The organism is Rhizobium metallidurans (assembly GCF_014196505.1).
Taxonomy (GTDB): Bacteria; Pseudomonadota; Alphaproteobacteria; order Rhizobiales; family Rhizobiaceae; genus Rhizobium; species Rhizobium metallidurans.
Map to the genome: position 1 here is coordinate 1 of NZ_JACIDW010000002.1, position 55,219 is coordinate 55,219.

At 63.1% G+C, this 55,219-nt stretch carries 54 protein-coding genes and 1 pseudogene (1 of these 55 cut by a window edge); 25 read left to right on the forward strand and 30 right to left on the reverse strand.

From position 1 onward, the window contains the following. Positions 1–175 precede the first annotated feature (175 nt). Positions 176–847, forward strand: coding sequence for a DsbA family oxidoreductase (locus GGQ67_RS03890; RefSeq protein ID WP_183898894.1), 672 nt, complete (start codon positions 176–178; stop codon positions 845–847). Positions 848–1,007: 160 nt separating this feature from the next. Here GGQ67_RS03890 and mfd read toward each other — a convergent pair whose 3' ends face one another. Both mfd and GGQ67_RS03900 read right to left on the reverse strand, forming a co-directional pair. Then, a complete protein-coding gene (mfd, locus tag GGQ67_RS03895; protein WP_183898895.1) occupies positions 1,008–4,508 on the reverse strand; it encodes a transcription-repair coupling factor in 3,501 nt (1,166 codons plus the stop codon). After that, positions 4,508–4,822 (reverse strand): FAD assembly factor SdhE, encoded by a 315-nt coding sequence (locus tag GGQ67_RS03900; protein ID WP_183898896.1) that lies wholly within the window; start codon positions 4,820–4,822, stop codon positions 4,508–4,510. The genes mfd and GGQ67_RS03900 overlap by 1 nt, the downstream gene beginning before the upstream one ends. 91 nt (positions 4,823–4,913) lie before the next feature. Between GGQ67_RS03900 and recG the strand changes: the two genes are divergently transcribed. Next, entirely contained in the window at positions 4,914–7,031 is a 2,118-nt protein-coding gene (gene recG, locus GGQ67_RS03905; RefSeq protein WP_183898897.1) for an ATP-dependent DNA helicase RecG, read from the forward strand. 60 nt (positions 7,032–7,091) lie between these two features. Here recG and GGQ67_RS03910 read toward each other — a convergent pair whose 3' ends face one another. After that, the gene (locus tag GGQ67_RS03910; protein ID WP_183898898.1) at positions 7,092–8,969 is read right to left on the reverse strand and encodes a L,D-transpeptidase family protein; all 1,878 of its coding nucleotides are present in this window, start codon (positions 8,967–8,969) and stop codon (positions 7,092–7,094) included. Positions 8,970–9,373: 404 nt separating this feature from the next. Between GGQ67_RS03910 and fumC the strand changes: the two genes are divergently transcribed. Together fumC and GGQ67_RS03920 are read left to right on the forward strand one after the other, a co-directional pair. Continuing rightward, the gene (fumC, locus tag GGQ67_RS03915) at positions 9,374–10,765 is read left to right on the forward strand and encodes a class II fumarate hydratase (RefSeq protein WP_183898899.1); all 1,392 of its coding nucleotides are present in this window, start codon (positions 9,374–9,376) and stop codon (positions 10,763–10,765) included. A gap of 193 nt (positions 10,766–10,958) precedes the next feature. Next, positions 10,959–12,566, forward strand: a complete 1,608-nt coding sequence (locus GGQ67_RS03920) for a fumarate hydratase (protein WP_183898900.1) — start codon at positions 10,959–10,961, stop codon at positions 12,564–12,566. A gap of 4 nt (positions 12,567–12,570) precedes the next feature. Here GGQ67_RS03920 and GGQ67_RS03925 read toward each other — a convergent pair whose 3' ends face one another. Continuing rightward, positions 12,571–12,855, reverse strand: coding sequence for a hypothetical protein (locus GGQ67_RS03925; RefSeq protein ID WP_343056464.1), 285 nt, complete (start codon positions 12,853–12,855; stop codon positions 12,571–12,573). Between the two features lie 283 nt (positions 12,856–13,138). Between GGQ67_RS03925 and GGQ67_RS03930 the strand changes: the two are divergent. Beyond that, positions 13,139–14,206: pseudogene (locus GGQ67_RS03930) on the forward strand (GGDEF domain-containing protein). Between the two features lie 31 nt (positions 14,207–14,237). On the opposite strand, the gene GGQ67_RS03935 reads toward GGQ67_RS03930, so the two are convergent. Continuing rightward, the gene (locus GGQ67_RS03935; RefSeq protein WP_183898901.1) at positions 14,238–14,849 is read right to left on the reverse strand and encodes a pyridoxamine 5'-phosphate oxidase family protein; all 612 of its coding nucleotides are present in this window, start codon (positions 14,847–14,849) and stop codon (positions 14,238–14,240) included. A 99-nt stretch (positions 14,850–14,948) separates the two neighbouring features. Next, positions 14,949–15,323, reverse strand: coding sequence for a gamma-butyrobetaine hydroxylase family protein (locus GGQ67_RS03940; protein WP_183898902.1), 375 nt, complete (start codon positions 15,321–15,323; stop codon positions 14,949–14,951). A gap of 193 nt (positions 15,324–15,516) precedes the next feature. Between GGQ67_RS03940 and moaA the strand changes: the two genes are divergently transcribed. From moaA to mobB, 4 genes are all read left to right on the forward strand, one after another. Next, a complete protein-coding gene (gene moaA, locus GGQ67_RS03945) occupies positions 15,517–16,503 on the forward strand; it encodes a GTP 3',8-cyclase MoaA (RefSeq protein WP_425503755.1) in 987 nt (328 codons plus the stop codon). A 134-nt stretch (positions 16,504–16,637) separates the two neighbouring features. Continuing rightward, positions 16,638–17,546: a DMT family transporter gene (locus GGQ67_RS03950; RefSeq protein ID WP_183898904.1), complete on the forward strand. Its 909-nt coding sequence runs from the start codon at positions 16,638–16,640 to the stop codon at positions 17,544–17,546. Beyond that, positions 17,546–18,193 (forward strand): molybdenum cofactor guanylyltransferase MobA, encoded by a 648-nt coding sequence (mobA, locus tag GGQ67_RS03955; RefSeq protein ID WP_183898905.1) that lies wholly within the window; start codon positions 17,546–17,548, stop codon positions 18,191–18,193. Before GGQ67_RS03950 ends, mobA begins: the two co-directional genes overlap by 1 nt. Beyond that, positions 18,190–18,711, forward strand: coding sequence for a molybdopterin-guanine dinucleotide biosynthesis protein B (gene mobB, locus GGQ67_RS03960; RefSeq protein WP_183898906.1), 522 nt, complete (start codon positions 18,190–18,192; stop codon positions 18,709–18,711). Before mobA ends, mobB begins: the two co-directional genes overlap by 4 nt. 70 nt (positions 18,712–18,781) lie before the next feature. Here mobB and GGQ67_RS03965 read toward each other — a convergent pair whose 3' ends face one another. Continuing rightward, complete coding sequence (locus GGQ67_RS03965; protein ID WP_183898907.1) at positions 18,782–21,001, reverse strand: OmpA family protein; 2,220 nt, start codon at positions 20,999–21,001, stop codon at positions 18,782–18,784. A 316-nt stretch (positions 21,002–21,317) separates the two neighbouring features. Between GGQ67_RS03965 and GGQ67_RS03970 the strand changes: the two genes are divergently transcribed. From GGQ67_RS03970 to GGQ67_RS03995, 6 genes are all read left to right on the forward strand, one after another. Then, positions 21,318–22,094 (forward strand): transporter substrate-binding domain-containing protein, encoded by a 777-nt coding sequence (locus GGQ67_RS03970; RefSeq protein WP_183898908.1) that lies wholly within the window; start codon positions 21,318–21,320, stop codon positions 22,092–22,094. 108 nt (positions 22,095–22,202) lie between these two features. Further along, positions 22,203–23,006, forward strand: a complete 804-nt coding sequence (locus GGQ67_RS03975) for an ABC transporter permease (RefSeq protein WP_183898909.1) — start codon at positions 22,203–22,205, stop codon at positions 23,004–23,006. Beyond that, entirely contained in the window at positions 23,003–23,833 is an 831-nt protein-coding gene (locus GGQ67_RS03980; RefSeq protein ID WP_183898910.1) for an ABC transporter permease, read from the forward strand. The genes GGQ67_RS03975 and GGQ67_RS03980 overlap by 4 nt, the downstream gene beginning before the upstream one ends. 158 nt (positions 23,834–23,991) lie before the next feature. Then, complete coding sequence (locus GGQ67_RS03985; RefSeq protein WP_018900581.1) at positions 23,992–24,258, forward strand: usg protein; 267 nt, start codon at positions 23,992–23,994, stop codon at positions 24,256–24,258. 82 nt (positions 24,259–24,340) lie between these two features. Continuing rightward, on the forward strand, positions 24,341–25,156 hold the full coding sequence (locus GGQ67_RS03990) for a class I SAM-dependent methyltransferase (protein ID WP_183898911.1): 816 nt from the start codon (positions 24,341–24,343) through the stop codon (positions 25,154–25,156). Between the two features lie 94 nt (positions 25,157–25,250). Further along, on the forward strand, positions 25,251–25,937 hold the full coding sequence (locus GGQ67_RS03995) for a glutathione S-transferase family protein (protein ID WP_183898912.1): 687 nt from the start codon (positions 25,251–25,253) through the stop codon (positions 25,935–25,937). A gap of 29 nt (positions 25,938–25,966) precedes the next feature. Here GGQ67_RS03995 and GGQ67_RS04000 read toward each other — a convergent pair whose 3' ends face one another. The 4 genes from GGQ67_RS04000 to GGQ67_RS04015 all read right to left on the reverse strand — a co-directional run bounded on the left by GGQ67_RS04000 (position 25,967) and on the right by GGQ67_RS04015 (position 29,909). Beyond that, positions 25,967–26,785: an ATP-binding cassette domain-containing protein gene (locus GGQ67_RS04000; protein ID WP_183898913.1), complete on the reverse strand. Its 819-nt coding sequence runs from the start codon at positions 26,783–26,785 to the stop codon at positions 25,967–25,969. 10 nt (positions 26,786–26,795) lie between these two features. Further along, on the reverse strand, positions 26,796–27,644 hold the full coding sequence (locus GGQ67_RS04005) for an ABC transporter permease subunit (protein WP_183898914.1): 849 nt from the start codon (positions 27,642–27,644) through the stop codon (positions 26,796–26,798). Positions 27,645–27,742: 98 nt separating this feature from the next. After that, positions 27,743–28,918: an FMNH2-dependent alkanesulfonate monooxygenase gene (ssuD, locus tag GGQ67_RS04010; RefSeq protein WP_183898915.1), complete on the reverse strand. Its 1,176-nt coding sequence runs from the start codon at positions 28,916–28,918 to the stop codon at positions 27,743–27,745. Between the two features lie 28 nt (positions 28,919–28,946). Then, complete coding sequence (locus GGQ67_RS04015) at positions 28,947–29,909, reverse strand: aliphatic sulfonate ABC transporter substrate-binding protein (protein WP_183898916.1); 963 nt, start codon at positions 29,907–29,909, stop codon at positions 28,947–28,949. A gap of 260 nt (positions 29,910–30,169) precedes the next feature. Between GGQ67_RS04015 and GGQ67_RS04020 the strand changes: the two genes are divergently transcribed. Further along, on the forward strand, positions 30,170–31,039 hold the full coding sequence (locus GGQ67_RS04020; RefSeq protein ID WP_183898917.1) for an NAD(P)-dependent oxidoreductase: 870 nt from the start codon (positions 30,170–30,172) through the stop codon (positions 31,037–31,039). 86 nt (positions 31,040–31,125) lie between these two features. On the opposite strand, the gene GGQ67_RS04025 is transcribed toward GGQ67_RS04020, so the two are convergent. From GGQ67_RS04025 to GGQ67_RS04035, 3 genes are all read right to left on the reverse strand, one after another. After that, positions 31,126–31,614: an Lrp/AsnC family transcriptional regulator gene (locus GGQ67_RS04025; protein ID WP_037178648.1), complete on the reverse strand. Its 489-nt coding sequence runs from the start codon at positions 31,612–31,614 to the stop codon at positions 31,126–31,128. 65 nt (positions 31,615–31,679) lie between these two features. Further along, on the reverse strand, positions 31,680–32,315 hold the full coding sequence (locus tag GGQ67_RS04030; protein ID WP_183898918.1) for a uracil-DNA glycosylase family protein: 636 nt from the start codon (positions 32,313–32,315) through the stop codon (positions 31,680–31,682). Next, on the reverse strand, positions 32,309–32,848 hold the full coding sequence (locus GGQ67_RS04035) for a thermonuclease family protein (RefSeq protein ID WP_183898919.1): 540 nt from the start codon (positions 32,846–32,848) through the stop codon (positions 32,309–32,311). The genes GGQ67_RS04030 and GGQ67_RS04035 overlap by 7 nt, the downstream gene beginning before the upstream one ends. Before the next feature lie 105 nt (positions 32,849–32,953). On the opposite strand from GGQ67_RS04035, the gene GGQ67_RS04040 reads away from it, so the two are divergent. Beyond that, on the forward strand, positions 32,954–34,489 hold the full coding sequence (locus GGQ67_RS04040) for a sensor histidine kinase (protein ID WP_183898920.1): 1,536 nt from the start codon (positions 32,954–32,956) through the stop codon (positions 34,487–34,489). 6 nt (positions 34,490–34,495) lie between these two features. Here the strand turns inward: GGQ67_RS04040 and GGQ67_RS04045 are convergent, their stop codons facing one another. From GGQ67_RS04045 to cobT, 3 genes are all read right to left on the reverse strand, one after another. Next, positions 34,496–35,596, reverse strand: a complete 1,101-nt coding sequence (locus GGQ67_RS04045; RefSeq protein ID WP_183898921.1) for a hypothetical protein — start codon at positions 35,594–35,596, stop codon at positions 34,496–34,498. 111 nt (positions 35,597–35,707) lie between these two features. Further along, positions 35,708–36,088: a diacylglycerol kinase gene (locus GGQ67_RS04050; protein WP_183898922.1), complete on the reverse strand. Its 381-nt coding sequence runs from the start codon at positions 36,086–36,088 to the stop codon at positions 35,708–35,710. A gap of 135 nt (positions 36,089–36,223) precedes the next feature. Then, positions 36,224–37,246, reverse strand: a complete 1,023-nt coding sequence (cobT, locus tag GGQ67_RS04055) for a nicotinate-nucleotide--dimethylbenzimidazole phosphoribosyltransferase (protein WP_183898923.1) — start codon at positions 37,244–37,246, stop codon at positions 36,224–36,226. A 137-nt stretch (positions 37,247–37,383) separates the two neighbouring features. Between cobT and GGQ67_RS04060 the strand changes: the two genes are divergently transcribed. The 3 genes from GGQ67_RS04060 to GGQ67_RS04070 are packed head-to-tail and all read left to right on the forward strand — an operon-like array spanning position 37,384 to position 39,093. Continuing rightward, positions 37,384–38,166 (forward strand): adenosylcobinamide-GDP ribazoletransferase, encoded by a 783-nt coding sequence (locus GGQ67_RS04060; RefSeq protein WP_183898924.1) that lies wholly within the window; start codon positions 37,384–37,386, stop codon positions 38,164–38,166. A 19-nt stretch (positions 38,167–38,185) separates the two neighbouring features. Further along, a complete protein-coding gene (locus tag GGQ67_RS04065; protein WP_183898925.1) occupies positions 38,186–38,395 on the forward strand; it encodes a DUF1289 domain-containing protein in 210 nt (69 codons plus the stop codon). Further along, complete coding sequence (locus tag GGQ67_RS04070) at positions 38,392–39,093, forward strand: retropepsin-like aspartic protease family protein (protein ID WP_183898926.1); 702 nt, start codon at positions 38,392–38,394, stop codon at positions 39,091–39,093. The genes GGQ67_RS04065 and GGQ67_RS04070 overlap by 4 nt, the downstream gene beginning before the upstream one ends. A 7-nt stretch (positions 39,094–39,100) precedes the next feature. Here GGQ67_RS04070 and GGQ67_RS04075 read toward each other — a convergent pair whose 3' ends face one another. From GGQ67_RS04075 to GGQ67_RS04105, 8 genes are all read right to left on the reverse strand, one after another. Next, the gene (locus tag GGQ67_RS04075; protein ID WP_183898927.1) at positions 39,101–39,862 is read right to left on the reverse strand and encodes an ABC transporter permease; all 762 of its coding nucleotides are present in this window, start codon (positions 39,860–39,862) and stop codon (positions 39,101–39,103) included. After that, positions 39,859–40,785, reverse strand: coding sequence for an ABC transporter ATP-binding protein (locus GGQ67_RS04080; RefSeq protein ID WP_183898928.1), 927 nt, complete (start codon positions 40,783–40,785; stop codon positions 39,859–39,861). The genes GGQ67_RS04075 and GGQ67_RS04080 overlap by 4 nt, the downstream gene beginning before the upstream one ends. Positions 40,786–40,935: 150 nt before the next feature. Next, a complete protein-coding gene (locus tag GGQ67_RS04085) occupies positions 40,936–41,184 on the reverse strand; it encodes a hypothetical protein (protein ID WP_183898929.1) in 249 nt (82 codons plus the stop codon). Positions 41,185–41,260: 76 nt separating this feature from the next. Beyond that, entirely contained in the window at positions 41,261–42,547 is a 1,287-nt protein-coding gene (locus GGQ67_RS04090; protein ID WP_183898930.1) for an extensin-like domain-containing protein, read from the reverse strand. A gap of 102 nt (positions 42,548–42,649) precedes the next feature. Next, positions 42,650–42,826, reverse strand: a complete 177-nt coding sequence (locus GGQ67_RS25100) for a hypothetical protein (protein WP_210279537.1) — start codon at positions 42,824–42,826, stop codon at positions 42,650–42,652. A gap of 18 nt (positions 42,827–42,844) precedes the next feature. Further along, positions 42,845–43,084, reverse strand: coding sequence for a hypothetical protein (locus GGQ67_RS04095; protein ID WP_183899414.1), 240 nt, complete (start codon positions 43,082–43,084; stop codon positions 42,845–42,847). A 170-nt stretch (positions 43,085–43,254) separates the two neighbouring features. Continuing rightward, a complete protein-coding gene (locus GGQ67_RS04100) occupies positions 43,255–43,413 on the reverse strand; it encodes a hypothetical protein (protein WP_183898931.1) in 159 nt (52 codons plus the stop codon). 157 nt (positions 43,414–43,570) lie between these two features. Next, positions 43,571–45,232, reverse strand: coding sequence for an alpha/beta hydrolase (locus GGQ67_RS04105; protein ID WP_183898932.1), 1,662 nt, complete (start codon positions 45,230–45,232; stop codon positions 43,571–43,573). A gap of 238 nt (positions 45,233–45,470) precedes the next feature. Here GGQ67_RS04105 and GGQ67_RS04110 point away from each other — a divergent pair, with 238 nt between their 5' ends. From GGQ67_RS04110 to GGQ67_RS04120, 3 genes are all read left to right on the forward strand, one after another. After that, entirely contained in the window at positions 45,471–45,857 is a 387-nt protein-coding gene (locus GGQ67_RS04110) for an acyl-CoA thioesterase (protein ID WP_183898933.1), read from the forward strand. An 80-nt stretch (positions 45,858–45,937) separates the two neighbouring features. Further along, positions 45,938–46,384: an SRPBCC family protein gene (locus GGQ67_RS04115; protein WP_183898934.1), complete on the forward strand. Its 447-nt coding sequence runs from the start codon at positions 45,938–45,940 to the stop codon at positions 46,382–46,384. 22 nt (positions 46,385–46,406) lie between these two features. Next, positions 46,407–46,745 carry an ArsR/SmtB family transcription factor gene (locus GGQ67_RS04120; RefSeq protein ID WP_183898935.1) on the forward strand — a complete coding sequence of 113 codons (339 nt, stop codon included), beginning with the start codon at positions 46,407–46,409 and terminating at the stop codon, positions 46,743–46,745. 25 nt (positions 46,746–46,770) lie between these two features. Here the strand turns inward: GGQ67_RS04120 and GGQ67_RS04125 are convergent, their stop codons facing one another. The 4 genes from GGQ67_RS04125 to GGQ67_RS04140 form a co-directional block, all read right to left on the reverse strand. Then, positions 46,771–47,943: a DUF1501 domain-containing protein gene (locus tag GGQ67_RS04125; protein ID WP_183898936.1), complete on the reverse strand. Its 1,173-nt coding sequence runs from the start codon at positions 47,941–47,943 to the stop codon at positions 46,771–46,773. Positions 47,944–47,953: 10 nt separating this feature from the next. Next, positions 47,954–49,519, reverse strand: a complete 1,566-nt coding sequence (locus tag GGQ67_RS04130) for a DUF1800 domain-containing protein (protein WP_183898937.1) — start codon at positions 49,517–49,519, stop codon at positions 47,954–47,956. Between the two features lie 127 nt (positions 49,520–49,646). Further along, entirely contained in the window at positions 49,647–50,000 is a 354-nt protein-coding gene (locus GGQ67_RS04135) for a DMT family protein (protein WP_183898938.1), read from the reverse strand. 259 nt (positions 50,001–50,259) lie between these two features. Beyond that, a complete protein-coding gene (locus GGQ67_RS04140; RefSeq protein ID WP_343056467.1) occupies positions 50,260–51,423 on the reverse strand; it encodes a GGDEF domain-containing protein in 1,164 nt (387 codons plus the stop codon). 702 nt (positions 51,424–52,125) lie between these two features. Between GGQ67_RS04140 and GGQ67_RS04145 the strand changes: the two genes are divergently transcribed. Then, complete coding sequence (locus tag GGQ67_RS04145; RefSeq protein WP_183898940.1) at positions 52,126–53,550, forward strand: Dyp-type peroxidase; 1,425 nt, start codon at positions 52,126–52,128, stop codon at positions 53,548–53,550. A gap of 231 nt (positions 53,551–53,781) precedes the next feature. Here the strand turns inward: GGQ67_RS04145 and dusA are convergent, their stop codons facing one another. Beyond that, complete coding sequence (gene dusA / locus GGQ67_RS04150; RefSeq protein WP_183898941.1) at positions 53,782–54,813, reverse strand: tRNA dihydrouridine(20/20a) synthase DusA; 1,032 nt, start codon at positions 54,811–54,813, stop codon at positions 53,782–53,784. A gap of 358 nt (positions 54,814–55,171) precedes the next feature. Between dusA and GGQ67_RS04155 the strand changes: the two genes are divergently transcribed. Beyond that, positions 55,172–55,219 carry the 5' end (the start) of a fumarylacetoacetate hydrolase family protein gene (locus GGQ67_RS04155; RefSeq protein WP_183898942.1) on the forward strand. It continues 672 nt past the right edge of the window, so only the first 48 of its 720 coding nucleotides appear in the window; its start codon is at positions 55,172–55,174; its stop codon lies off the right edge, out of view.

Genomic DNA, 55,219 nt, shown 5'->3' on the forward strand with positions numbered 1-55,219 from the left:
ACGGAATATGCTGTTGGATCTGATGAAAGACGCTATTCTCATGCCGCATGACATTGATCTCCAATGCGTGTCCAGAACGCCGCGAAACGTCTGAAACCGAATAGAATCAATGTCATGCAACCTGTCCAGAGATTTAAACCGGACAGTAGTGGCCACAACCCGGAAAGGAAAGCCAATGGAACGCATTGTCATCGACGTCGTATCGGATGTCATCTGCCCCTGGTGCTATCTCGGCAAGGCCAGGCTGGAGCTGGCGATATCGGAGGTTCAGGACGAAGTCGGCGTCGACATCAACTGGCGCCCCTATCGGCTCAATCCCGACTATCCGCCAGAGGGCGTCGACCAGAAGGCAGCGCTCGAAAAGAAGCTCGGCGGTGCTGAGCGTGTCGCCGAGGGACACAAGATGCTGACCGAGCTCGGTCGTGAAGTCGGAATCAATTTCAATTTCGACGCCATCAAGATCGGCCCGAACACGCTCGACGCCCACCGCCTCATTCATTGGGCAATGATCGAGGATCGCGACAAGGCCGATCGCGTGGTCAATGGCCTGTTCAAGGCGAATTTCGAGGAAGGCCTGAATGTCGGCGATCACGCCGTGCTGCTCGACATCGCCGAAAAGGCCGGCCTTGATCGCGCCGTGACCGCTTCCCTGCTCGCCTCGGATGCCGACAAGGTCCTCGTCGTCGAGGAAATCGAGTCGGCGCAGAAGATGGGCGTCAACGGCGTGCCCTTCTTCATCTTCGACCAGCAATACGCCGTCAGCGGCGCCCAGACCCCTGATGTCATCGCCGGCGCGCTGCGCGATATCGCCAAGGCCAAGGCCGAAGCCCGCGCCGGTATGAACTGAATTCCGCTGCTCCCTCATTCCTGTGCCCAAGCTTTGCTCGGGCGATGTCACAGGAATCCAGCCGACGCGCGTCCGCGCGGCGAAAAGACTCTTACGGCCCAAGGACTTGGGCCTGCTGGATCCCGGCACAAGGCCGGGATGAGGAGCGTGGTGATCCGTCCTACTTCGCCAGCTCCGCCAGCTGCGTCATGATCACGGCCGCTCCCTGCAACCGCTTTTCCGGCGTCGGCAGGTCGCGGGTCAGGAACACGCTGTGGTCGGGGCGGATCTTCGCCATAGAGCCCTGCTTGGCGATATAGCCCACCAGATTGCCGGGGTTCGGGAATTCCCTGTTGCGGAACTGGATGACCACGCCCTTCGGCCCGGCATCCACCTTCTCGACATTGGCGATACGGCAGAGCGACTTGACGTAGACGATCTTCAACAGATGCTGGACCTCGATCGGCATCGGCCCGAAGCGGTCGATCATCTCGGCGCCGAAGGCATCGATCTCCTTGAGCTCGGTGATCTCGCCGAGGCGGCGGTAGAGCGCCATGCGCAGATGCAGGTCCGGCACGTAGCCGTCGGGGATCATCACCGACGTGCCCACCGAGATCTGCGGCGACCAGCCCGTATCCTGGATCTCATCGACACCCTTCACCTCCGCCACCGCCTCTTCCAGCATCTGCTGGTAGAGCTCGAAGCCGACCTCCTTGATATGGCCGGACTGCTCCTCGCCGAGCAGGTTGCCGGCACCGCGAATGTCGAGGTCGTGGCTGGCGAGCTGGAAGCCGGCGCCGAGGGTATCGAGCGATTGCAGCACCTTCAGGCGGCGCTCGGCCGTCGCCGTCAGCACCTTGTTGACGGGCAGCGTGAACAGCGCGAAGGCGCGCACCTTGGAGCGACCAACGCGGCCGCGCAGCTGGTAGAGCTGCGCCAGGCCGAACATGTCGGCGCGGTGCACGATCAACGTATTGGCCGTCGGCACGTCCAGGCCCGATTCGACGATCGTCGTCGACAACAGCACGTCGTAACGCCCCTCGTAGAAGGCGTTCATGATGTCCTCGAGCTCGCCCGGCGGCATCTGGCCATGCGCGATCGCAACCTTCAGTTCCGGCAGATCGGACTGCAGGAAGGCGTGAACCTCCTCGAGATCAGCCAGCCGCGGGCAGACATAAAAGCTCTGGCCGCCGCGATAATGCTCGCGCATCAGCGTCTCGCGGATCACCAGCGAATCGAACGGCGAGATGAAGGTGCGTACCGCCATACGGTCGACCGGCGGCGTGGTGATCAGCGACAGTTCGCGCACACCCGTCATCGCCAGCTGCAGCGTGCGCGGGATCGGCGTCGCCGACAGCGTGAGAACGTGAACGTCGCTCTTCAGCTCCTTCAGCCGCTCCTTGTGCTTGACGCCGAAATGCTGCTCCTCATCGATGATCAGCAGGCCGAGATTGGCAAACTTGATACCGGAGCCGAGCAGCGCATGCGTGCCGACGACGATATCGGTCTTGCCCTCGGCCACTTCCTTCTTGGTCAGCGCCAGCTCCTTCGAGCCGACGAGGCGTGAGGCCTGCGCCACGCGCACCGGCAGCCCCCGGAACCGCTCGGCGAAAGTCTTGAAATGCTGGCGCGACAACAGCGTCGTCGGCACCACGACCGCGACCTGTATGCCGTTCATCGCAGCCACGAAGGCCGCGCGCAATGCCACCTCGGTCTTGCCGAAGCCGACGTCGCCACAGACCAGGCGATCCATCGGCCGTCCGGCGCCGAGATCCGAGCGCACCGCCTCGATGGCGTTGTCCTGATCTTCCGTCTCGTCATAGGGGAAGCGCGCGGCGAACTCGTCGTAGAGCCCCTCAGGCGTCGTCAGAACAGGCGCATGCCGCGTCAGCCGCTCGGCGGCGATGCGGATCAGGCCGTCCGCCATGTCGAGCAGACGCTTCTTGAGCTTGGCCTTGCGCATCTGCCATGCGCCGCCGCCGAGCTTGTCGAGCTGTGCCTCCGTCCCCTCGCCGCCATAGCGCGACAGGAGATCGATGTTTTCGACGGGAAGGAACAGCTTCGCCTCGTCGGCATATTGCAGCTCCAGGCACGCATGCTGCGCGCCGGCCGCCTGAATGGTGCTGAGACCGATGAAGCGGCCAATGCCGTGCTCGGCGTGGACCACGACGGACCCCTCGTCGAGGCCCGCGACCTCGGAGATGAAGTCGGCCGCCCGCTTGCGGCGCTTCGAGCGGCGCACCATGCGGTCGCCGAGAATATCCTGCTCGCCGATGACGACGAGATTGCCGACCTCGAAGCCCGTCTCCAGGCTGTAGACGCCGGCCGCCGCCTCACCCTGCTCGAGCTTGTCGATCTCCTTGAGCGCCGCAATCGGCTTGACCCGCGCCAGCGCGTGCTCGGCGAGAACCTGCAGCAAGCGCTCCAGCGATCCCTCCGTCCAGGCGGTGATCAAGACCTTGGCGCCGCTCGCCCGCTTGTCGGCGATATGCTTGACGACGACGTCGAACACGTTGACGCGCTCGGCATTACCTCCGCCCTCGGCACTCGGCCGCGCCCAGCGTTCGCCCTGCCGGGCATCAAGATTGATGACGCGGCGCGCCTCGCCCTCATGCTCGTTGAACGGCGTGATCCGCATCGCATCGAAGGCGTCGAGCGTTGCCGCAAACGTCTTGCCGTCGAGATAGAGCTGGCCTGGCACCACGGGCTTATAGGGCGTGCCCTGCGACATGCCCTTCACCGGCTTTCCCGAATTCAGACGCGCGTCGTAATAGTCGAAGACCAGCTTCGAGCGCTCCTCGGCGGCTTCCCGCACCGTGTGGTCGGTAACCAAACGGAAGCCCTTGAGATAGTCGAACACCGTCTCCAGCTGGTCGTAGAACAGCGGCAGCCAGTGCTCCATCCCAGGATAGCGCCGTCCTTCCGAGATCGCCAGATAGAGCGCGTCGTCGCGGGTGGCGGCACCGAAGGTCGAGAGATAATTCTTGCGGAAGCGGCTGATCGTATCTGGTGTCAGCGTCACTTCGCTCATCGGATTGAGGTCGAGCGAGCGTACCTGCCCCGTCGTGCGCTGGCTGGCCGGATCGAAGCTGCGGATGCTCTCCAGCGTATCGCCGAAGAAATCGAGCCGCACCGGCTCTTCCGAGCCCGGCACGAAGACATCGAGAATGCCGCCGCGCACCGCGTATTCGCCGACTTCGCGCACCGTGGCGACGCGGTCGAAGCCGTTGCGCTCCAGCCGCCCGGCGATATCGTCCATCCGCACCTGATTGCCTGGTCGCGCCGAAAACGTCAGGCTCTCGATCACATCCTGCGGCGCCACCTTCTGCAGCATGGCGTTGACAGTCACCAGCACGATCGCCGCATGCGGCTTCTTGCGGTGCGCGATCAGCCCGCCGAGTGCGGCGAGCCGCCGTGCGGAGGTGTCCGCGCTCGGTGACACGCGGTCGTAGGGCAGACAGTCCCAGGCAGGCAGCGTCAGAACCGGAATGTCGGGCGCGACGAAACCGAGCATCTGCTCCAGATCGGCCATGCGTTGCCCGTCCGAGAGCACGTAGGCAACCGGCGCACCGGCGCGGGCAAGCTCCGCCAGCAGCATCGGCTCCAGTCCGGCGGGCACATTGCCTATCGTCAGCGGCACGTTCAGCGCCGTCAGCTTCTTCGCATCAAAACCGGGGATCATCATCCATTCCTGGGCAGGCTGTCGGCGGGGTACTCGAAATCGGGCTTATAGGCGCACAGGCGCGTAAACATCGGCGTCTGGAAACGCTCAGGCGTCGGCCAGGTTCCCATGATCCAGCGCACCAGATCATTGTCCTCTTCCGCCATGATCGTCTCGAACTCGTCGAGCTCCGCATCCGAGAGGCCGGCGATCTCGCGCTCGGCGAACTGTCCGAACACCAGATCCATCTCGCGGATGCCGCGATGCCAGCAGCGGAACAGTATCCGGCGGCGGCGGGGATCGAGATCGGCGCTCGAGAGTGTGACACCTGTCATGGCATAGCTTCCTGTTGATGCGCCTCTATAGACCCTCGAAAGCGGCTTGTCAGCCTTGCCAAGCACGCATTGTTCGTCGCATTTTGCCGGCATGCGCCCCGCCATTCTCGATCCGCTGTTCTCCTCCGTCTCCGGCCTGCCCGGCGTCGGCCCGAAGATCGCCGAACTGCTCGCCAAGCTCTTCGGCCGCGAGACGCCGGAGGATTGCCGCGTCGTCGATCTGCTCTTCCACGCGCCGCACTCGCTGATCGACCGGCGCAACCAGCCGGGCATCGCGCGCGCGCCGCAGGGAGCCATCGTGACCATCACCGGCCGCGTCGACCGCCACCAGCCACCGCCGAACAAGAAGAGCAACGTCCCCTACCGCGTCTTCCTGCATGACGAGACCGGCGAGCTGACGCTCGTCTTCTTCCGCGGCCAGTCGACATGGCTGGAGAAGCAGCTCCCGCTCGACGAAGAGGTGACCGTCAGCGGCAAGATCGACTGGTTCAACGGCCGCGCCTCGATGGTCCACCCGGATTACATCGTCAAAGCCAGCGAAGCGGAAAACCTGCCGCTGGTGGAGCCGATCTATCCACTGACGGCGGGTCTCTCGCCGAAGACGCTGCGCAAGATCATCGAAGCCGCGCTGCCGAAGACGCCGGATTTCCCCGAATGGATCGATCAGGCGCTGGCCGAGAAGCAGGGTCTGCCTTCGACCGCCGACGCCTTCCACGGCCTGCACGAGCCGCGTGACCCCGCCGACATCGACCCGCAGGCACCTGCCCGCCGCCGCCTTGCCTATGACGAGTTCCTGGCCGGCCAGCTGTCTCTGGCGCTGGTGCGCCAGCGATTGCGCAAGGTCGCCGGCCAGCCGGTGCATGCGACCGGCCATCTCAGCCGCCAGATCCTCGAAGCCCTGCCGTTTTCGCCCACCGGCAGCCAGACCGAGGCGATCGCACAGATCATGAAGGACATGGCCGGCGACGACCGCATGCTGCGGCTGCTGCAGGGCGATGTCGGCTCCGGCAAGACGCTGGTGGCGCTGATGGCGATGGCCGCCGTCATCGAGAGCGGTGGCCAGGCCGTCTTGATGGCGCCGACCGAAATCCTCGCCCGCCAGCATCACGCGACCATCGCCAAATACACGGCCGCCGCCGGCATCCGCATCGAGGCGCTGACCGGCCGCACCAAGGGCAAGGAACGCGACGAAATCCTCGAGCGCATCGCCTCGGGCGAGGCCCAGATCGTCATCGGCACCCATGCGCTGTTTCAGGATACCGTCAACTACAAGAACCTGATGCTGGCTGTCGTCGACGAGCAGCACCGCTTCGGTGTTCACCAGCGCCTGCGCCTGACCGCCAAGGGCATCACGCCCCATATGCTGGTCATGACCGCCACGCCGATCCCGCGCACGCTGGTGCTCGCCGCCTTCGGCGACATGGACGTTTCCAAGCTCACCGAGAAACCCGCCGGCCGCAAGCCGATCCAGACGATCACCATCCCCACCGAACGCATCGGCGATATCGTCGGCCGCCTGAAGGCGGCGCTCGCCGACGGCAAGAAGGCCTATTGGATCTGCCCGCTGGTCGAGGAGACGGAGGAAAGCGACCTGATGTCGGTCGAGGAGCGCCACGCCACGCTGGTCTCGGCGCTCGGGCGCGCGATCGGAAGCCAGGTCGGCCTGATCCACGGCCGCATGAGCGGCTCGGAGAAGGATGCCATCATGATGGCCTTCAAATCGGGCGAGATCCGCCTCCTCGTGGCGACCACCGTGGTCGAGGTCGGCGTCGACGTGCCGGATGCGACGATCATGGTCATCGAGCATGCCGAGCGTTTCGGTCTGGCACAGCTGCACCAGCTGCGCGGCCGCGTCGGGCGCGGCGACGAGGCATCGACCTGCATCCTGCTCTATCGTGGTCCGCTCGGTGAAACCGGCCACGCGCGTCTCACGATCATGCGCGATACGGAAGACGGCTTCAGGATCGCCGAAGAGGATCTGAAGCTGCGCGGCGAAGGCGAACTGTTGGGAACGCGGCAGTCGGGAACCCCTGGCTTCAGGATTGCAAGCCTAGAGGCACACGCCGATTTGCTGGAGATCGCCCGCAAGGATGCGGCCTATCTGATCGAGCGTGATCCGGAGCTGACGTCCGAAAGGGGCAATGCGGTACGCACCCTGCTCTATCTCTTCCGCCGCGACGAAGCGATCCGCTTCCTCCACGCCGGCTGACCGCCGATATCACTGGATAAGAAAACGCCGCGCGACCGGTTGGCCGCGCGGCGTCGAACATCAGATCTGTGCGCCGCGTGCCTTGGTCGTGGCGTCGAACGCCTTGCGCACGTAGCTATCGCGGTCGTAGACGTCGTTGAAGTATTGGACGACGCCGTTCTTGTCCGGCCATGCCGTGAAGTAGGCGATGTAGATCGGGAACTTCTGCGGCACCTGCACGGCGTGGTTCTTGCCGGTGGCGATCTCCTCGTTCACCTTGTCGACCGTGGTGCTCAGGACGGCCGCCGCCATGACGCGCGGTTCCTCGAGACGGACGCAGCCGTGGCTGAGCGCGCGCATGTCACGCTTGAAGAAGGTCCTCTCCGGCGTGTCGTGCATGTAGATGGCATGCTTGTTCGGGAACAGGATCTTCAGCTTGCCCAACGCGTTGTCACCGCTCGGTGGCTGGCGCACCGCGACATTCGCGGTCGAACCGTACCAGTCGACGCTCGCGGACGGCACGGCCTTGCCGCCGACAGCGACTTCATAGCCCATGCGGTCGAGATAGCCCGGGTCGGCGCGCAGCTTCGGCAGCATCTCGTTGATGATGATCGACTGCGGCACGCCCCAGAACGGGTTGTACTCGACGGTCTGAACCTGGTCCTGGAAGAAGAAGGTCTGGTTGGTGGTCTTGCCGATCACCGTGCGCATCGACAACTCTTGCTTGTTGTCGTTGTAGTAATAGACCATGTAGGCGGGCTGGTTGATGAAGACGTAGCGTGGGCCGAGATCGGCCGGCAGCCAGCGGGCCTGCTCCATGGCCACGATCAGCTTCTCGATCTTCGAACCATTGCTGTCGCCGCCAGTCATGACACGCACCGTCGCCTGACCGATGATACCATCGGGCTTCAGGCCGCGTTCCTTCTGGAACGCTTCGACGAGCGAGACGATCTCGGGCGAGTAGTCGGTACCGCCGGCATAAGCCGAAAGCGTCGCGGCATTTTCGCTCTTCAGCGCGGCCGAGCCGTACTTGCCGATCGCCTTGACGATGTTGGGGATTTCCGAAGACGTTTCGCCGGGACGCAGCGCGCCGCTGATCGCGATGGTGATCGGCTGCTCTCCGCCGCCCTCGCCCTTCAGCTTCGCAAGCTCGGCCTTCAGCGCCGAAAACTGCGGACCATTCGGCGTACGGCTCGACAGATAGGCGCCGACGTCAGGGCTCATTCGCGCCAGCTTCAGAACCGGATCGAGATTGACCGTCTTGCGGACGAAATCGTGATAGCCGGAAAGTTTGTTCGGGTCGACGCGGCCACGAACCGTGTCCTGCACATAGGCAAGAACCTTGGCCGACAGCTGCAACTCGAACTGCGTCAGGGCGCGGTCGCGCATCGCGGGATCGGGACTGGACGGATCGACGGCGGGAACCTCGACGGCGTAGTCGGCCGGGTCGAGACCGACGGAACCGGCATTGGCGAGGAAGGCCATCGCCGACTTGGCGCGATCGTTGATCTCGGTGCCGGTCAGCCAGACCATCTCGTTCTTGCTGTCGCCGTAGTAACTCTCGAGCGCCTTGGCGACGTCGACGGGCGCGCGCACCTTCGCATCGATCAGATAACGACGCTGCACCGATGGCGTGGCATCGCCCGGCGTACCGACGGCGGCGACAACGGCGCCCGTCACGACGGGATCGGTGAACTTGCCGGTATCGACAAGCCGCATCGGGTCCACCTTGTAGGTGTAATACTGCGGCGAAGACACCTTCGGCAGCGGCGCGCTGGTATTGACCTGCGGCGGCGGCGCCACTTCGGGAGCCGGATTGACGATCGTGCTCTGGGTACGGGCACGATCGCCTCGGATCATGTCCATAAGCGTATAGGCATGCGCGGGTGCAACACCCATCGCGGCCACGCCGCAAGAAAGTGCCAGTGCGGAAACCGCACCTTTCAAGAAGAATGTCATGCTTTTTCCAGTCCCAGTCTCATGCTGTCTTCGGTGATGGGCTTCGCCCAGCTCAAAACTCTTTTACTCACCCGTCGCCGCCAGGTGACATGGCAGAAACGGGACGCCACCGCCAGCCTCGAGGAACTCGCTCTTACGTGACGCAGCAAACCCGCCGCCTCGTCACAGTTCACACAAAATTATGAAATTATTGGTTAATTTTTTACCTTATTTTCACCTGCCCACACAGTCCCCCAAAAGGTGTTGTTCGATAAAAAATAAGACGTGGCCAAAAAACCACGCACGATACGGTCAGTAATATGACTATGCGGCTCATATTTTTGATCCCCGCTGTTTTCTTGGGCTGGTTTGCGACCTATAAGACGGCATCTTTGCAGCCGCTCACGCGAAAGAAAGGCATGGCCATGACTTCCCCCCGTATCGAAACCGATACTTTCGGCGAGATTGAAGTACAAAGCGACAAGTATTGGGGCGCGCAGGCGCAGCGCTCGCTCGGCAATTTCAAGATCGGTTGGGAGAAGCAGCCGCTGTCGATCGTGCGCGCGCTGGGGATCGTCAAGCAGGCCGCCGCCCGCGCCAACATGGCGCTCGGCAAGCTGGAACCCGCGATCGGCAACGCCATCATCGACGCCGCCCAGGAAGTCGTCGACGGCAAGCTCGACGACCACTTCCCGCTGGTTGTCTGGCAGACCGGCTCCGGCACGCAGTCGAACATGAACGCCAACGAGGTGATCTCCAACCGCGCCATCGAAAAGCTCGGCGGCGTCATGGGCTCGAAGAAGCCGGTGCACCCGAACGACCACGTCAACATGAGCCAGTCGTCGAACGACACCTACCCGACGGCCATGCACATCGCCTGCGTCGAGCAGATCGTCCACCACCTGCTGCCGGGCCTGAAGCACCTGCATGCGGCACTCGACATGAAGGTCACCGAGTTCAGCCACATCATCAAGATCGGCCGCACGCATACGCAGGACGCCACGCCCCTGACGCTCGGCCAGGAATTCTCCGGCTATTCCGCGCAGGTTGCCTCCGCCATCGCCAACATCGAGCTGACGCTGCCGGCCCTCTCCAAGCTCGCCCAGGGCGGCACCGCCGTCGGCACCGGCCTCAACGCGCCGGTGGGCTTTGCCGAAAAGGTCGCCGAAGAGATCAGCGGCATCACCGGCCTGCCCTTCGTCACCGCGCCGAACAAGTTCGAGGCGCTGGCCTCGCATGACTCGATGGTCTTCGCCCACGGCGCGATCAACGCAGCGGCCGCCGCGCTCTTCAAGATCGCCAACGACATCCGCTTCCTGGGTTCCGGCCCACGCGCGGGCCTCGGCGAACTGTCGCTGCCGGAAAACGAGCCCGGCTCCTCGATCATGCCCGGCAAGGTCAACCCGACGCAGTCGGAGGCGCTGACGCAGGTCTGCGCCCATGTCTTTGGCAACAACGCCGCCCTCACCTTCGCCGGCAGCCAGGGCCATTTCGAGCTCAACGTCTACAATCCGATGATGGCCTATAACTTCCTGCAGTCGGTGCAGCTGCTCGGCGATGCCGCCGTCTCATTCACCGACAATTGCGTGGTCGGCATCGAGGCCCGCGAGGACAACATCAGGAAGGGCGTCGAGAACTCGCTGATGCTGGTGACGGCGCTCAACGGCCGTCTCGGCTACGACATCTGCGCCAAGATCGCCAAGACCGCGCACAAGAACGGCACGACGCTGCGCGAGGAAGCCGTCGGCGGCGGTTACCTGACGAACGAAGAGTTCGACCAGTACGTCCGCCCGGAAACCATGATCGGCCCCAAGTAACGTCAAGCGAACTTACGGCAGGTAAGCCGCCCCCAAACCAACGATGACCGACAAGACACCGTCACGACCTCCGTGGCGGTGTTTTTCATGCATTCTTGAGCGTTTTTTGAAGGTTTTAGAATGATTGCAATTGGCCAAACGCCCGCATAGACCGTCTGCGATTTCCATTCAGGCCCGCACGAAAGGTCATTTTATGGCTGACGATCTCTTCCCCCTCGGCAAAGACAGCACCCAGTACCGCCAGATCAGCAGCGACCATGTCTCTGTCGACAGCTTCAAGGGCCAGGATATCCTGACCGTCGACCCCGAGGGCATCCGTCTGCTGGCCGAGACCGCGTTCGCCGACATCAACCACCTGCTGCGTCCCGGCCATCTGAAGCAGCTCGCCTCGATCCTCGACGACCCCGAGGCGACCGACAACGACCGCTTCGTCGCCTACGACCTCCTGAAGAACGCCAACATCGCCGCCGGCGGCATCCTGCCGATGTGCCAGGACACAGGCACCGCGATCATCATGGGCAAGAAGGGCCGTCGCGTCTGGACCGAGGGCGAGGACTATTCGGCGCTCGCCAGGGGCGTCATGGATGCCTACGAGAAGAAGAACCTGCGCTACTCGCAGCTGGCCCCGATCAAGATGTTCGAGGAAAAGAACACCAAGAACAACCTGCCGGCCCAGATCGACATCTACGAGGAAGGCACGGACGAATACAATTTCCTCTTCGTCGCCAAGGGCGGCGGCTCGGCCAACAAGACCTTCCTTTATCAGGGCACGCCGTCGCTGCTGACGCACGACCGCATGATCGACTTCCTCAAGGAGAAGATCCTCACGCTCGGGACGGCAGCCTGTCCTCCCTACCACCTGGCGATCGTCATCGGCGGCACCTCGGCCGAGATGAACCTGAAGACCGTCAAGCTCGCCTCCACGCGTTATCTCGACGATCTCCCGACTGAGGGTTCGGAAAGCGGCCACGCTTTCCGCGACGTCGAGATGGAGAAGGAAATCCACAAGCTGACGCAGCAGATGGGCGTCGGCGCCCAGTTCGGCGGCAAGTATTTCTGTCACGACGTGCGCGTCATCCGCCTGCCCCGCCATGGCGCGTCGCTGCCGATCGGCCTCGGTGTCTCCTGTTCCGCCGACCGCCAGGCCAAGGGCAAGATAACCCGCGACGGTATCTTCGTCGAGCAACTGGAAACCGATCCGTCGAAGTATATGCCTGAGATCGACGAGACGAAGCTTTCGGAATCGATGGTTCGCATCGATCTCAACCAGCCGATGGCCGATATACTTGCCGAACTGAGCAAGCATCCGGTGAAGACCCGCCTGTCGCTGACGGGGACGATCATCGTCGCCCGCGACCTCGCGCACTCCAAGATTCGCGAGCGGCTGGAAAAGGGCGAAGGCATGCCCGATTACATGAAGAACCACCCGGTCTACTACGCGGGCCCGGCCAAGACGCCCGCCGGCTACGCTTCCGGCTCCTTCGGCCCGACCACGGCCGGCCGCATGGACAGCTATGTCGACCAGTTCCAGTCCTTCGGCGGCTCGATGATCATGCTCGCCAAGGGCAACCGCTCCCGCGCGGTCCGCGAAGCCTGCAAGAGCCATGGCGGCTTCTATCTCGGCTCGATCGGCGGCCCCGCCGCCCGGCTCGCGCAGGATTGCATCCGCAAGGTCGAGGTGCTGGAATATCCGGAACTCGGCATGGAAGCCGTCTGGAAGATCGAGGTCGAGGACTTCCCCGCCTTCATCGTCACCGACGACAAGGGCAACGACTTCTTCCAGGAATTCAACCTCGGTTGATCGTTCAGCGGGCAGCGGCGGTCACGCGACCGCCGGCCAACGGGTCTTTGCTTGTCGCGACATGATCGCTCGTGACAAGCACATCGCCGGCATCGATGCTTGCCAGTATTTCCGACGAAAACGCGCCATGAAAGAAGCCCTGTTGCTGGATCAGGAAAAGAGATCCGGCGATGATCGCGGCCGCCAGCATGGCAGCGGGCGAGTTGCGGGACGTCTGCATGGCTTGCTGCCTTCCATTGGCACCGATACGGTGCTTCGAAGGATAAGTTGGCAGCTTGCCGTCGTTCACAAAAGAGCCGAAACAAGACACCCATTGTCAACGCATCGTTGACGACGTTGATGGCGACGAATATCTCGGCTTTATAATTTAAAGAAAAGATACCCTCAAAACGCGTAGGCACCCTCAGGCATCGCGTGGATTCCTATATAAAAATCATATGGATAAGAAGAGCGAAACCAACTGGAACAAAATTCACATGTAATCTCTGGTATATCCAACCTTAATCATTTCAAAACAATTGTAGCTTAAGAAATAAGAGAAGACTTTTGAGATATACCAGAGGAGTGGCCGGATGACGACGGCTGTGGCGCCAAAGACGCAAGTTCCCGATGTGGCAAGCCAGATCACTTTTGCGATGCGCTCCATGGGTGTTGCGCCCATTCCGCGGAATTACGAACTCTTCTACGAAGCTTATATCGGCTCCAATCCGGCGCTGACGCGCGATCTCGCTGCCCTTGGCAACCAGGCGTCACAGGAAGAGCTCGACGAACTTGGCGCCCAGCACTTCAGCCATGGCGCCGGCCGCGTCTTCGACGACGCCCACACCCGCATCGCCGCCGAACTCGAATCGGTACTGCGTGTTCTCCGTCAGGAGCAGACGTCTCTCGAGAGCTACAACAGGCTGCTTGGCGAAACCTATAGCCGCATCACCTCCAAGAATGCATCGAGCGCCGACCTCATCCAGAACGCACTGCATCTCTTGACAGAGGCCACCGGAAGCACAATGGCGCACGGCGAGCGCACCGTCGAAAACGTCGTCCAGCGCTCCAACGAAATGGATCAGGTCCGCAAGGAACTCGACGAGTACAAGCGCATCGCCAACACGGATTCGCTGACGCGGCTCTCCAACCGCCGCGCCTTCGACGATCGCCTCGCCGCCGTCTTCAACAACCCGGCCATGCGCCCGATCACGGCGCTCGTGCTCGCCGATATCGACAACTTCAAGAAGATCAACGACACCTACGGCCACCCGGTCGGTGACAAGATCCTGGCAACGGTTGCCTCGGTGATCCGCGCCAACGTGCGCCGTGACGTCTTCGTCGCCCGCACGGGCGGCGAAGAGTTCGCGCTGATCATCGAGGGCAACACCGCCGACGAAGTCATGGCCATCGCCGAGCGCATTCGCCGTACGCTGGAGGCCACGCCGTTCAAGAATTCGCGCACGCGCGTCAACTACGGGCCGGTCACGGTGTCGGTCGGCGTTTGCATGGCATCGAACACCGAGGACGCGGGCGAACTTTACCACAAGACCGACGTCGCGCTCTAGGGCGCCAAGAATGCCGGCCGCAACTGCAGCATCCTCTTCGAGGACGGCATGCAGAAGGATTTCACCAAGAGCTGGCTGATCTACAAGGCCTGACCGTCGCCGCGCCGCAGGCTCTTGTCGATCGCTACCACATCGTCCTGGCCGCGCGCGCGGCCCATTCGCGATCATATGTCTCGTGATCGAACGCTTCCGTCGCCGCCTTCAGCATCAGGCCCGGCGTCGGCAGGTTTTTCGGATCGACGAAATGATCGGGGTTCCATAGTTCCGAGCGGATGAGCGCCCGCGCGCACTGGAAATACACCTCATCGATCGTCACCACGATGACCGTGCGGGGATGCTTGCCATCCATCTCGAAGGACGACAGCAGCGCATCGTCGTTGGAAACCACGCCGCGTCCGTTGATCCGCATCGTCGTGTTCGAGCCCGGGATGAGGAACATCAGGGCCAGCCGCGGATCGCGCACGATGTTCGACAGCGAATCGACCCGGTTGTTGCCGCGCCAGTCCGGCATCTGCAGCATCTTGTCGTCGACGACGCGCACGACGCCGCCGAGGTCACCACGCGGCGAGCAGTCCAGCCCCTCAGGGCCGACGGTCGCCAGCGCGACGAAGGGCGACGCCTCGATCATCTGCCGGTACAGAGGCGTCAGATAATTCGTCACCTTCGCCACGGAAGCTTCCGACACGCCACCGCCGTAGATCGCGGCCAGTTCCTCGACGGTCTCGATGATTTTCATGACTGTGCCATCGCCTTGTTTCATCACGGTAATTAGCCGCCTAAGATGACACGGGAGTGACACGCGGCATCTGGCGTTGCGATCGGGCCCGTGTCGCGCCTAGCGAGGCTTTTCCGATGTATCGCGGTTCATGCCTTTTTCGCTGAGTTCGCTCTCATAGGCGGCGAAGAGTTCCTCGCCGCGCTCGCCGAGTTCACGCAGATAAGACCATGTGAAGATGCCTGTGTCGTGCATGTCGTCGAAGCCGATCCTGACTGCGTAATTGCCGGTCGGCGTCATCGAGATGATCGCGACGTTGCGCTTGCCGGGAACGGTGACCTTCTGGCCCGGTCCATGGCCCTGCACTTCCGCCGATGGCGACAGCACGCGCAGCATCTCGGCGCTGAGCGTGAAACTCTCGCCGTCGTTGAAGGTGACGATCAGCCGCTGCCGATCCTTCGATACCTTCAACTCAGTTGGCCAGATGTCGCTCATGAGAATGCTCCTCTTCGTTTTGAGGAGTAGGCAATGCGCCTCTTTGAGGCAAGTTCAAATTAGCGTATGCGTGCCGCCTATTGCTTGACGCTGCCCCGCACAGTACGCACATTGGGTATGATTGGAGGCTGTATTGAACAGCAAGGTTGGAACGATCGCCAACGCCGCATCCCTCGTGGCCGATGCGAAACCGATGATCGACCCGTTTCAGCGGGCCGTTACCTATCTGCGCGTCTCGGTGACCGATCGCTGCGATTTTCGTTGCACCTATTGCATGGCCGAGAACATGAACTTCCTGCCGAAGAAGGATCTTCTGACGCTGGAGGAACTGAACAGGCTCTGTTCCGCGTTCATCGCCAAGGGCGTCCGCAAGCTCAGGCTGACCGGCGGCGAGCCGCTGGTGCGCAAGAACATCATGCATCTCGTGCGCGAACTCGGCAAGCGGATCGGCTCCGGCCTCGACGAACTGACGCTGACCACCAACGGCTCGCAGCTCGCCCGCTTCGCCGACGAGCTCTACGATTGCGGCGTTCGCCGCATCAACGTATCGCTGGATACGCTTGACCCGGACAAGTTCCGGGAGATCACCCGCTGGGGCGATTTCCACAAGGTCATGGAAGGCATCGATGCCGCCCAGAAGGCAGGCCTGCACATCAAGCTCAACGCCGTCGCGCTCAAGGATTTCAACGACGTCGAGATGCCCAAGATGATCCGCTTCGCCCACGGCCGCGGCATGGACCTGACCGTCATCGAGACCATGCCGATGGGAGAGATCGAGGAGGATCGCACCGATCGCTATCTGCCGCTCTCTAAGCTGCGCGCCGATCTCGAAAAGCAGTTCACGATGAGCGAGATCGGCTACCGCACGGGTGGCCCCGCCCGCTACGTCACCGTCGAGGAAACCGGCGGCCGCATGGGCTTCATCACGCCGATGACCCATAATTTCTGCGAGAGCTGCAACCGTGTCCGCCTCACCTGCACCGGCACGCTCTACATGTGCCTCGGCCAGAACGATGCCGCCGACCTGCGCTCGGCCGTGCGCGCCACCGAAGACGACGGATTGCTCTACGCGGCCATCGACGAAGCCATCTCCCGCAAGCCCAAGGGCCACGACTTCATCATCGACCGCACCCACAACCGCCCCGCCGTCAGCCGCCACATGAGTGTCACCGGCGGGTGACCCGCAACATCACGGTCGTCTGAACGGCTCCATTGTGCACTGCGCAATCGAATTATCGCGCTTGCTCCCAGCATTCGATTCCAATCGCCACGCTCCCGCTCTAAAAGAGCGCGGGACGGAATCGGAATCGCTTCATGCCGCGGTCAAGCAATACTCAGGGTGCGATCTACATGACGATCGCGATGGCCTTTTTTTCCGCGGGCGACGCCCTGTCGAAATCGGTCATATCGGAAATGAACGCAGGCCAGATCATGTTCATGCGCGGGGTCATCACCAGCGCGCTGGTGTATCTGATCGCGCGCCACATGGGTGCGTTGCGCTGCTGGCGCATCCTGCTCCAGCCCATGGTCGCCATCCGCGTGATCTGCGAAATCCTCGCCGCCGCGACCTACATCACCGCGCTCGGCATGATGCCGCTTGCCAATGCATCGGCGATCCTGCAGTCGCTGCCGCTGGTCGTCACCTTTGGCGCGGTGCTGTTCTTCGGCGAGCCCGTTGGCTGGCGGCGCATGCTGGCCATATTGGCCGGCCTGATCGGCGTCATGATCATCGTCCGCCCCGATGCCGGCGGCTTCACCTCGGCGGCGCTGCTTTGCATCGCCAGCGTGCTCGTCACCGCCGGCCGCGACCTCGCGACGCGCAGGATCGATCCCGAAATCCCCTCGCTGATGATAACGGTCATCACCGCCATGGCGGTTACCGTGTTCGGCGCTCTGCTGACACCCGTCCTCGGCGGCTGGCGGCCAGTCAGCGCGACGTCGTTCTCGCACATCGCGGTTGCCGCGGTCACGGTACTGGTGGGCTACCAGTGCATCATCGCCGCGATGCGAACGGGCGAAATCTCCTTCGTCGCGCCGCTGCGCTACACCAGTCTCATCTTCTCGGCGCTGCTCGGCTGGGTCTTCTTCTTCGAAGTCCCGGATCGCTGGACCGTGATCGGCGCCTTGATCGTTATCGCCTCCGGGCTCTACACTTTCTATCGTGAGGCCAAGCGGCGCGGCGCGCCGGTCGCACAGGAATCCGAACCGAGAGTACCGGTCTGATGGTCAACCCGACAGCAAGCGGCTTTACGCTCGAGCGATCCAACATCCCAGGCGTCGTGCTTGCCGGCGGCCGCTCCTCGCGCATGGGGCGCGACAAGGCAGGTGTCGCGCTTTCGGGCCGCACGCTTCTCGATCGCGTCATCGAGCAGCTCTCGCAGCAGGTCATCTCGGTCGCCGTCAATGCAGACACCGTCCCCGATCGCTGCGACCGGCCGTTCATTCCCGATATCATCCCCGGCAAGGCCGGCCCCATGGCCGGCATCCACGCCGCCATGGCGCACGGCGCGCGCCTGCCCCGCGTCACCCATGTCGTGACCGTATCCGTAGACAGCCCCTTCTTCCCGCACGATCTCGTCGACTGGCTGGCAGCCGCCATCGACACGCCCGCGAAGATCGCCATCGCCACCTCCGAGGGGCGCAGCCATCCCGTCTTCGGCCTCTGGCCGGTCGCACTCGCAAACGACCTGGAAAGCTGGATCGCAACCGACGAGAAACGCAGCGTTCGCGACTTCCTGTTACGGCATGACGTTGCGGAAGTTGCCTTCCCGCTGCGGCCGACCCGGGCAAGCCTGCTCGACCCGTTCTTCAACGTCAATACGCCCGACGATCTCGCCGAGGCGGAGCGCTGGATGAAGGTGCTGACATGACCGGGCGGCCAGGAATCTTCGGCATTTCCGGCTGGAAGAATTCAGGCAAGACCGGGCTTGCGGTCCGGCTCGTCGAGGAATTCACCCGCCGCGGCTACCGGATATCGACGATCAAGCATGCCCATCATGACTTCGACATCGACAAGGTGGGCGCCGACAGCTACCGGCATCGGCAGGCGGGCGCGCATGAGGTGACGATCGTGTCGGGCACGCGCTACGCCATCATGCACGAGCTGCGCGGCGCCGCCGAACCGAGTTTCGAAGAGATCCTTTCGCGCATCGCCCCCTGCGATCTCGTGCTCATCGAGGGCTACAAGCGCGAGCCCATCCCGAAGATCGAGGCCCGTCGGCTGGAGGCGGCAAACCGCGAACCGCTCGCGCCCGCCGATCCCCATATCGTCGCCATCGCCACAGATCATCCGGTCACGGATACCACCCTGCCCGTCTTCGATCTCGACGACACGCTCGCCATCGCCGACTTCATCGCGAGAACCATCGATCTCCCGCCGCTGACGTGAGCAGCGGTCGAAACGGGAAAGGCCGCCGATCGCCCGGCGGCCCTTCGCTTGTCGATACCTGCCGGCGTCCTTAGTTGTTCGACGCGACCGGCCTTACCAGCGCCGTCACGCGGCGAATGGTGACGCGGCGGTTTTGCTGCTCGGCCGACTGCGTGTTGACCTTCAGGTAACGCTCGCCATAGCCCTGGGTCGCCAGGTTTTCCGGCGGGATGCCATAGACATCGGTCATCACATTGGCCACCGATTCCGCGCGCTGGTCGGACAGGATCAGGTTGCTCTGGTCGGAGCCCACGGCGTCGGTGTGGCCTTCGACCAGGAAGGTCTCGGTCGGGTCCTTCTTCAGCACCTCGTTGATCGCGTCGGCCACCTTGCGCAGGCTGCGCGCCTGGCTCATTGGGATCTCGGCGCTGCCGGTCGCGAACGTCACGGTATCCAGGTCGATACGGCGAACCTTGTCACGGATACGGGCCGAATACTTGACTTCGTTGAGCGAGTAGACGCGCTCGACTGGCTCGACCGGCGGCTCGCGCAGGAAGTCGTAATAGTCGCGGCCTTCGTCGCTGCTGGTATCCATGATGTAGTCCTGCAGCGGAATGCGCAGGCGCATGGGGGGCAGCTCGGCGCCCGGATCGTCGAAGTAGTCGCGGTCCGGATTGTCGTAGAGCTCGGGCGTGTAATAGAGCACCTGCTCACGACCGCGATTGTCGAGGCGCGAACGCTGGATGATATCGCCGTAGCGGTTGCGTACCGTCACGATCTGGTAGCCGTCGCGATCGATCGTCTCGCGATAGCGGTCGCGCGGCAACTGCTCGTAGATCGGTCGCTCGCCGTCGCGCAGGAACCGGCGGTCGTCGTCGCCACGAACGTAGGTCTGGTTGTTGAACTGGATGATGACGCGGTTGTCGTCGCCACGCTGGCCGAAGTTCGCGCCGTCGGGACGGGCAAATTGCGGCCTCCGATCGAGACGCCGACCCTGCTCGCTGGTGATCGCCTCGATCTTCAGCGGCGCCGGCTGCGCCCCACCCGGCGCCATCTGCGCGTCGGCGTCGGACTTCGGCACGCGCACCTGCTGCTCCTGCCCGCGCTGCCTGTCGCGGTCGCGGCGAGACTGCACGCCACCGGAGCGATCCGCGTCCTTGTCGCTGTCGAGAACGGCAGCGCCGTTCTGGACCGGCAGAACGACCGTCTCCGTGCTCTTGCTCGGATCGGCGGCGATTTCCTTGCGACGCTCGAGTTCCTGCGGCGTCACCTTCTCGGGTGCCGGGATCGGCTGCTCGGTCTGCGCGACGGGTGGCTGACCTGCTGGCGGCTGACCGGCCTGGCCGGCTGGCTGCTCGACGGGAGTGCCGTCCGGCTGGGTCGGAACGACCTGCTCGCCCTGCTGCTGGGCGGGTGCTTCGCCGGGGTTCGCCTGTGGCTGCGCCTCGGCAGGCTGCCCGGCTGGAACCGGCGCCTTGCCGGTTGCGGGCGTTTCCTGCGGCTTCGCGGCGTTGTCGGGGGCTGGCTGCTCGCCGGCCGGAGCGGTCTCGGCGGCAGGCTTTTGAGCCGGTTCGGCCTGCGGTGCTTCTGCCGCTGGCTTCTTGCGCGGCTTTTCCGGCTGCTCACCGCCATCGGCGGCGGCCGGCTTGCCGTTCTTGCGCGGCGGCTTTGCTTGCTCGGGCTCCGACTGAGGCTGCGCCTGTTCGGCCTGCGGCTGTTCCGCCTGTGGAGCGGCTTGGTCCTGCTGCTGCTGTTCACGCTTCTTGCGGCGCGGCTGTTCGGCCGGCTGCTCGGCGCCCGGCGCTACCTGTTCCTGCTGCTGTTCGGCGGCGGGTTGCTTCTGGCGGCGCGGCTTCTCGGCCGGCGCTTCCTGCTGGGCGGGCTGCTCGGCGGCGGGTTGCTCGGCGGCGGGTTGCTCTGCTGCGGGCTGTTCGGCGGCGGGCTCACGCTTTCTCGGCTTTTCCGCCGGCGCTTCGGCCTGCGGCGCCGGCTCCGCGGCCGGTGGCGGCGGCGCTTCGGCGGGTGCTTCCTGCTTGGGTGCGGGTGGTGCCTCGGCCGGCGGCTCGGCAGCCTGAGGCGCTTCGGCTGGCGCCTGCTGCTGTTCCTGTTCCTGCTGCTGACGCTTCTTCAGGAGCTCTTCTTCGGAAGTTGCGTCCTGCGCGACATCGTAGCTGCCCGCGGCGACCCGATTTGTCGCTCCGACCTCTTCCACGCTCGACGCTGCCGCAAACACGTGCGCCGGAGGCAGCACAAGCGACAGGGACAGAAGCGGAAAGGCCGCGCTGGCAAACAATCTGGATTTCATTCCCATAGGGTTCCTCGTTCCTTGTTTTATTCTTCGCGTTCGCAACGACGTCTCTTTTCGGCACGCAAACAAGCCTTGCTAAACCGAGCACGCCAGGATTCGTTCCATGGTCTTATGAATTGCCGCATTAACCCGGTATGAATATGACGGTCCGCGAAGGTTCAGCTTTGCCATGGTTGCGATGCACAAGAAGCCAGTGAAAGCAGTTGCAATTCACGCAAAAAAGGTTTGATTATCGCGGCAAGGCGTTGCAAAGCAGCGTCCTGCTTCATGCCCCAAAAAACAAAAGGATGGCATGCGGCAACCAACAGAGAGGACTCACATGCATATCTCCACCCGTTTTCTCGCAGCCGCCTCGATCGCCGCGATGTCTCTTTTCGCGGGCTCGGCCATGGCCGATGGCGAGAAGTATGTCATCGGTACGGACTCGACCTACCCGCCCTTCGAATATGTTGACGCCAGCGGCCAGTTCCTCGGCTTCGACATGGATATCGCCCGCGCGCTCTGCGCCCAGATGAAGGCCGACTGCACCATCGTCAGCAGCGATTGGGACGGCATCATCCCCGGCCTCAACGCCAAGAAGTTCGACATGATCATCTCGTCGATGTCGATCACGCCGGAGCGTTCGAAGCTCGTCGACTTCACCAACAAATACTACAACACCCCGCCGGCGGTTGCCGTGCCGAAGGACTCCACCGTCACCGACGTTGCTGGCCTCAAGGGCAAGACGATCGGCGCGCAGACCTCGACCACCCACGCCAACTATGCTGAAAAGCACCTGGCCGACACGGAGCTGAAGCTCTACCCGACGGCCGACGAGTACAAGCTCGACATTTCCAGCGGCCGCGTCGATGCCGTCATCGATGACGTCGTCGTTCTGTCGCAGTGGGTTAAGTCGGATGCCGGCGCATGCTGCAAGATCCTGACGACCCTGCCGGTCGACAAGGAAATCAACGGCGTTGGCGCTGGTATCGCCGTTCGTCAGGGCGATCCGCTCCGCGAAAAGCTGAACACGGCGATCGCCGCGATCCGTGCCGACGGCACCTACAAGAAGATCCAGGACAAGTATTTCGATTTCGACGTCTACGGCGCCGAATAAGCTGTAGTCCGCGAAAGAATGCCATGGCGGGAGGCTTGCCCTTCCGCCATTTTTGTTTGACAAAGAGTGCAATATCAAGGCGGCAAAAGCCGCGAGGGGAAACTTGGCATGGGCGGATTGTCCTCCGCACTGGGTTCGCTCTGGACCTGGATTGGATCTGTGTTTGACCCGCTATGCGGACCAGTCGGCATTTTCACATGGCTCGGCCAATCGACGATTCTGGCCTGCGGCGACACCGGCTGGGGCGATGAGATCGCCGCCGGCCTGAAGGTGACGGTCGCGGTCGCCCTCGTGACGCTTCCGATCGGCTTGTTGATCGGCTTCATCGTGGCGCTTGGCCAGCAATCGGAAGAAAAGGCCGTGCGGCTCGCCGCCGGCATCTACACCACCATATTTCGCGGCCTGCCTGAACTGCTGACGCTGTTCATCATCTATTACGGCATGCAGATCCTGATCCAGTCGGTGCTCGCCTGGTTCGGCTACGACGGTCGCGTCGAGATCAACGCCTTCTTCTCCGGCGTCATCGCTCTCTCGGTCGTGTTCTCCTCCTATTGCTCGGAAGTGCTCTTGTCCGCCTTCCGCGCCATCCCCAAGGGTCAGTACGAAGCCGGCGACGCGCTCGGCCTGCATCGCGGCCGTACGATGATGCTGATCATCCTGCCGCAGCTGGTGCGCATCGCGCTCCCGGGCCTGGTCAATCTCTGGATGATCCTGCTCAAGGACACCTCCTACGTCTCGATCATCGGCCTCGCCGACGTGCTGCGCCAGACGGGCGTGGCGGTGAAGGTCACCAAGGAGGCGTTTCTGTTCTACACACTGGCCTGCGCCATCTATCTCGGGCTTGCCATCCTTTCCTCGTTCGGCCTGCGCTATATCGAACGGTGGGCGAAGCGCTCGGAGATCAGCCGATGAGCCATGCAGAGGTCCTGATCCCCCCGCAGCCGGCCCCGAAACACCTCGAAAAGCCGCTGACCTTCGCCCGCGTCATGGGCTGTCTCGTGGTCGCCCTGTGGATCGTTCTCGCGATCGCGCTGGTGGGCATGATCATCAAGGGTTGGGACGTCGAGAAATTCACCCGCTATGGCCCACGCTATCTCCACGGCCTGATGACCACGATCGTGCTGGTGGCGGTATCGGTCGCCTGCGGCGCCATCTTGTCCGTGCCGCTTGCCTTCGCCCGCATGTCGAAGAATAAGATCATCAACGGGCTCGCCTTCTGCTACGTCTACGTCTTCCGCGGCACGCCTCTCCTCGCCCAGCTCTTCCTGATCTACTACGGCCTTGGCCAGTTCCGCCCGCAGCTCGAGGCGGTGGGGCTCTGGTGGTTTTTCCGTGACGCCTGGTATTGCGGCCTGTTCGCCATGACCATCAACACCGCCGCCTATCAGGCCGAGATCCTGCGCGGCGCCATCGAGAGCGTCCCGCGCGGCCAGCACGAAGCGGCCTCCTCGCTCGGCATCCACAAGATCATCGCCTTCCGCAAGATCGTGCTGCCGCAGGCGCTGATCGTGGCGCTGCGCCCCTATGGCAACGAGATCATTCTCCTGATCAAGGGATCGGCCGTCGTCGCCATCATCACCGTGCTGGATCTCATGGGCGAGACGCGCTACGCCTTCTCGCGCACCTTCGACTACCAGACCTATCTCTGGGCCGCGATCTTCTATCTCGCCATGGTCGAAAGCCTGAGGCACCTCTGGAACTGGATCGAGCGCCGCCTGACGCGGCACCTGAAGCGCTAAAGCCTTGGCAGCACTCCCGACAGAGAGCTGCCAAGCTATTGAAAATAAACAATGATATATGCTTTCCTGTAGCTTTTTCGCAAGCTTCGCGTAACCATGTCATGCTCTCATTTCATCTGACGCTAATAAGCGCCGAATGGGAACAGGCGAGGCATCAAATGCACAAGGACATGGAAAGACAGCTTCAGGGTTACGGCCTGACGACGGCCCAGATCCTCTATCGCATGCCGGATCATCACGCGATCCTGCAGACCTACATCTGGCAGGATTACGATCTTGCTCCCGACTTTCCCGAAATGCGCGGCTTCCTGAAATTCTGGCAGGAGACGCTGGACGGACCGCTGCACTCGGTGCGCTACATTCACCGCAAGCTGATCTCGGCCACGGAATGGCGCGCGCTGAAGGGCGAGTTCATCATCAACTGATCGGCGGCCGTCAACCTCGCCATTGCAAAACCGCGCCTCTCGCCTTAGAGGCAGGGCAACGAGAAAACGATGGTGGATTGTGATGGCCAGGAAGATCGACGAAGACGCGCTCGCGGAAGCCTATAACCGCGCTTTGGCGCTGGAAAAGGCCGGCGATGTCGATGCCGCTGTTAAGGCCTATGAAGAGGTGCTGGCGATCGATCCCGACGATCACGGTGGTGCTGCCGTGCGCATCGCCGCCATGGGCCGCGGCGAAACGCCGGCCAAGGCGCCCGACGCCTATGTCGAAACGCTCTTCAACCAGCACGCCGAAGTCTTCGAGGACGTCCTCGTCGAGCAGCTCGGCTACCACGTCCCCATGCTGGTGCGCCAGCGCCTGCAGGCGCTGAACCTCGGCCCCTTCAAGCGCCTGCTTGATCTCGGCTGCGGAACGGGTCTCACCGGCGGCACGCTGCGCGATCTCTGCGAGGAGATGACCGGCATCGATCTCTCGGAAAACATGGTCGAGATCGCCCATGAGAAGGATCTTTACGAAACGCTGTTCGTCGCCGAGGTCGAGGACTTCCTCGACGACAATGACGAAGAGCCCTTCGACATCATCACCGCCACCGACGTCCTGCCCTATCTGGGCGGCCTCGAGCCCCTGTTCTTCGGCGCCGCCGAGAACCTGACACCGGGCGGCCTCTTCATCTTCTCCTCGGAAACCCTGCCCGAGGAGACGCTTGCCGGCCGCGCCTACATGGTCGGCCCGCACCAGCGCTTCGCCCATTCCGCGGCTTATGTCCGCGAACGCCTCGACGCCACCGGCTTCGAGCTGATCGAGATCACCGACATCAACGTCCGCATGGAAGAAGGCCAGCCGACGCCGGGGCACCTGGTGATCGCGAAGCTGCGCTAAAGGCCCGCTGGCGGATAAGCGCTTGCCGCTGACATGACGACATGCTGATATCGCGCCATTCGACATCCAGGAATGGCGCGAAGGATACGTTCTCATGACACTCGTCCTGCATCAGCATCCGCTTGCCTCCTTCTGCCACAAGGTGCTGATCGCGCTCTACGAAGGCGGCACGCCCTTCGAGCGCGTGCTGGTCGATCTTGGCGATCAGGCCTCGCGCACGGCCTTTCTGGCAGTCTCGCCGCTCGGCAAGATGCCGGCGCTTGAGGACAAGGGTCGTGGCCGGACCGTTTTCGAGACGTCCATCATCATCGAATATCTCGACCGCTACCATCCCGGCGGCGCGCGGTTGATCCCCGGGGATTTCGACGCGGCGCTGGATGCGCGGCTATGGGACCGCTTTTTCGATCTCTACGTTCAGGAGCCGATGCAGCAGATCGTCAGCGAGCGCATGAGGGCCGATGGAAGCGAGGCAAGGGCAGAGGAAGCGCGTCAGGCGCTGAAGCGCGCCTATGCCGTGATCGAGGACAAGCTGGCGGCTGGCGGCTGGATCACGGGTGAGAACTTCACCATGGCCGATTGCGCCGCCGCACCCGGCCTGTTCTACGCCGAGACACTGGTGCCTTACGGCAGCGACTTGCCGAAGCTTGCAGCCTATCACCAGCGCCTGATGCAGCGCCCGTCGGTGGCCCGGGTGCTCGAGGAAGCCATGCCATATTTCAAGTATTATCCCTACAAGGAGAACCTGCCCGCCCGCTTCAGGCCGACCGACACCGAAGGCTGATGCCCGGCCTGAAGCTCAACCGTCACTAATCAGTGACCACCATCCGTTCCGAGAATGGCCGATAGCAGCCGCCCCTCCAGCTCCGCCAGATCCGGGTTGCCGTGACGGCGTGGATGCGGTTGGGGAATGGCGAGGTCAAGCGACACCCTGCCCTCGTCGAGCACGATCACCCGGTCCGCCAGATGCACGGCCTCGCTGACGTCATGGGTGACCAGAACGGCGGTGAAGCCGAGCTCCCGCCAGACCCGCGCCAAGAGCTCCTGCATGCTGATCCGCGTCAATGCATCGAGCGCGCCCAGCGGCTCGTCCAGCGCCAAGACACCTGGACGGCTCACAAGCGCACGGGCAAGCGCCACGCGCTGCCGCTGTCCGCCTGAAAGCCGCGCCGGCCACTCACCGGCCTTTTCCGCCAGCTGCACTTCCGAGAGCACGGCCTCGACCTCCCGCGCCACGATCCGCCGGTCGAGCTTGTCGCCAAGTCCGACGGCGACGTTGTCGGCGACATCAAGCCATGGCAGCAGCCTCGGCTCCTGGAAAGCGATACGCGCATTGGCTTCGCCGCCGCCGGGCGTATCGAAGGCAAGCTCGCCTGATGTCGGCGCGTCGAGCCCCATGAGGATGCGCAAAAGCGTGCTCTTGCCGCATCCGCTCTTGCCGATCACCGCGACGAACTGCCCGGCCGGAATGTGCAGGTTGATCCCCCGCAGCACCCGGTTGGCGCCAAAGCTCTTCTCCAGTCCTTTCAGGGTGATCGCCGCGGCGCCGCTACGCGCACGCCGGTCCGTGTCGATCGTATATTCCGGCGCATCCGCTGCGCCCTGGAAGCGCTCATGTGCGATGAGGGTCATGGCCTGTCTCCTACTTCTGATAGACCGGGTTCCACCTGAGCGCCCGGCGCTCGAGCGAACGGGCCACGACATCGGCGAGCTTGCCGAGAAGCGCGTAGATGACGAGCGCCAGCACGACGACATCGGTCATCATGAATTCGCGGGCATTGTTGGCCATGCGACCGATCCCCGACGACGCGGCGATAGATTCCGAGACGATCAGCGTCAGCCACATGATCCCGAGCGCATAGCGCAGCCCGACGAAGATCGACGGAAGCGCGCCGGGAAGGACCACCTTGCGAAACAGCGTCCAGCTGCTCATCCCGTAGACCCGGCCCATCTCGATCAGATCGCGATCGACATTGCGCACGCCGTGATAGGTGTTGAGATAGACGGGAAACAGCACGCCGAGCGACGTCAGGAACAGCTTGGATTCCTCGCCGATCCCGAACCACAGGATGACCAGCGGGATCATTGCCAAATGCGGAATGGTGCGCAGCATCTGCAGCGTCGTATCGGTCAGCTGCTCGGAAAGCTTCGAGACGCCATTGGCGATCCCGAGCAGAAATCCGATCGAACCGCCGACGACGAGCCCGGCGAAGGCTCGCCCCGCGCTGACCAGAATGTCGTTCGGCAACTGCCCCGATAGCGTCGTCGACCAGAAGGCCGCGGCCACGTCGGCAGGGGATGGCATGATCCGCGACGAGATCAGGCCCATCGAGCAGCCGGCCTGCCACGCCACGATGATGGCGAGCGGCACCAGATATGGCAGCAACTTGTCGCGCCCCGGCGCCGGCAGGCGAAAACCCGCTCCGCCTCCGCTCCTGCCAGCTTTCCGCTCCGCCGGCGCCCGGCCGATCGGCGTATCGAATGTCGACATGGATTCTTCCTCGCCTCTGTGTCGCCGTGGTCAGGCCCGCGGCAGACATGTGTCCATTGAAACGCCGCCCGCGCCCGGCGGACAGCGCCTATGTTCGATCAGGATCCGGAGACCACCTTGAGATTGCCGCCATGGCTGCCGCCGCCGAAGACCTGGCGCTTGCCGAAGTCGCTGTCGAACCCGTGGCGCTGCTCCTTGCGGGTGATGCCGAGTTCCGGGAACAGCAATTCGGCGACGCGATAGGCTTCCTCGAGATGCGGGTAACCGGAGCCGATCACCGTATCGATGCCGGCATCCTGGTATTCGCGCAGCCGCGCGGCCACCGTCTTCGGCGAACCGACCAGAGCCGTGCCGGCGCCGGCGCGTACCAGCCCGACGCCGGCCCAGAGGTTCGGCGACACCTCGAGCTTGTCGCGGCGGCCACCATGCAGGGCCGCCATGCGCTTCTGCCCGACGGAATCGGACTCGTTGACGAAGCGCTGCTGCGCCTCCCGGATGGTTTCGTCGTCGAGCTTGGAGATCAGCCGGTCGGCCGCGGCCCAAGCCTCCTCGTCGGTTTCGCGAACGATGAAATGCAGGCGTATGCCGAAGCTGACCTCACGGCCTTTATGTGCGGCGGCCGCGCGCACCTTCTGGACCTTCTCCGCCACCTGTGCCGGCGGCTCGCCCCAGGTCAGATACTTGTCGACCCGGCCGACAGAGAAATCGATACCGGCATCCGAGGAGCCGCCGAAATAGAGCGGCGGACGCGGATTCTGCACGGAGGGGAAACCGAGGCGCGCATTGGTGGCCTTGATGTACTTGCCGTCATAGCTGGCGACGCCCTTCTCCAGCAGCTCCTCGAACACCGTGAAGAACTCGTCGGCATGGGCGTAGCGCTCGTCATGCGCCAGCGTGATGCCGTCGCCAGCAAGCTCGCCGGGACTGCCGCCGACGACGATGTTGAGCAGCAAGCGCCCGTTCGAGATGCGGTCGAGCGTCGTGGTCAGCCGCGCGTAATAGGCGGGCGATGCCGTGCCGGGACGGATGGCAACCAGGAATTGCAGCTTCTCCGTCTTCGTCGCAAGGGCCGCCGCCGTCACGAAGGATTCCTCGCAGGAGACACCGGTGGGCAGGAGCACGCCGGAATAGCCGAGACGATCGGCCGCCTGGGCGATCTGCGTGAGATAATCGAAATCCGGCGCGCGGTTCAGATCGTTGGAACCGAGATAGGCGCCGTCGCCCGATGTCGGAATGAACCAGAGAAAATTGATGGGATCGTGCTTGATGCTCATGAGAGTGATCCTTGTATGGGAGACGCGCTCAGCTGGCCGGATGCCAGATGGCGCTACCGACTGTGAGCTGCTTCGGCACGATGCCGAGATTGTAGAACTCGTCGGCCAGCGCCTGCTGGTAGGCGGCCGCCTCGTCGCTGATCGTCGAAACGCCGCCGAGATCCGCGCCCGCGCGCGTCAGCGTGACGCGGGTGATGTCGACGGGAACGCCGGTGATTTCCGAAAGCTCCTTGATCGTGTCATCGAGCTTGCCCTGCGCCGACCGGCCAACCTTCGCGAGTTCGTCGATGACATCGCTCACGACCTGGCCGTTCGCATCCGTGAAACCGGAATTGGCGAGGAAGTAGCTGTAGGACGGCACGACCCCTTCGGCGGTCGACAGGATGCGCGTCTTCGGATCGGCCTCCACGATCGCGAGATAGGGGTCCCAGATCGACCAGGCGTCGATGCTGCCATTCTTGAAGGCGGCGGCGGCATCCGCCGGCGACAGATCGATCGGCTCGACATCGTCGATCTTGAGGCCGGCCTTGCGCAGCAGCTTGACGGTGACGTTGTGCGCGCTCGATCCGCGCTTGAACGCAACCTTCTTGCCCTTCAGGTCCTCGACCGTCTTGATGTCGGAATCCTCAGGCACGACGATCGCCGAGCCGGCGGGGCTGCCGCGATAGGTGCCGACATAATAGAGCTGACCGCCCGCCGCCTGTGCAAACAGTGGCGGCACATCGCCCGTCGCGCCGAAATCGAGCGCGCCGGCCCCCAGCGCCTCGAGCAGCGGCGGCCCCGAGGTGAATTCGGACCAGCTTACCGTAATGCCCTTGTCGGCAAGCCGCGTCTCCAGCGCGCCTCGGCGCTTGGCGAGCGCCAGCACGCCGTTCTTCTGCCAGCCGATGCGAAACTCCGTGGCGGCGGCGCGCGCCGGCCGGATGGCCGGCAGCACGGCGGTCGCTGCTGCGGCGCCCAGAAGTCCCAGTGTCTGTCGACGTGAAATCATGGCTTTCCCCTTTTCGATCGGCGTGTTCCGGCCCGATCTCCGAAGCCGCCGTGTTTACGATGAGGAAAGTTTGTTGAATTCTATAAATTATATCGACAATTATGTTTGTGATTTTCGGCCCACTCGAAATTATCCTGACCCGATTTCGGCCTTTGAGCGGAATTTTGTTCCAAGACGCACGACGCGCACCATTTCGGCGGCTTTCCGCCTCGCCCTATTTGGGCTACTCCTCAAGCCAGCATTCATGAAAGGATAGGCAAATGGCAAAAGTCGCATTCATCGGTCTCGGCGTCATGGGTTTTCCCATGGCAGGTCATCTGAAGGTGAAAGGCGGCCATGATGTCACTGTCTATAACCGTACCGCCGCCAAGTCGGCCGCCTGGGTCGAGAAGTTCGGCGGCAAGTCGGCCCCGACACCGGCCGAAGCGGCACGCGATGCCGATTTCGTCTTCACCTGCGTCGGCAATGACGATGATCTCCGATCGGTGACATCGGGCAAGGACGGCGTTCTGCAGACGATGAAATCTGGCGCGATCCTGATCGACAATACCACCGCCAGTGCCGACGTTGCCCGCGAACTCCATGCCGCGGCCAGGGAAAAGGGTATCGGCTTTATCGACGCCCCCGTATCGGGCGGCCAGGCAGGTGCCGAAAATGGCGTGTTGACGGTCATGTGCGGCGCCGAGGACGCCGTCTATGAAAGGGCAAAGCCAGTCATCGACGCCTTCGCCCGCATGGTCGGGCTGATGGGCGCGCCGGGCGCCGGCCAGCTCACCAAGATGATCAACCAGATCTGCATCGCCGGCATCGTCCAGGGCCTCGCCGAGGGCATCCATTTTGGCAAACGCGCCGGCCTCGATATCGAGAAGGTCGTCGACGTCATCTCCAAGGGTGCGGCCGGCTCCTGGCAGATGGAAAACCGCCACAAGACGATGAACGAAGGCAAGTACGACTTCGGCTTCGCCATCGACTGGATGCGCAAGGATCTCGGCATCGTGCTCGACGAGGCCCGCCACAACGGCGCCAAGCTGCCCCTCACCGCTCTCGTCGATCAGTTCTACGGCGACGTCCAGGCCATGGGCGGCAATCGCTGGGATACGTCCTCGCTGCTCGCCCGCCTGGAAAAATGACGATCCTTTTCAAAGACTGACGGCAACAAGAAAACAGACGGGCGAGAAACCTCTCGCCCGTCGTCAGTCAGAACAGCGGTTGAGGATCAGTCCTCGTTGGACTTCGAGCTGTCGAGGATCATGTAGTCGAGCGGCAGCTGCGTCGAATACTTGATCTGCTCCATCGCGAAGGCAGAGGAAACGTCGCGGATCTCGATCTTGGCGATCATCCGCTTGTAGAAGGCGTCATAGGCCGCGATGTCAGGCACCACGACGCGCAGCAGATAGTCCACGTCGCCGCTCATCCGGTAGAACTCGACGACCTCGGGGAATTCGGCCACAACTTCCGAAAACCGCCGCAACCATTCGATCGAATGCGTTGCGGTGCGGATGGACACGAAAACCGTGACCTTGGTGTTGACCTTTTCCGGATCGAGGATGGCCACACGGCGCTTGATGACACCGTCTTCCTCCATTTTCTGGATACGGCGCCAGCAAGGGGTGGTGGACAGGCCGACCTTCTTTGCGAGATCGGCAACCGCCAATGTTGAATCTTCCTGTAAAAGACGCAGAATCTTGCGGTCCAGACGGTCCATAACGCAGCCCCTTCGAATTATTTTTCTTGTATAGCGCGATTCCAGCCATTTGAAAGAAATTTGTTTCAGCCTGACAGCATCGTGACGCGCGTCCGCAAGACGGGCAGCAATTCCTCCTCAAACCACGGATTGCGCCTGATCCAGCCCGAGTTGCGCCAGCTCGGATGCGGCAGCGGCAGGATGGCCGGCGATCGATTGGCAAACAGGATCTCCCGCCACATCAGGACCGTCTCGGTCACGCTGCCGCGTCGCTCGTTCCGCAAATGCCATGCCTGTGCGTATTGCCCGATGACCAGCACGAGTTCGATCTGCGGCATGGCCGCAAGCGCGGGCAGCCGCCACAGTGGCGCGCATTCCCGCCTGGGCGGCAGGTCGCTGCCTTTGGCGTCATAACCGGGAAAGCAGAAGCCCATCGGCACGATGGCGAAACGGTCGCGGTCGTAGAAGGTGTCTCGATCGACCTGCAGCCATTCGCGCAGGCGGTCGCCCGATGCATCGTTGAAGGGAATGCCGCTTTCATGAACCTTCAAGCCCGGCGCCTGTCCCGCGATCAATATCCGCGCCTTGGTCGAGATCACGGCGACCGGCCGCGGCTCATGCGGCAGCTGGTGACCAGTTCCGCGCAGAGGTTCGTCGCGACAGACCCGGCAGCGTCCGATCGCGGCGCGCATCGCTTCCAGTCCATCCGTCGCGTCTACCATCCGAAGAAACCTCTGCCGCCGCCGGAGCGGCTGCCATCCTGCCCGCCGTCGCGGAAATCGCGAGGCCTCTCGAAGGAGCCGGCCCAAAGACCAGCCTTTCGCGACCGCGCCTCGGCCTCCTCGTCACCGTAGGCGCCGTAAGAAACCGCCATGCCCCGCCGCACCATCAAAGCGTTGAGATCGGCGCCGCCGGCACGACACACCACGAGCAGCCGCTGGAAGCGATCTCTTTGCGTGCCGGCGCAGCGCGCATCGTCGGCGGCGACGAGGCCCTGCAACATGCGCCTAGCCTCCTCGCCGCACGCCCATCGCGCACCGCCCCGCTCGCATGTCTGGGCAAGCTCTGGCGCATCGATGCCCTCAAGCCGCATCCTCTCCGCGCCGATCGCAAGGCTGTCGCCATCGGCGGCGCGGAAGCGGCCGGCAAGGGAAATCTCCGAGACATCATTGAGCTTGGCCGCGATCATCCAGATGACGGCAAGCAGCGCGAACGCCGTCACCCCGTCACGAACGGTCCTGAACCCCCGCGTCACGGTTTCGCCTCCTTCAAAAACAAACCCTTGGCAAAATTGGCAAACAACTTCTTAATATTTGAGCCCTAATATTCCGGCGTCTGCAGATCAAGCGTCACGTGTGGAATGAGTAACGGCGTTAGCACATCGACCGATAAGAATATCGTCGACAAGTCACGGAGTCACCGCAACAAGCCCGTCGCAAAGGCTGTACGTGTGACGCGTGAGCGCCTGCAATCGAGCCATGCGCCGAGCGGCGCCTTCGATCGCGACGTGCTGACCATCTATATCAACGCCGTGCTGCAGGGCGCCTCGATCATCCCGCTGTTCGTGATCATCATCGCGATCCTCGGCATCTATTTCACCGGCGACACCCAGATCGTGCTCTGGGCCATACTGACGCTGACGGCTCATGCCGCCAACGTGTATCTGGCGCGCCGCGCCCGCAAGCACGAGATGACGCTGATCCGCACCCGCAAATGGCGCCGCCTGCTCCTGCTCGGCCAGTTCCTGATCGGCTGCTGCTGGGCCTATTTCGCCGTTCAGGACTGCGCCACCTGCGAGCCCGCCAACCTCGTGCTCTACAAGGGCGCGACGCTGTTGATCGCCCTGTCGCTGACGGCGATGTGGAATTACATGCTGACGCCGTGCGTGCTGGTGACCTTTTCGCCCGTCGTCTTCGCCCTCGTCGCCAAATCCGGCATTTCGCGCGAGATCCTCGAGATCAGCCTGACCGCGACGCTGACCACGACCGTCATCTTCTTTCACTACATCAGCGACCAGCTGTTTCGGCAGAACCTGCGCATCCTCGCCTATCAGGCTGAGAAGGACGACCTGATCGCCGAACTCGAAGTCGCCAAATCCATGTCGGACGAGGCGCGGCGCCGGGCGGAAGAGGCAAACCTCGCCAAGTCCCGCTTCCTCGCATCCATGTCGCATGAGTTGCGCACGCCGCTGAACGCGATCCTGGGCTTTTCCGAGGTGATGTCGGCCGAAGTCATGGGACCGCTGAACAACGCGACCTACAAGGAATATACGAGCGACATCCACCGCTCGGGCCAGCATCTCCTGAACCTGATCAACGAAATCCTCGACCTTTCCCGTATCGAGGCCGGAAAATACGAGCTCAGCGAGGAGGCGATCTCGCTGCTGGATATTTCCGAAGACTGCATCGGCATGGTGCAGCTGCGCGCCCGCGGCAAGAACATCACCATCTCGCAGCAGTTCGAGCTCGAACTTCCCGCGGTCTGGGCCGACGAGAAATCGATGCGCCAGGTGATCCTCAACCTCTTGTCCAATGCCGTGAAGTTCACGCCGCAGGGCGGCGAGATCATGGTCAAGGTCGGCTGGACGGCCGGCGGCGGCCAGTACATCTCAATCAAGGACAACGGACCGGGAATTCCCGAGGACGAGATACCGGTCGTCCTATCCGCCTTCGGTCAGGGCTCGATCGCCATCAAGAGCGCCGAACAGGGCACCGGCCTCGGCCTGCCCATCGTTCAGGCGATCCTCGCCAAGCACGACGGCCAGTTCATCCTGAAATCCAAGCTGCGCGAAGGCACCGAAGTCATCGCCATCCTGCCGGCAAGGCGCGTGCTGCAATCGGTTCCGGCCGTCGAGGACGCCCAGGCCGTCTCCCGCAAGCGCCGCAGCTTTGCGTAAAGCGGGCTATCGAACGATCGCCTTAAAATCTTTGTCATCGGCAAAGTCCTGCAGATCGTTGTCGTAGCTGGCGGCATCCGCGAGTTCGGCAATTGCCGTCTTGAAGCTCGAATTCAAACGCACGGCCTTTCGAGCCGCATCAAGCACCGCCAGACGCGCAAGCCGTTGCTCGCCCTCCGGGGCTCCCGACTCTCGCAGGGCATGGAATTTCTGACCGTATGCGGCCGCCATCAGGTACCAGTAGTAGGCGATCTTGACCGCCGGTGTCTTCACGAGCTTGTTGCCGAGCGTGATTGCGTTCCGATATCCCTGCGGTTGATAGAGCACATTCTTGATGATCTCGAGACTGTCGTTGATCGAGAGTTCGTCCGCAACCGACGTGTAGGCCATCGGCACACTCATTGACGCCTCGCCAATCATCGCCGCCGCGTCCTTGAAATCCGGGACATCCGTCTTAAGCGGCAGGTCGCCGATCTCCTCCGAGAGCCTGATCTCCACATATTGAAAGAGAGGCGACAGGTAGATGCGGGTATAGATGTAAAAGAAGATGAAGCCGCTAACGAGACCACAGACGAGAAGAAACGGCCCCACGGCGGGAAGCGCGCCCGCGCTGGCTTGTCCGTCAATGATGAAGACCTGCGCTTTACTGCTCAAGAAGTCGCTGAACTGGTTAAACGCGCGATCCAGCGAGCCTATCTGCGTCAGCCCCACGCCGACCAACATCGTCGTCAACCACTCTGATATTCGCTCCAGATTGGTATTCGACCCCAGCAGTCGTTCTCTCTTTAGAGCCGTATTGACTGCAGCAGTCTTCGTCCGAGATGCTGTCTCTTTAGCGGCAGCCGTCGGTGACGGATTGTCCTTTGCAAGTATCCGCGGAACGGAAAAGAGAAAGCCAAGCAATCCGCCGATAGAAATCCCGACAAACACGATCAGCCCGCCAATGCCGATCGCGGCAACCCAATCGCCGAGTTGCGCCAGAGCCATGAAGCCAAGCGTTGCCGTCGTTACGACCGCCCCGACAATCGCGAGCAGAACCGCATGCCTGTTACGCTCAGCCTCTTCACGCTCGGAACGCTCAGTTTCTAGAATGCTGCCTACGGCCACGACTGCCTCCCTCTTTTGCTCTGGAGGGAACCATGGCGGACATCAAGAGCACCCAAAAGATGCACTTATGGCGTAAACGCAACCGATTACATCATAGACTGGCAACCGACCTCAGCCGAACATCAAATGCTTGCCGATCGTAAACAGCATGAAGATGCCGCAGGCCGTCAGCATGCAGAGAACGGCGAACGAGCCGAGATCCTTGGCGTGCTTGCCGACGCTCGAGATTTCCGGTGAAATGCGATCGATGACTTCCTCGATCGCGGTGTTGAGCGCTTCGATGGCGAAGACGGTGAGAAACAGGATGACGGCGATCATCAGTTCGGCAAGCGTCGCGCCCACCGCCAGGAGCAGCACAAGCGCCACGACGGCGAATAGAAGCTCCTGCCGGAACGCCGCTTCCTTGATCAGCCGCCTGAAGCCGCCGAGCGAGTAGCCGGCGGCGGCAAAAAAGTGGCTGATGCCGGTGAGTTTGGTCACGGCAGGTTTCATCAGGCGTCCTCGTCGTCAGGTAGGTGGCGGCAATGCCTGCCGCTTCATATCAGAAAAATGCGAATAGCGTGCGCACGCCCGCATCGCAAGCCTTCTGTCACAAACCTGTCACGAACCTGAATACAGGCGATGGGCTCAGTGCTCGTGCTTGTTTGTCACACCCGCCTGCGCGAAGGTCGCCATGCCGGAATGGCAGGCAGCCGCCGCCTTGACGATACCGGCGGCAAGCGCTGCCCCCGTGCCCTCGCCGAGCCGCATGCCAAGCGCCAGAAGCGGCGTCTTGCCGAGCATCTCGATTGCCTTGAGATGGCCGGGCTCTCCGGAGACGTGACCGATCAGGCAGTGATCGAGCGCCGAAGGATTGGCCGCCTGCAGGATGGCGGCCGCCGCCGTCGCCACGTAACCGTCGATCAGCACCGGGATGCGCTCGACGCGCGCCGCCAGGATCGCCCCCGCCATCGCGGCGATCTCGCGGCCGCCAAGGCGGCGCATGATCTCCAGCGGATCGTCGAGGTGATCGCTGTGCAGCGCCACCGCCTTCTCGACGGCGGCGACCTTGCGCTCGAACATGTCCCCTTGCGAACCGGTGCCGGGGCCGACCCAGTCGCGGGCGTTGCCGCCATAGAGCGCGTAGTTGATCGAGGCTGCGATCGTCGTGTTGCCGATGCCCATCTCGCCGATGCAGAGCAGATCGGTGCCGCCGGCGATGGCCTCCATGCCGAAGGCCATGGTCGCGGCGCAGTCGCGTTCCGAAAGCGCGGGCTCCTCGGTGATGTCACCGGTCGGGTAATCGAGCGCCAGGTCGAACACCTTTAGCCCGAGATCGTAGGCCACGCAGATCTGGTTGATCGCAGCCCCACCGGCCGCGAAATTCTCGACCATCTGCTGCGTCACCGTCGGCGGAAAGGGCGTGATGCCCTGCTTCACGACACCGTGGTTGCCGGCGAAGATCGCCACCAGCGGCCGGTTGACGGCGGGCGTGCGGCCGGTCCAGGCGGCCAGCCAGAAAGCGATTTCCTCGAGACGCCCGAGCGAGCCCGGCGGCTTGGTCAACTGGGCATCGCGCTCGCGGGCGGCGACAAGCGCCCGTGGATCCGGCCCCGGCAGATCGCGCAGAAGTGCCCGGAAATCGTCGAACGGCAGGCCTGAAACGCTCATGGATGCGGCTTCCTTGTCTCGTCTGTAATCTTGTCTTATGGCTGCAAATCAGCTTCTTTCGCGGCCACTCTTAAATCCAGCCGCGAAGCGGAACAACTCTAAAAAGCGCCTAACATCATCCCCGGGAGCGGACGCGCATGAACATCGCAACCTATGTGGCGGATATCGCGCGCGCCACCGCGTTCCTCAGCCGCATTCCGATGCCGAAAGCCGCCTTCGCGGGATACGACGGAAAACTCGGCCGAGTCGCGCGCGCCTTTCCGGTCGCCGGCATCGTCATCGGCCTGCTGCCGGCGGCGGTTCTTTTCGTGATGCTCGCCCTGCAAGCGGACCGGCTGATGTCGGCCCTGGTGGCGCTGGCCATACAGGCGATCGTCTCCGGCGCACTGCATGAGGACGGCCTTGCCGATTGCGCCGACGGCATCGGTGGCGGCCGCGATCGCGCCCACCGCCTGTCGATCATGAAGGACAGCCGCATCGGCACCTATGGCGCCATCGCGCTGATCCTCTCCTTCGCCATTCGCGCCGCCGCGATTGCCGCGATCGCCCGCGGCGTGGTTCCGCTCGCGGCCGCCCTTGCCCTGCCCGCCATTGGCTGCATCAGCCGCGGCGCGCTCGTCTGGCACTGGCACCGCCTGCCGCCGGCGAAAGCCGATGGCGTGGCCGCCGCCGTCGGCCAGCCGAGCGAAGGCGTCATGCAGATGGCGGTCGTCTCGGCCTGCGCGCTGGCGGCACTGCTGATCTGGCCGAGCCTTGGCCTCTTGCCGCTCATCTGCGCGCTGCTCGCCGCCGGTCTGAGCGCGATGATCTTCACCCGACTGGCCCGTCTTACCCTATCCGGCCATACCGGTGATACGCTGGGCGCCACCGCTCAAATTTCCGAGATGGCGGCGCTGTGCGCTCTTGCCATGGCTTTGTGAAACAACGATATGATTTCTCATGGTCAGCCCCTGCGTCAACATCTGCTCCATTGCTTCATCCAGCGGCTTGTGCGCGGGCTGCGGCCGAACGATCGAGGAGATCGCCGGCTGGGCGGCGTTTTCGGATGAAGAGCGGCACGCGGTGATGCGCCTGCTGCCCGCCAGGATGAAAACGATTGGGCCCTCGACATCGCCCGCGACCACGGCAAGCACGGAGCTCACCGCATGAACAGGCTGACGATTGGACTTGGCGGTCTCGGCATCGGCCTTCTCATATTGCTCTTCAACAGCGACAGCCCGAGAATCCTCGGCGTCAGGACCGACGATTTCGGCCGCATGCTCTATCTCCTTCCCATCGCGCTGATGCTGGCCGCCGGCATATGGGGACGACGCATCAGCGTCGGCGAGACCATGCGCCATATGATGATCTGGCTGGTGCTGATCCTCGGCCTCGCCACCGCCTACCTCTACCGCTACGACGCACTCAGCGTCGGCAACCGCCTGCTGGCGGGGCTGATACCCGGCCGGGCCGTCGTCACGACCACGAGCGACGGCAGCAAGGAGGTCATCCTGTACAAGCTGCAGAACGGTCATTTCGAGGCCGATGTCCAGATCAACGGCCAGACCATCTCGATGCTGGTCGATACCGGCGCCAGCATGATCGCGCTCTCGCGCCAGGATGCCGAGCGCGTCGGCATCATCCCCGACAACCTGACCTATTCCATGAGCGTCACCACCGCCAACGGCCGCACCCAGGCCGCGCCCGTCACGCTGTCGGAAGTGGCGATCGGCCCCATCGTGCGCAACAACATCGCCGGCAGCGTCGCCGAGGATGGGCGGCTCGACCAGAGCCTGCTCGGCATGAGCTTCCTCGGAACGCTGGGCTCGCTGCAGATGCAGCCGGACGAACTCAGGATGCGCGATTAGAGCCGCGTCAGTTGCGCAGCTTGTAACCCGTCCTGAACATCCAGCCGAGCGTTCCCAGGCAGATCGCCAGGAACAGCGAGATCATCCCGAGGCTGATCAGCGGATTGACGTCGGCGATGCCGTAGAAGCTCCAGCGAAAGCCGCTGACCAGATAGAGCACCGGATTGAAATGGCTGACCGCCTGCCAGAAGGGCGGCAGCATGTTGATCGAATAGAAGCTGCCGCCAAGGAATGTCAGCGGTGGAACGACCAGCATCGGGATCAGGTTCAGCTGCTCGAAATTGTTCGCCCACAGACCGATCATGAAGCCGAACAGGCTGAAGGTCACGGCCGTCAGCACGAAGAACAGCGCCATCATGAAGGGATGCTCGATCCTGACCTCGACAAAGAAATTCGCCGTCAAAAGGATGATCACGCCGATCATCAGCCCCTTGGTCGCGGCTGCCCCGACATATCCGAGCAGGATCTCGGCCATCGCCACCGGCGCCGACAAAACTTCGTAGATCGTGCCGGTGAACTTCGGAAAATAGATGCCGAATGAACCATTGCCGATGCACTGCCCAAGCAGCGTCAGCATGATCAGGCCCGGCGTGATGAAGGCGCCATAGGAAATCCCCTCGACTTCCTGGATGCGCGAACCGACGGCGGCGCCGAAGACGATGAAGTAGAGCGACGTCGAGATCACGGGCGAGACCACGCTCTGCAGCAAAGTGCGGCGGGTGCGGGCCATTTCGAAGAGATAGATGGATTTGATGGCTTCGAAGTTCATTTTGCGCCTCCCACGAGCGCCACGAAAATGTCTTCGAGCGAACTCTGCTGCGTCGACAGGTCCTTGAAATGGATGTTGTGTTCGGCAAGCCGCTTCAGGAGGGCGGCGATGCTTTCCTGATCGTTCTCGGCGTCGAAGTCGTAGGTCAGACGGTTGCCGCCGGATGTGATCGCCAGGCCGTTGCCGAGGAAGCTCTCCGGCAGCGCGTCGAGCGGCTCGGTCAGCTCCAGGATCAACTGCTTGCGTCCGAGCTTGGCCATCAGCGCCGTCTTGTCCTCGACCAGAAGCAACTCGCCGCCATTGATCACGCCGACGCGGTCGGCGATCTCCTCCGCCTCCTCGATGTAGTGTGTCGTCAGGATGATCGTGACGCCCGCCTCGCGCAGCTTTTCCACGACGTGCCACATGTCCTTGCGCAGGGCCACATCGACGCCGGCCGTCGGCTCGTCCAGGAACAGGATTTCAGGCTCGTGGCTCAACGCCTTGGCGATCAGGACGCGCCGCTTCATGCCGCCCGAGAGCTGGCGCAGCGTATTGTCCTTCTTGTCCCACAGCGACAGGTCGCGCAGGACCTTCTCGATATGCGCGGGATTGGCCTTCTTGCCGTGCAGGCCGCGCGAGAAACTCACCGTGTTCCATACCGTTTCGAACTGGTCGGTGGTCAACTCCTGCGGCACGAGGCCGATCATCGACCGCGTCGCCCGGAAATCCTTCACCACATCGTGGCCGCCGACGAGCACGGTCCCGCCGCTCGGATTGGCGATGCCGCAGACGATCGAGATCATCGTCGTCTTGCCGGCGCCATTCGGACCGAGAAGCGCGAGGATCTCGCCCTTCTCGACATCGAGATCGATGCCTTTCAGGGCCTGAAAGCCGTTACTGTAGATTTTCGTAAGATTGCGGATGGAAATGATGGGGGCCATGCAGGGCTCTTGAAGACGAAAGGAAGGATTTCGCCGCTATATAGCCGCTCGGCGACAATTTGACATCCCATGCACGCCGAACAGAGTATTCATTTGCTCGAAAACGACGCAATTGAAAACGCGGTTTTCGCCTTCCGGCAAGCGTCCCGCCTACCAGGCACCATTGACGCTGCAGCCCGCAGGCGGCAGCGTCTTGCCCTCGAAGCGCTCTTTCAGCATCTCGCAGCCCTTGGCGCGAATGAATTCCGGCATCTTCATGTTGAGGCTGATACCGACCTCATCGAACGGATCGCTCGCATAGGCCACATACATGTACCAACGGCCGCCGAACACCGCGACGGCGGCAATGACGACGATCGCGACGAAAAACAGAATATTGGGGCGCTTGCCTTCGACCACGACGGTCTCCTCTTATCGATGGGGAGCCCGTTTAAAGCGATTCCCGCGGCCACGTCGATGCCGGACCGCCACACGCTCAGTCGCAGTAGATCTTGCCGCTCTTGCGCTCGCGCAGATCGAAATGGAAGTGGTTCCAGTGCTCCGCATTGCTGCCCGGCCCGAGCACCGTGTTGAAATACTTGCAGCTGTCGGAACGCACGGCCTGCAGCAGCCGCCCCTCGCGGAAGGAGAACAGCCCCTTCTTGCGCACGTCGATTTCCTGCCCGCTCTTCAGCACGAACTTGCCGACATCGATCGCGTTGGCGCGCGAATGCTCGGACATCGGATTGTATTTCTGCCGGCTGTTGTTCATCCGGCGGCAGCTGTAGCCGCCAAGCGGCTCGATCGTCTTGATGCCGGACCAGTAGCGATACCGCGCCGACGGCGCCAGCTCGTTCTTCACCCACTTGGCGAAGGCCAGCGTCACCTGGCAGTTCAGCGTCGCCGCCGGGCGCACGCCGATATTGCCGGACAGCCCCTGCAGCGAAATCGGGTAAGGCACCTGGCACGCCGCCCCGTTGGAGATCGGCGGCTTGTCGGTGAAGATCACGCCCATGCGCTTCAGCTCGCGCCGGCAGGCCAGCTCCGAACTCGGCATCACGTCCGGCACCGCCGGCTGGCTCATCTGCGGCTCGCTCGCCATCGGGTCGTTCGCCATCGGATCATTCGGCCGCAGCATCGCCACGTCTTGCGGCTCGCTCTCTTCAGGCACCCGCGACGGCGCCGCGATGGTGCTGGCGCCGTTCCAGATCTGCTCCTGCCCGCCCGTCGGCTGACTTCGCGGTCCTGGCGAACGCATGCTGTTCAACTGGGTGGGATTGTCCGTGCCGATACCATCGACGACAGGCTGGTCCGATTGCCCCTCGGCGATCTGCTGTTGCTGTTCCTCCGCAAGCCCGGTGACCGGCTCGGCCCCGAGCTCGGCATCCATGTTGACGCCCTCGGCCGGCACGGCAAGCGACTGCGTTCCGCCCCAGCTCGCCGGCTGGCCGCCGAACTGGCCCGCGACGCCGCGCGCGCCTGCGGACGCCTGATCGCTGTTCATCGGCGGCAGCGCGGTCGATTGCCCGCGGCCGGCAGGATCGGCCGTATTCAGATAATCGGCCGAGCCCTGGACCGGCTGGCTGCTGGCGGGGTAGGCCTGTTCTGTGGCGGAGGACGGAATGTCGACAGGCGCCTGGCGTCGTGGCGGCGAGATGGACCCGACCTTCGTGCCACGATCCACGCTGCCGGGCGGAACAAGCGCGTCCGTCGAGCACGTCACCAGCGCCGTGGACAACAGCACGGGCAGCACGTAACGCCGCATTGTGGAAACAAACGCCATACTCTTATCGCTTCCTGAGATCGGCAGTGACCAAGAAACTTCAGTGCAAATTTAATAAAAAGCGGTGAACGAAACCTTACCCCGGGTTGAGCGACCGAGGGCTCACCGATCACGTTTGCCGGGAAGTTTGAAACAAAAGCCCTGTTCGGCTGCGGGAATGCGATGATCACGGTGCGAAAGTCTCAAGCCGGCGATGCGAACAGGCTTCTCATCACGCGACTGCACGCGGCGATCAGGAATTTGAAGAAGCGGATGGAAGCAGGCGGCGCGAATACGCAAGCCGCGTCGCATCAGGCGTCAGTTGGCGTAAAGCACTTCCTTGTCGTCCGACAGTTTGATCGCGACGCGATGACCTGCCGGGCGGCCGGTTCCGTAGATCTCGTTCATGATCTTGGCGACCTCGACGGCATAGCCTTCGGTCAATCCGTTGAGAATCTGGCCGCCAAAGCATGCAGGCTCGTCGGTCTGATGATCCCAGACCATCCACATATCGAGCGGATCGCAAATGACATCGTAACGTGGTCTGGAGCTATTCATCGGTAAACGCCTTCACTACCTCACTCTCCTAGGTTGCGGCCGATTAATTGTTTCCTTGCGCCACCCGTGAAAACGAATGGATGATTTATTGTATTCCGCGCCTTCCCGACGGCGGCCGCCGCGATGGCATTGGCAAAGCTGCACGCAGCAGCTTCACCCGATCCGTGGCGTTACCGCGCCTGCACGCTTCCGGTAACGATGCGATCGGTCTTCTCCAGATTCATCTGCGGCCAGTTGGACGCGGTCTCGGATGCAGGACGGCTGCCGATGGCAAGGATCGTGACCAGGCCGGCAACGACGGCGGAAAAAAGCAACCCGCTATAAGTCATCAGTTTGAACCTCAAGGATGTGGTTTCCCAGCCACTCGCGGGCAAACTGCTATGAGAGCCTAAACGAACCCATAACAAACGTGGTTAATCGGGATGATATTCCCGCTTATGAACAGTCGAAACCGGACAGAAGGTGAACGCGCGGCCAGATTCCAGCTCAATCGTTGTCGCCCTGTTGCGCCGCCGCATCGGCGAAACGTGCCTTGAGGGCCGTCACCTCGCCAGGATCGACGGTCAACGCGGCAACGGCGATCCATGCATCGATATAGTGCTCTGGCGCGTAGACATGGCCATAGCCAATCGGCGACGTCGTCGCGATCATCAGGTCGAACAGCAGCTGGAACATGGTCAGAACGGGAAACCATCTGAGGCTCTTAGAAACATCCGGCCCGCGCGGCGCCTGCATCCATGCGGGCTCCCGGTAGAAGGAGCGTGGATCGAAGAACGTCACCGCGTCGCTCGCATACTGCAGATAGACGATCCGCATCGGCCCCCATGGCGCAGCGCCGGGAAAATCGAGTTGGTTCTCCTGGTTGGTGAACCGGATCACCGAGCCGTCGCGGAAGGTCGGCAGCCATGCCGGCGATTGCGGATTGCGCCCTGCCGTCACCGCGTTCCACATCCTGCTCTCGAAAGGCGGCCCGCTCCAGAGCGCGCCCTGGAACGGATCGGCGATGACGTCGAAGATGTCGGCGGACAGCTGCGAGTTCAGCGCGCCGAGGCTCAAGCCATGCAGGTAGAGCTTCGGCCGCTTGTCGCGCGGCAGCGTCGTCCAGTAGCCATAGACCTCGCGAAATAGCGCCTTTGCCGACTGCGCGCCATATTCCGATTCAACCAGCAGCGACAACCAGCTCGACAGGTAGGAGTATTGGAGCGCCACGCTGGCGACGTCGCCGCGCTTGAGATATTCGAGCGTGTCCATCGCGGCGGGATCGACCCATCCGGTGCCGGTCGGCGCGATGATGACAAGCATGGATCGCTCGAAAGCCCCGTTGCGCTTCAACTCCTCGAGCGCAAGCCTGGCCCGCGCCTCGATCGTATCGGCGTTGTTGAGGCCGACATAGACGCGTATGGGTTCGCGCGCCTCGCCTTTCCAGAAGCCGCCGATATCGGAAGCGCTTGGACCGGAGGCAACGAAATGCCGCCCCTGCCGCCCGAGACCGTCCCAGGTGACCAGCGACGCCTTGCTTCCCGTCCTGGCGGCATCCGCGGGCATCGGCACGTCGTCCTCGATCAGCGCGTCCAGCCGCTGCATCGAGGAATCGATCGCGTGCAGCGCCCCGCGCAGCAGCACGCCCTCGGCAACCGACCAGAACAGCACCACGGCGATCGCGAAACCGATCACATTGGAGACACGCCGAGGCACGAAGCGATCAAGCCGCCGCGATGTCCATCGAACAGTCAGCAGGAACAATCGCCCGATGAGCACGGCCACAAGGAAGACGGCCAAAGCCAGCGCTCCGAGCTTGAAGGGCTCGGCGCTTTCGAGCGGCTGCATCCGCCAGAGCTCCCGGATCGAATTCTGCCAGCCGGCCGCCTGCCACAGGAAGACGACCGCGACGATCAACCCGCAGATCAGAACGGCGATCCGCTGCGACAGGAGCGGCCCGCGATACGGGAGTTCGAGATACTTCCAGAGACTGACGGCGGCCACGCCGATGAGATAACCCACGGCCGCGCAAACACCCGATAGAACGCCCTGGACGATATAGGATCGCGGCATCAGCGTCGGCGTCAGCGACGCGGCGAAGAAGGCGAAGGCGAGCGCCAGCCCGACTACCGAAAGCGAGCGAAAAAGACCACCGAGCAGACGCCTCATACGCTTCCCCATCCCCGTACGGACAAGCCCGCCCTCGGCCACAACAGCAACCGGACAGACGCTGCGAAGCTTACTATCGGAACGCGAAAACTCAAGCGTTTCCACCCCACCGAAAGCATCCACTCGCGGCGTACTAACAAAGCGGCACTTTGTCGGCACGCTGCGATTTCGGTTTTCAGGCCGATACGCTAGGCTCCGTCGGAATCGACCAGAAAACCCACCGTCAAAAGGAGCGCCGATGACCGAAGAACAAAAGCCGAGAGGCACGCTGACCCTCAGGACCATGGCGATGCCCGCCGATGCCAACCCGGCCGGCGACATCTTCGGCGGATGGGTCATGGCGCAGATGGACCTTGCATCGGGCATCTCGGCCGCCGAACGCGCCAAGGCGCGCGTCGTCACTGCCGCCGTCAAGGAGATGGCCTTCGCCCTGCCCGTCAAGATCGGCGATACGCTGTCCATCTATACCGACATCGAACGCGTCGGCCGCACCTCGATCACCCTCTGTGTCGAGGCCTGGGCGACCCGGGCCCGCTACAACAAGATGGAAAAAGTCACCGCCGGCACCTTCATCATGGTGGCTCTCGACGAGAATGGTCAGCCGACGCCCGTGCCGGCCGAATAGGTCGCAAACGAGGAAAGGCAACTTTTTGGTTGCCTTTCCAATCGAACCGGGCGATAAAAGGCAACCGGGAGGTTGCCAATATGTCAGATCGCATCGAGAAGACCATTGAACTGAATGCCCCTGTCAGCAGAGTATGGCAGGCCATCACCGATCATCGCGAATTCGGCGAGTGGTTCCGCGTCAGGATCGACGCCCCCTTCGTCGCCGGAGAGGAAGCCACCGGCAAGATCCTCTATCCCGGCTACGAGCATCTGCGCTGGACGGTCACCGTCAAGCGGATCGAGGAACCAACGCTGTTTTCCTTCACCTGGCTCCCCTATGCGGTCGATCCGGATCGAGACTATTCAGCCGAGATCCCGACGCTGGTCGAATTCCGCCTGGAGCCGATATCCAAGGGCACCCGGCTGACCATCACCGAATCCGGCTTCGACAAGGTCCCCGAATACCGCCGCGCCGAGGCCTTCCGCATGAACGACGGCGGATGGGCGGAGCAGGTGAAGAACATCAAGGCCCATGTCGAGCGCTGATCGAATGCCGAACGGTGAAAGCATGCCACAGGTCGATGCCGGGACCAGCGACCGGGACGCCGCGGCACTTTTTTCGGCCCTCGGCGACCCCACTCGCCTGTCCCTGCTGACGTCGCTGAGCGACGGCCGCATATCCTCGATCTCCAGTCTCTCCGGCGGCACGGAGCTGACACGCCAGGCGGTCACCAAGCATCTGATCGTGCTCGAAAAAGCCGGCCTCGTCGAAAGCATCAAGGTCGGCCGCGAAAGCCATTACAGTTTCCGCCGCGACGGCATCGATATCATGCGCGGCTATCTCGACGGCGTCTCCCGGCAGTGGGACGATGCGCTGGAACGCCTGCGCGCCTTCGTCGAGCGCTGAGGGCCGGGCGAACCGGCGCGCCGGTTCAAGCCCGCAGGAACTGCGATCCCTTGTCGAAGCTGACGCCGGGAAATATCTTCGCCGTCAGATCGTCCACCGTCACGTCGAACTGTCGGTAGAGCATGGCGGCCGCAAGCTCGCGCACGTCGGCCGTCGGCGCCAGATCGCGCTCGTCGAGAAGCTGCTGGTCGCCAAGGCCCGGCCAGCGGCCGAGAATGCGACCGCCACTGATCGCGCCGCCCGCCAGAACCGCGCAGCCGCCCGTGCCGTGATCGGTCCCTCCGGAACCGTTCTCCCGCACCGTCCGCCCGAACTCGGTCATCGCCAGCACCACGGTCTTCGACCAGATATCCGGCCCCAGCGTTGACTTCAGCGTGGTGATCGCCTCCGTCAGATCCTGCACCGGACGCTTGAATTGTCCGATCTGGCCGACATGCGTGTCCCAGCCGGTGATGGAGAAGCTGGCGATCCGGTAATCGCCCTTCAGCATGTTGCCCGCAAGTGCCGCCACATCCGCTACCTTCTGGCCACGCGGCCCGCCGGGCTCGGCCACCATCGAGGCGCTGTTGGCCCGCGTCGCCTCCTCCATGGCCTTGGCGAAAGCCGGGTCGCCAGCATAAAGCCGTTTAAGGAACTGCGTCTCGTCGCGGGCCGGCCCGAGATTGGAATCGGACGCCCACACATCGACATTGTTGGGCCCGGTCAGGATCAGCTCCGTCGAGGTGTTGACATCGATCGCCTTGCGCGCGTCCGATCGCGGAATGACGGCAAGCGCGCGGTTCAGCCACCCCGTCTTTTCCTCCGAGACATGCTCGCCGCCCGATTCAAGCATATCCTGCCCGTCGAAATGGCTGCGCTGGTCGCGATAGGGCGTCGACACCGCATGCACGAAGGCAAGCTCACGACCGCGCCACAATGGCATCAGACCCGCCGCCGAAGGATGCAGGCCGAAATGCCCGTCGAGATCGATAAGCCCGGTCTCCGGCGTCAGTGCCAGCGTCGGCCGGAACGCGGCGAAACCGGCATCGCCATAAGGCTGCACCAGCGCCAGCCCGTCCATCGCCCCGCGCAACACGATGGTGACGAAGCGCTTGTCTCCCGGCATCGACGCGAAGGTGACGGGCGTCAGGACAGGGGCCGCCGCGAGGCAGCAGGCGGAAGCAAGGAAGCCGCGGCGCGATAGCGTGAAATCGGTCATTTCAAAGCTCCTATCGACGATTGAACTCGGGCGATGCCAGGGCAAGCATCAGGCCGGTTGCCTTGTTGGGCGCCTGGCTGACGACGCGGATCGTGTCGTCGCGCGCGGCATCGCCAAGCGTTGCCTTGAGGAATTCGCGGGGATCGAGCCCCTGCCCGAACTGCGCCGTCGCCCGCCGCGCCCAGCCGAGCCGCTCGGCCAACTGGCTGGCCGTGATCCAGGCCGAAAAACTCTCCTCGAAGCCGGCCGGGCTCGGCGGCAACCAGATCGGCTGCCCCATGCGCCTCAGCGCCCCCTGCCCGAGCGCCCTTGCCGTCCGCATCGCCTTGCGGCGCTTGACCCTGTCCTCGTCGCCAGGATCGGTCGTCGGCGGCCCGCCGCCGCCGGCGGTCTCTCCGCCCTTCATAGCGCCTTTGGCGCCGCCGCTCATAGCGCCACCCATGTCAGCAACACCAGGAGCGACGGCATCGTCCTGCTGGTTATCCCTGAAGAAGGCCGCGACCGTTCCGTCCCCGGCGCCGGCATTCAGCGCCCGGAGACCGGCCACGACGAAATCGAACGGCTGACGCGCCTTCGCGCCGTCGTTCGCCCAGGCCGCCGGATGGTCGAGCATGGCGCCGTAGACTGCCCTGAGATCGCCGTCGGTCTTCTTCCAGGCGCCGGCCATCTCGGCGAGCAGTCCCTGATCCGGCTGATCGGCAACGAAATGCACCGCCAGCTTGCGACAGATATGCGCCGCCGTCTTCGGATTGGCGGCGAGATCGTCGAGCATGGCGAGATAATCGCCCGCTCGCCGCTTGTCACCACCATAGCTGACACCGAGAACCTCGTGACGGCCGGGCTCGGCGATGTTGGGGCGAAACGCCATGTCCATCTCCTGCCGGTCGATCGTCAGCCCGGTCAAAACCATGGCGGCGGCCCGCACGTCGGCCTGCGTGTAGCCGCTGCCGGCCCCGAGCGTGTGCAGTTCCAGCAATTCGCGCCCGAGGTTTTCGTTGAGCCCCTTCTTCTGCCGCATCCCGCCCTTGGAATCCGGCCCGAGCGACTGCGCCTGATCGAGATAGATCAGCATCGCCGGATGCTCGGTGGCAGCGCGCAAGAGGTCCGAAAAGCGCCCGCCAATACGCGGCCGGATCGCTTCGGCCTCGTAAAGCGGCACCAGCAGCCGCATCGGCAGGCTCTTGTTGGCGCTGGTGGAAAAGTGATTGGTCCAGAAGGTGGAAAGACGCTCCTCAAAACCGTTGGGCGACATGACCGCCTGCAGCAGCCGCGCATTCGCATCCAGCTGGAAGCTGCGCTGCGCCTGCTTCTGCAACACCTTGCGCCGCGCCCGGCGCGTCTGGTCGTCGTCGCCGCTTTGTCCGAGATCACGCAGGTTGGCTTGCAGCTCGGCGACCTCCCGGTGCCGCGCCGCGATGCCGCCGACGGGAAAGGCGACTGGCGCTCGCGCATCCGCGGTCGCCTGCCCCCCGTTCAACTGACGAAGCAGGTCGTCCTTGTTTCGCGGCGGCTCCTCGCCTGGCCGAAATCCATAACCGAAGCGGATGGCCGCCATCGTCGGAAAGGAAAGACTCATGACCTGTCACCTCCATATCCCTGGATGGTGACAGGCTGTCGTCAAAACCGTCGGAAATTGAGGCAGAGCCGCGACATGGACAATTTGTAATTCAAGGACTTACCAATCCCATCAGGCGGGATCGCGATCAGCCACGGAAGATGAAGGACGCCCCGACCGCGATCAGCGCAAAGCCGATGGCGTGGTTCCAGGTCAGGCTTTCGCCCAGCCAGAACACCGAGAAGCCGGAGAACACCAGAAGCGTGATCACCTCCTGCATCGTCTTCAGTTGCGCAGTCGTATAGACCGCCGAACCGATCCGGTTGGCCGGCACCGCCAGGCAATATTCGAAGAAGGCGATCGCCCAGCTGACGACGATTGCGACGAAAATCGCCGTCCCCTTGTGCTTGAGATGCCCGTACCAGGCGAATGTCATGAACACGTTGGAGGCAAGCAGCATGACGATCGGCCAGATGGCCGCGGGGCTGAGGGCAAATGGCATGTGTGATTCCCGAGAGTTGAAGCTGGCGCCAGCATGTACCGCCGAACGAAAGGGCTTCAAGAGGCTGGGCTGCCCGCGCCGCGACATTTCAGGCTGCGCGACATTTGAGACATCGCCGGGAACCAATCACGCTCCCTAGATCAAACATTCGAGCACGGCGATCCAGGGAATGTCCCGGGCGGAACTGTTCATCCGGTCCTTGAGATAACCGGTGCTCGTGAGTTTCAATCGCTTTGGCTTGGAGTGACAAAAGGTCCGCCTAGTATGCCACATGAATGGCGGGCGCCTCTTGCGCCGGCGTGCCTTCCAGCATCACCCGGTTTCGACCGGCATCCTTGGCCGCGTAGAGGGCCGCGTCGGCGCGCCCGATCGTTTCGGTCAGCGACACGTCGCTTGATGCCACGCAGGCGACGCCGAAGCTCGCGGTGATCTTTCCCACGCCGGCGATATCGGGCTGTCCGGCTGCAGAGAAGGCGAGCCGGATCGCATTCGCGACCTTGCCGCCGTCGGCAAGTGCCGCGCCCGGCAGAAACGCCACGAACTCCTCGCCGCCGAAACGCGCGGCGAACGCGCCGTCAGGCAGGCGCGCCTTCAAGAGTTCGGCAAGGCCGGCGATGACGCTATCGCCGGCGGCGTGGCCGAACGTGTCGTTGATCCGCTTGAAGTGGTCGATGTCGCAGAGAAGAATGGCGCCCTTCAGCGCACCGCGGGCTCTCAGCCTGCTGGTCGTTTCCTCGAAGCCGCGCCGGTTGAGCAGACCGGTGAGGGAATCGCTCTCGGCGGCATCTCGGTAGCGCTCGACCGTGTCGAGCGTCGTCGCGGCCAGCGCCGAAAGCGCAAACAGCAGCGCGATGACGGAAGCCCCCGCCTGCATGACAAACGCGTAAGTGGAGGTGCCGAAGCTCTCCAAGTCGCCCCCAGGCGAGAATATCACCAAGAGGATGACATTGCGGACGATCGCCTCGACCACGATCAGCGAAGCCACGCCGAGCAGGATGCGGTCGATCGTCCGCCGGGCGCTGCCGAGCGACGAGCCGATCGCGAATACGAGCAAGGTCGAGCACGCGATGTCGCTGATGAGAAGCTCGGCCGGCAGGCTTTCAAGCACCAGCACCGAATAGGCGAGTGCAGCATAGGCCACGACGCAAACGCCCAGGCGCAAAACCATGCGCGACGGCTGACGAAAACGGCTCAGGAGGGCGCCGCTGTAGAAAAAGAAGGCGGAGAGAAAAAGAGCGTCGGCGCTCAGCGCCTGAACGGGAATCGGCAGCCATGCGAAAAACATCGGTACCGAGAAGGCGACGGCAGCGGATAGAAAGCCCGCCGCCCACAACCCGGCTTCGCGCGATCCGAACCTTGAAACGACGAGGAAGGTGCAGCCGAAGGTCAACATCATGACCGGGAGCATAAAGGCAAAATTCACTGCGGCACCCATCGAACGAGCATGACGAAAAACGGCATGCAAACACCGCCTCGATCAAAAGCGCTAGCCACTCAACGTTAACAAAAACCTACCGGAAGTAGAATACACATCGATCGAAACGGGTGCAAGGGGGCGGCCCCTGCATCGAAACAGCGTTCGAACACGACCGCCCCATGCCGCTCACGCGCCAGCGGCGCGGTGCGGCCCTCCGGCATCCTCCGAGCCGAAGCGCACATTCCCTTTTCTCGTCACCGAACAGCGGGATAGAGCTGTGACAGGTAGCATCTCGAAACGCCGGCCAATCGCCCTTGTTCCATCACATTCGTCGTGATCGCATCGTCTCCGCGACCATGCTGACGGCCGCCACACGCAACCCGATCAGGACCGACCACCAGAGGGCGAGCGTTTCATTCTGGCGCGGAAACTCCCTCCAAGCCACTGCTTTTAAATAGCTATTGCGATTATTAGCAAAATATGAGATATAAATGATAGGTTGCATATGCAACCATAAAAAGCAAGCACAGATAGATTGCACCCATGCCGGCAATGCGCCCGCCAGTCTCTGGCGGCGATGATACCGCTTGCGAAAAATCGATGATTTTAGACCTCAGCAAGACATCAGCAGATCAACCGTCGGTCTGAGCAGTTCCAGCTATGCGCATGAAGACATCCCAGGCCGACCAGCCCCGAGGAGGAGGAGCCATGCCTTTCGATCTGACCCAACCGCTTTCATGGGAAAGCGCCGCGGGAGACGCCGCCGTGATGCTCGACGAGCTTCAGCCGAACATCGTCAAGGCCCATACCCGCGAATTCCTGACCATCCTGTTCCTGAAGTTTTCCGACCCCGCCGGCGGTCGCGCGTTGCTAAAGGCGCTGTCGCAGCCGCCGACAGGCACGCCGCTCCTGAAGTCGGCGAAAACCCACCTGCAGGAGGTCAAGGCCTTCAAGGCGACGGGCACCAAGGGCACGCCCTATGTCAGCGTCGGTCTCACCGGCGACGGCTACGCGGCGCTGAATATCCCCGCCCCCAAGATCCCGCCGGACGCCTCGTTCCGCTCCGGCATGAAAAACGCCGGCCTGAACGATCCGGCGCCTGGCACCTGGGAACCGCATTTCCGCGACGCCATCCACGCCGTCATCCTGGTCGGGGACCAGATGTCCGGCCCGCGCAACAAGGCGCTGACGGCGGTGCGCCACCTGATCCAGGCATGCCACGGCGTCCATATTCTCGGCGAGGAAAAGGGCCACGGCCTGCACAACAGCAATGGCGACGGCATCGAGCACTTCGGCTATGTCGATGGCCGCAGCCAGCCGCTGTTCCTGACCGAGGATATCGACGACGAACGCCTGACGACCGACGGCGCCACCAATTGGGATCCCGCCTTCGCGCTGAACCGCGTGATCGTGCCGGATACAGCCGCCCCCGATCCCTCTAGGCACTTCGGCAGCTACTTCGTGTTCCGCAAGCTCGAGCAGAACGTCAAGCAGTTCAAGAAGCAGGAAAAGGCGCTGGCCAAGCGGCTGCATCTGAAGGGCGAGGATGCCGAGCGGGCCGGCGCCATGCTGGTCGGCCGCTTCGAGGACGGCACGCCGCTGACCACCCAGTTCGCCGACGGCAACCACCACCCGGTGCCCAACGACTTCGACTATGACAGCGATCCGAATGGCGCCAAATGTCCGTTCTTCGCCCATATCCGCAAGGTCAACCCGCGCGGCTCCGGCGGATTCGAACAAGTGGACGTCGAACGCCTTCATATCATGGCGCGCCGCGGCCAGACCTATGGCGTGCGCACCGACCAGCCCAACGACGGCCGCATCGAAAACAAGCCGAGCAAGGATGTCGGCCTCCTGTTCATGGCCTTCAACGCCGATATCGCCGAACAGTTCGAGTTCGCGCAATCGACCTGGGCCAACAGCCCCGGCTTCCCCCGCGTCCCTCCAGGCGCCGGCGCCCCGGGCCTAGACCTCGTGATCGGCCAGAGCCCCAACCCGCGCCCCGACATCCACTGTCCGGTCGAATGGGGCGGCACGACCACCGCGACCACGACCGCGACACCGCAGGCGGTGACGATGAAAGGCGGGGAATACTTCTTCATGCCGTCGTTGGCGTTTTGTCGGAGTTTGTAGCGGGGGTTGGTATCCCATACGAGGGGTTGTGCCGCGTGGCGCCCCCTCTGCCCTGCCGGGCATCTCCCCCACAGGTGGGGAGATTGGCAGGACGCACCCGCTCGCTCCGACCTCAACGTTTGGCGAAAACCTCACCACGAGTCGATCTCCCCCCTTGTGGGGGAGATGTCCGGCAGGACAGAGGGGGGTAGACCCCACGGCACCACGCTCAAAACGCAGGCAGTCACCCCCTCAAGCGCTGACCGCATCCTCCGCCACACCCGAGAAATCCACCGCCGCGAAAGCCGCCGCGATCACCTCCGGCCCGGCCCCGGCCTTCACCGCATCGGTCGACAAGATCTGCCTGTAGCGCCGCGCCCCCGGCAGGCCGGTGAACAGCCCCACCATATGCCGCGCCACCTGCTGCAGCCGGCCGCCATCGGCGATATGCCGCGCCGCGTAATCCATCATCCGGTCGCGCAGCAGCTCCCAGTCGAAGGCCTGAGCCTCCGCCCCGAAGAAGCGATGATCGACATCGGCGAGCACGCCGGCATTCTGATAGGCCGCCCGCCCGAGCATGACGCCATCGACATGCCGCAGATGCTCTTCGGCCTGATCCAGCGTCTGGATGCCGCCATTGATGCCGATGAACACATCCGGCCGCGCCTGCTTGGTGCGGTAGACGATGTCGTAATCGAGCGGCGGGATCTCGCGGTTTTCCTTCGGCGACAGGCCCTTCAGCCAGGCCTTGCGCGCATGAATCCAGATCGCGTCGGCGCCGGCATCGAGCACCCGGTCGAGAAGATCAGGCAGCGCCTTCTCCGGCTCCTGCTCGTCCACCCCGATCCGGCACTTCACGGTAACCGGCGCCGAGGACACCTTTTTCATCGCCCGGATGCAATCCGCCACGACATCGGGCGTCAGCATCAGGCAGGCCCCGAAGGTGCCCGATTGCACGCGGTCCGAGGGACAGCCGACATTGAGGTTGATCTCGTCGTAGCCGTAAGGCGCCGCGATCTCCACCGCCTTCACCAGCTTCTCCGGATCGGAGCCGCCAAGCTGCAGCGCCACCGGATGCTCGGCGGCATCGAAAGACAGCAACCGCTCGCGCGGCCCATGGATGATCGCGTCGGCGACGACCATTTCCGTGTAGAGCAGCGCGTTGCGGCTGATCTGCCGGTGGAAGTAGCGACAATGCCTGTCGGTCCAGTCGATCATCGGCGCAACCGCGAAGATCGGCCGCTTCGTTTCAAGCGCCTGTTTGTAGAAATGCGTTGGTGTCATGCCGCGCTCATAGCGCAAAGTGTGCGAAAACGCCAGTTTCCCCGTGCAGGGCAGCAATGCCGGAACGCAAAGCACAATCGCATATGCCAAAGATCCCCTCCCCACCCTCCCCACAAGGGGGAGGGCTTAACCCGGCCGCGCTGTCGAACCTCAATTGAGTCAGACGGTTGCCACGGGTCCTCTTCCCCCTTGTGGGGGCGCGAAGCGCGGGTCGAGACCGTTGGCTCGGCCCCGGCAGGCCGGCAGGCCAGAGAGGGTGTTGGCTCACAAGCGATTGAGGTCTTCGACGCTTCCCCCCGCTTCGCTTTTGCGGCTAAGATGCCCGGACTCACGAAAACAGCAAGAGCATCCCCCATCCATGTCAACGTCCCTCTCCTCTTCCGCCCCGGCCGCCGGCACCGTCATT

Excerpts from the sequence above, each read along its gene's own strand:
- GGQ67_RS03890 (WP_183898894.1), top strand. The coding sequence starts at position 176 with ATGGAACGCATTGTCATCGACGTCGTATCGGATGTCATCTGCCCCTGG.
- mfd (WP_183898895.1), bottom strand. The coding sequence starts at position 4,508 with ATGATCCCCGGTTTTGATGCGAAGAAGCTGACGGCGCTGAACGTGCCG.
- GGQ67_RS03900 (WP_183898896.1), bottom strand. The coding sequence starts at position 4,822 with ATGACAGGTGTCACACTCTCGAGCGCCGATCTCGATCCCCGCCGCCGC.
- recG (WP_183898897.1), top strand. The coding sequence starts at position 4,914 with ATGCGCCCCGCCATTCTCGATCCGCTGTTCTCCTCCGTCTCCGGCCTG.
- GGQ67_RS03910 (WP_183898898.1), bottom strand. The coding sequence starts at position 8,969 with ATGACATTCTTCTTGAAAGGTGCGGTTTCCGCACTGGCACTTTCTTGC.
- fumC (WP_183898899.1), top strand. The coding sequence starts at position 9,374 with ATGACTTCCCCCCGTATCGAAACCGATACTTTCGGCGAGATTGAAGTA.
- GGQ67_RS03920 (WP_183898900.1), top strand. The coding sequence starts at position 10,959 with ATGGCTGACGATCTCTTCCCCCTCGGCAAAGACAGCACCCAGTACCGC.
- GGQ67_RS03935 (WP_183898901.1), bottom strand. The coding sequence starts at position 14,849 with ATGAAAATCATCGAGACCGTCGAGGAACTGGCCGCGATCTACGGCGGT.
- GGQ67_RS03940 (WP_183898902.1), bottom strand. The coding sequence starts at position 15,323 with ATGAGCGACATCTGGCCAACTGAGTTGAAGGTATCGAAGGATCGGCAG.
- moaA (WP_425503755.1), top strand. The coding sequence starts at position 15,517 with ATGATCGACCCGTTTCAGCGGGCCGTTACCTATCTGCGCGTCTCGGTG.
- GGQ67_RS03950 (WP_183898904.1), top strand. The coding sequence starts at position 16,638 with ATGCCGCGGTCAAGCAATACTCAGGGTGCGATCTACATGACGATCGCG.
- mobA (WP_183898905.1), top strand. The coding sequence starts at position 17,546 with ATGGTCAACCCGACAGCAAGCGGCTTTACGCTCGAGCGATCCAACATC.
- mobB (WP_183898906.1), top strand. The coding sequence starts at position 18,190 with ATGACCGGGCGGCCAGGAATCTTCGGCATTTCCGGCTGGAAGAATTCA.
- GGQ67_RS03965 (WP_183898907.1), bottom strand. The coding sequence starts at position 21,001 with ATGGGAATGAAATCCAGATTGTTTGCCAGCGCGGCCTTTCCGCTTCTG.
- GGQ67_RS03970 (WP_183898908.1), top strand. The coding sequence starts at position 21,318 with ATGCATATCTCCACCCGTTTTCTCGCAGCCGCCTCGATCGCCGCGATG.
- GGQ67_RS03975 (WP_183898909.1), top strand. The coding sequence starts at position 22,203 with ATGGGCGGATTGTCCTCCGCACTGGGTTCGCTCTGGACCTGGATTGGA.
- GGQ67_RS03980 (WP_183898910.1), top strand. The coding sequence starts at position 23,003 with ATGAGCCATGCAGAGGTCCTGATCCCCCCGCAGCCGGCCCCGAAACAC.
- GGQ67_RS03985 (WP_018900581.1), top strand. The coding sequence starts at position 23,992 with ATGCACAAGGACATGGAAAGACAGCTTCAGGGTTACGGCCTGACGACG.
- GGQ67_RS03990 (WP_183898911.1), top strand. The coding sequence starts at position 24,341 with ATGGCCAGGAAGATCGACGAAGACGCGCTCGCGGAAGCCTATAACCGC.
- GGQ67_RS03995 (WP_183898912.1), top strand. The coding sequence starts at position 25,251 with ATGACACTCGTCCTGCATCAGCATCCGCTTGCCTCCTTCTGCCACAAG.
- GGQ67_RS04000 (WP_183898913.1), bottom strand. The coding sequence starts at position 26,785 with ATGACCCTCATCGCACATGAGCGCTTCCAGGGCGCAGCGGATGCGCCG.
- GGQ67_RS04005 (WP_183898914.1), bottom strand. The coding sequence starts at position 27,644 with ATGTCGACATTCGATACGCCGATCGGCCGGGCGCCGGCGGAGCGGAAA.
- ssuD (WP_183898915.1), bottom strand. The coding sequence starts at position 28,918 with ATGAGCATCAAGCACGATCCCATCAATTTTCTCTGGTTCATTCCGACA.
- GGQ67_RS04015 (WP_183898916.1), bottom strand. The coding sequence starts at position 29,909 with ATGATTTCACGTCGACAGACACTGGGACTTCTGGGCGCCGCAGCAGCG.
- GGQ67_RS04020 (WP_183898917.1), top strand. The coding sequence starts at position 30,170 with ATGGCAAAAGTCGCATTCATCGGTCTCGGCGTCATGGGTTTTCCCATG.
- GGQ67_RS04025 (WP_037178648.1), bottom strand. The coding sequence starts at position 31,614 with ATGGACCGTCTGGACCGCAAGATTCTGCGTCTTTTACAGGAAGATTCA.
- GGQ67_RS04030 (WP_183898918.1), bottom strand. The coding sequence starts at position 32,315 with ATGGTAGACGCGACGGATGGACTGGAAGCGATGCGCGCCGCGATCGGA.
- GGQ67_RS04040 (WP_183898920.1), top strand. The coding sequence starts at position 32,954 with ATGAGTAACGGCGTTAGCACATCGACCGATAAGAATATCGTCGACAAG.
- GGQ67_RS04050 (WP_183898922.1), bottom strand. The coding sequence starts at position 36,088 with ATGAAACCTGCCGTGACCAAACTCACCGGCATCAGCCACTTTTTTGCC.
- cobT (WP_183898923.1), bottom strand. The coding sequence starts at position 37,246 with ATGAGCGTTTCAGGCCTGCCGTTCGACGATTTCCGGGCACTTCTGCGC.
- GGQ67_RS04060 (WP_183898924.1), top strand. The coding sequence starts at position 37,384 with ATGAACATCGCAACCTATGTGGCGGATATCGCGCGCGCCACCGCGTTC.
- GGQ67_RS04065 (WP_183898925.1), top strand. The coding sequence starts at position 38,186 with ATGGTCAGCCCCTGCGTCAACATCTGCTCCATTGCTTCATCCAGCGGC.
- GGQ67_RS04070 (WP_183898926.1), top strand. The coding sequence starts at position 38,392 with ATGAACAGGCTGACGATTGGACTTGGCGGTCTCGGCATCGGCCTTCTC.
- GGQ67_RS04075 (WP_183898927.1), bottom strand. The coding sequence starts at position 39,862 with ATGAACTTCGAAGCCATCAAATCCATCTATCTCTTCGAAATGGCCCGC.
- GGQ67_RS04080 (WP_183898928.1), bottom strand. The coding sequence starts at position 40,785 with ATGGCCCCCATCATTTCCATCCGCAATCTTACGAAAATCTACAGTAAC.
- GGQ67_RS04090 (WP_183898930.1), bottom strand. The coding sequence starts at position 42,547 with ATGGCGTTTGTTTCCACAATGCGGCGTTACGTGCTGCCCGTGCTGTTG.
- GGQ67_RS04095 (WP_183899414.1), bottom strand. The coding sequence starts at position 43,084 with ATGAATAGCTCCAGACCACGTTACGATGTCATTTGCGATCCGCTCGAT.
- GGQ67_RS04100 (WP_183898931.1), bottom strand. The coding sequence starts at position 43,413 with ATGACTTATAGCGGGTTGCTTTTTTCCGCCGTCGTTGCCGGCCTGGTC.
- GGQ67_RS04105 (WP_183898932.1), bottom strand. The coding sequence starts at position 45,232 with ATGAGGCGTCTGCTCGGTGGTCTTTTTCGCTCGCTTTCGGTAGTCGGG.
- GGQ67_RS04110 (WP_183898933.1), top strand. The coding sequence starts at position 45,471 with ATGACCGAAGAACAAAAGCCGAGAGGCACGCTGACCCTCAGGACCATG.
- GGQ67_RS04115 (WP_183898934.1), top strand. The coding sequence starts at position 45,938 with ATGTCAGATCGCATCGAGAAGACCATTGAACTGAATGCCCCTGTCAGC.
- GGQ67_RS04120 (WP_183898935.1), top strand. The coding sequence starts at position 46,407 with ATGCCACAGGTCGATGCCGGGACCAGCGACCGGGACGCCGCGGCACTT.
- GGQ67_RS04125 (WP_183898936.1), bottom strand. The coding sequence starts at position 47,943 with ATGACCGATTTCACGCTATCGCGCCGCGGCTTCCTTGCTTCCGCCTGC.
- GGQ67_RS04130 (WP_183898937.1), bottom strand. The coding sequence starts at position 49,519 with ATGAGTCTTTCCTTTCCGACGATGGCGGCCATCCGCTTCGGTTATGGA.
- GGQ67_RS04135 (WP_183898938.1), bottom strand. The coding sequence starts at position 50,000 with ATGCCATTTGCCCTCAGCCCCGCGGCCATCTGGCCGATCGTCATGCTG.
- GGQ67_RS04145 (WP_183898940.1), top strand. The coding sequence starts at position 52,126 with ATGCCTTTCGATCTGACCCAACCGCTTTCATGGGAAAGCGCCGCGGGA.
- dusA (WP_183898941.1), bottom strand. The coding sequence starts at position 54,813 with ATGACACCAACGCATTTCTACAAACAGGCGCTTGAAACGAAGCGGCCG.